Consider the following 56,840-nt stretch of genomic DNA (forward strand, 5'->3'; position numbering starts at 1 on the left):
AGATCCAGATCGAACGGCGCCTGTCGGCCGCCTACCTGGGCGAGGACCCCGGAACCGCGTCGCCCGCGGCGCTCCTGGCGCAGCAGCGGCACACCGATCGGGCGGTCGACGCCATGCGGCAGGCGATCGACGGGGGCGACCGCGGCCGCCTCACCGGCCGGCAGCGGCAGGTGCTCGACGCGATGACCGCCGCCGCCGGCCGGCTGGACGGGCTGCGCGCACGCGTCCTGGCCCGCACCGTCACCTGGGACGGCGCCGTGGACGACTACGACGACCTGGTGGAACCCGGCTTCGACGTCCAGTCGGCGCTCACCGCGCTCCAGGCCGGTCAGCTGGCCCGGGAGGCGCAGGTCGTCACCGAGCTGGTACGGGTCCGCGAGTTCGTCTCCCGTGAGGACGCGCTGGTCGCCGGGGCCCAGGCCGCCGGCGGCCTCACCGGCCGGCAGTACGACGCGCTCACCGCGACCGTCGAGGACCGCCGCGTCTTCGAGCGGACCTACGTGCCCGACCTGCCGGCGGACTCCCGCGGGCTGTTCGAGGACTTCCAGCGCGACGACCTCCACCGCAGCCTCGTCCGCAGTGAGGACGCCCTGCTCAGGGCGGGCGCCCGTGGGGCGGGCGACGCCGTCACGGCCGGGACCTGGCGCAGCACCACCGACCGGGCCGTCCAGCGGTACATGGAGCTGTGCACGCGTGCCGCGGAGAACTCCGCGGCACGCGGCCGGGCCTTCGCCTACCGGGAACTCGCCAAGGCCGTCGTCGTGGGGGTGGTGGGCCTCACCGCGGTGGGGCTGTCGCTGTGGCTCGCCGTGCGCGGTGCCCGCCGCGTCTCCCGCCGCCTGGACGCCCTCCGGGACGCGGCCGACCTGCTGGCGTCCCGTCAGCTCCCCGACGTGATGCGCAGGTTGAGCGCGGGCGAGGAGGTCGACGCGGTCGCCGAGGCGCCGCCGCTGGCCGGCACCGGTGTCGGCGCCGACGAGATCGGGCAGGTCGGCCGGTCCTTCAACGCCGCCCGGCTGGCCGCGGTCGAGGCCGCCGTACGGCAGGCCGCACTGCGGCGCGGCCTGTCGGCCGTGCTGCTCAACATCGCCCGCCGTAACCAGGCCCTGGTGCACCGGCAGCTCAAGCTCGTCGACACCCTGGAACGGCGCGCCGAGGACCCCGACATGCTGCGCGAGCTGTTCCGCATCGACCACCTCACCACCCGCATGCGGCGTCACGCGGAGAGCCTGATCATCCTCTCCGGTGACGTTCCCGGGCGGCGTTGGCGTCGCCCGGTGCCCGTCGCGGAGGTGGTCGCCGCGGCCGTCAGCGAAATCGAGGACTACGCGCGCGTCGAGGTCCCGCCGATGGACCCGGTCGGGGTCGCCGCCGACGCCGTCGCGGACGTCGTCCATCTGATCGCCGAACTCCTGGAGAACGCCACTGCCTTCTCACCGCCGCGCACCCGGGTCACCCTGCGCGGCGGGCGGGTCGGCGCCGGCTTCGTCCTGGAGATCGACGACCGCGGGCTCGGCCTCGACACCGACCAGCTCGACGAGGCCACGCGCACCCTGACACGCCCCGACGACTTCGACCCCACCCGCCACGACCGCCTCGGCCTCTACGTCGTCGCCCGCCTCGCCGCCCGCCACGCCATCGAGGTCACCCTCCGCCGTTCTCCGTACGGCGGTACGACGGCGGTGGTGCTCCTGCCCACGTCCGTGCTCGCGGAGACGGATCCGGGGGAGCCGGGCGAGCCGGGGATGCCCGGACGGCTGGGGCCGGGCGAGCCGGCGGCCCCGGGTTCCGGGGCCCGGGAGGACACCTCGTGGGCGAAGGCGGCGCCCGCCACCCCGGCGCAGGAGGCCCCGGCGCACGAGGGCCCTCCCCGGCCTTCCCCCGTGCCAGCCGACCCGCGGCCGGTACCGCTGCCGAGCGGCAGCACGGACGACCCGTCGGCCGGCCCGCACCCGCGGGATACGGTCCTGCCCCTGCGGCGCAGGACCGCCCCGGCGACCCGTGGCACAGCGCCGGACGGCGCGCGGGCCGCGACGGAACCGCGGCGCACGGACCCCGCGGACCCCGCGGACCCCGCGGACGCGGTGAGCCCCCCACGGGCCGGGAGCGGATCCGGGAGCGTGAGGGCCGCCGAGGCGGCCGGAGACGGGCGCGGCGCGCGGGCGACGGCGACCTCCGACCAGCCGGACGCGGCAGGGGCGACCGGGGCCGGGGAACGGGACCGGCGGACCGCGCCAGGGGAACGGGACCGGCGGACCGGGCCCGGGTCCACGCAGGGCGACGACGCGGCCGGGAGCCGGCGGCAGGACCCGGTCGCCGGGTTGGGGCAAGGCGCGGGTGCCGGTGTGTCCGTGCTGCCCACCCGGATCGGGCAGGCCTCGCTCGTCGCCGGGCTGCGGACCGATCCGCCGGCCGCCGACCCGGGTCCGGGTCGCGAGCGCAGTGCCGAGGACATGCGGGCGATCCTCGGGGCGTTCCAGCGCGGTCTGGGCCGGGACCGCGGCGACGCGCCCGGCGGCGCCGCGACCGGGGGGCCCGCGGACACCGAGAGAGAGACGGACAGCGATCATGCGCCCTGACCAGAGCGACCAGCAGCCCGGCACCGACCTGGGCTGGCTGCTCGACGACCTCGTTGCCCGGACCGACCACGTGCGCCACGCCCTGCTGCTCACCGCCGACGGACTGCCGCTGAGCTGGACGGGGGGCATGCGCAGGCAGGACGTCGAGCACCTGGCAGCGGTCTGCTCCGGCTTCCACTCCCTCGGCCGCTCGGCCGGCGACCGGTTCGACGCCGGCGGGGTACGCCAGACCATGGTCATGCTGGACGACGCCTACCTCTTCGTCAGCCCGGCCGGTGACGGCAGCCGGCTGGCCGTGCTCAGTGAGGCGCAGACCGACGTCGGCCAGCTGGTCCACGAGATGGCCCTGCTGGTGCGCCGTCTCGGCAGCCACCTGAACGCCGCCGCCCGCTCGGCCCCCGGGGCCTGAACCGGTCGTGAGCGACGAGCACTGGTTCGAGGACGAGACCGGGCCGATGGTCCGTCCGTACGCCGTGACCGGCGGTCGCACCCGTCCCTCGACCCGGCTCACGCTCGACCTGATGGCGTGCGTCACGGCCGTCGCCGCGGACGACGTGCCGGCCGTCGACCACGCCCGGGCGCGCGTGCTGGCGCTGCTGCGCGGCGGGTCCCGCCCCGTCGTCGAGCTTGCCGCGGACGCCGATATGCCCCTGACCGTCGTCCGTGTCCTGCTCGGCGACCTCGCCGAGGCCGGTCTGGTGCGCGTCGACCCGCCGCGCCGCGCACCGGTGGGCCCGCACGCCGATCCCGAACTGCTGAGGGAGATCGCGGCACGCCTGCGGGAGCTGTAGGGAGGGTGCGCGGAACCGCAGGTCCGGGCCGCGCAACGAATCACCGCGGGACCCGGCGGGGACGCAACGAACCGTTCACCGGTGTGCAACGGCTCCTCCTTGTCCGGCCGAGCCGGCCGACCGTACCGTCTAGGAGGTCCCCCGAACCCCTCCGTCACCGGTGAGGAACACGCATGCGCACCGCCCTGCTCCAGAGCTCCGGCCGCCCCGGCTCGACCGCCGAGAACCTCAAGGTCCTCGACGAGGCCGCGGGCCGGGCCGCCGCCGCGGGTGCCGGGCTGCTGGTCGCGCCGGAGATGTTCCTGACCGGCTACGCGATCGGTGACGACATCGCCCGCCTCGCCGAGCCCGCCGACGGCGACGCCGCCGCCGCGGTCGCCGGGATCGCCGGCCGGCACGGCCTCGCGGTCGCCTACGGCTATCCGGAGCGCGACGGCGACACGGTCCACAACTCCGCCCAGCTGATCTCCGCCGGCGGAAGCCGCCTGGCGAACTACCGCAAGACCCACCTCTTCGGCGGCTTCGAGCGCGACCACTTCACCCCGGGCGAGCAGCCGGTCGTCCAGGCCGAGCTGGGCGGCCTCACGGTCGGGATCATCATCTGCTACGACGTCGAGTTCCCGGAGAACGTCCGCGCCCACGCCCTGGCGGGCACCGACCTCCTCCTCGTGCCGACGGCGCAGATGCACCCCTTCCAGTTCGTCGCCGAGTCACTCGTCCCCGTCCGGGCGTTCGAGAACCAGATGTACATCGCGTACGTCAACCGGGTCGGTCCCGAGGGCACGTTCGAGTTCGTCGGCCTCTCCACGCTCGCGGGCCCCGACGGGACCGCCCGCACCCGGGCCGGCCGGTCCGAGGAACTCGTCCTCGCCGACGTCGACCCGGTGTTCCTGACCGCCTCCCGGGAGGCGAACCCGTACCTGCAGGACCGCCGCCCCGGCCTGTACGGCTCCCTCCTCTGAGCCGCCGACCGGTCCGATCCGTCCCCAGCCTCCCCCGTTCCACCTCGCGCAAGGAGTCCGTACCCCATGACGTCCACGGTGCCCAACGCCGTCGAGCACACCGACGAGCAGCAGCCGCCGATCACCATGTTCGGCCCGGACTTCCCCTACGCCTACGACGACTTCCTCGCCCACCCCGCGGGCCTGGGCCAGATCCCCGCGACCGGGCACGGCACCGAGGTCGCCGTCATCGGTGGCGGCCTGTCCGGCATCGTCGCCGCCTACGAGCTGATGAAGATGGGCCTCAGGCCCGTCGTCTACGAGGCCGACCAGATCGGCGGCCGGCTGCGCACCGTCGGCTTCGAGGGCTGTGACGACTCCCTGACCGCCGAGATGGGCGCGATGCGCTTCCCGCCGTCCTCCACCGCCCTCCAGCACTACATCGACCTGGTGGGCCTGGAGACCAGGCCGTTCCCGAACCCGCTCGCCGAGGCCACCCCGTCGACCGTCGTCGACCTCAAGGGCGAGTCGCACTACGCCGAGACCATCGACGACCTGCCGCAGGTCTACCGGGACGTGGCCGAGGCCTGGAACCGGTGCCTGGAGGAGGGCGCCGACTTCTCCGACATGAACCGCGCCATGCGCGAGCGGGACGTACCGCGCATCCGGGAGATCTGGGCGCAGCTGGTCGAGAAGCTCGACAACCAGACCTTCTACGGGTTCCTCTGCGACTCCGAGGCGTTCAAGTCCTTCCGGCACCGCGAGATCTTCGGCCAGGTCGGCTTCGGCACCGGCGGCTGGGACACCGACTTCCCCAACTCCATCCTGGAGATCCTCCGCGTCGTCTACACCGAGGCCGACGACCACCACCGCGGTATCGTCGGCGGCTCCCAGCAGCTGCCGCTGCGCCTGTGGGAGCGGGAGCCGGAGAAGATCGTCCACTGGGCGTACGGCACCTCGCTCGCCGGGCTCCACGAGGGCGGCAAGCCGCTGCCCGCCGTGACGCGGCTGAACCGCACCGCCGGCAACCGCATCACCGTGACGGACGCGCGCGGCGACATCCGTACCTATCCGGCGGCGATCTTCACCGCCCAGTCCTGGATGCTGCTGTCGAAGATCGAGTGTGACGACTCGCTGTTCCCCATCGACCACTGGACCGCCATCGAGCGCACCCACTACATGGAGTCCTCGAAGCTGTTCGTCCCCGTCGACCGGCCGTTCTGGCTGGACGAGGCCGTGGACGACCAGGGCAACCCGACCGGCAGGGACGTCATGTCGATGACCCTGACGGACCGCATGACCCGCGGCACGTACCTCCTCGACGACGGCCCGGACCGGCCCGCCGTCATCTGCCTCTCCTACACGTGGTGCGACGACAGCCTCAAGTGGCTGCCGCTGTCCGCGAACGAGCGGATGGAGGTCATGCTCAAGTCGCTGGCGGAGATCTATCCGAACGTCGACATCCGCAAGCACATCATCGGCAACCCGGTGACGGTCTCGTGGGAGAACGAGCCCTACTTCATGGGCGCGTTCAAGGCCAACCTGCCCGGCCACTACCGTTACCAGCGGCGCCTGTTCACCCACTTCATGCAGGACCGGCTGCCCGCGGACAAGCGGGGCGTCTTCCTCGCCGGCGACGACATCTCGTGGACGGCCGGCTGGGCCGAGGGCGCCGTGCAGACCGCGCTGAACGCGGTGTGGGGCGTCATGCACCACCTGGGCGGAGCGACCGACGCGACCAACCCCGGCCCCGGTGACGTGTACGACGAGATCGCGCCGGTGGAACTGCCGGAGGACTGAGCGCCGCTCACAGACCGGCGGTCCGCGCCTTCTCGTACACCTCCGCCGCGGCGTCCCTGAGTTCACGGGCGTCGCGGAGGGTGGTCTGGAGGTCGACGAGAACCTCGTCCACGCCGTGCTCGGCGTAGGCCGCGAGGTCCTCGACGATCTGGTCGGCGCTGCCCTGGAAGGGCTGCCGGTCACCGCCGTCGTAGGCCTTCGCCGCGTACAGGGTGTTCACCCGCAGCACCCGCTCGATCGGCCGGCTGCGACCGCGCTCGGCGGCGAGGTCCTGCAGCCGGCGCCACCCGGCGGCGTACTCGCGGGCCCCCATGGCGACCGGGATCCAGCCGTCGGCGTGGTCCACCACCCGCGTCAGCGCCTTCGTGCTGCCGGCGGTCAGCAGCACGGGGATCGGGCGCACCGGCTTGGGCCCGACCACGGCCGGCGCGATGGTGCTGACCCGGCCGTCGTAGGAGACCGGGTCCGGGCCCCAGACCGCCCGGCACACGCCGAGCACCTCGTCCAGCGCCGCGCCGCGCTCCTCGTACGGCAGGAAGGAGGCGGCCGCGAACTCGTCCGTCGACCACCCTGTGCCCAGGCCCGCGACCACGCGTCCCGCGCTTGCGGCGTCCAGCGAGGCCAGGGCCTTGGCGAGCTGGAACGGCCCGTGCAGCGGGGCGACCAGGATGCCGGTGCCCAAGCGGACCCGCTCGGTGACCGCCGCGGCCAGGGTGAGGGTGACCAGCGGATGGGCCATGCCTCGGTACCAGTCCGGCCACGGAAGGCCGGGGACGCCGTACAGGCCCTGGTCCGGGGAGGTCGGAACCAGGGCCCGCTCGTACACCCACACGCTGTCGTAGCCGATCTGTTCGGCGGTGCGCGCCACGTCGGTGACGTCCTGGGCGAGGTCGTACTGCCGCAGCTGGGGAAGACCGAGTCCGAGACGGATGGCCATGAGGGATTGCTCCTTCGCGATCGGTATGCCCCATCGGCCAACGTACAACGTGTCCCGCGGGGCGCCAGTCGGGCCCGGATCAGTCCGGCAGCGGGGTGAGCAGCATGCGTCCCGCGAAACCCACCGCGGCGTCCAGCCGTTCCGTGAACTCCGCGGCGACGTCCTCCAGTTCGCGCAGTGCCCACAGGGCCCGTGCCCCGGCCCAGGCGGCGTCCCGGGCCCGCTCCAGGCTCCAGGAGGCCAGCAGATGGGTGAGCGGGTCGGCGATCTGCAGCAGGTCGGGTCCCGGCATCAGATCGTCGCGGACGCGTTCCTCCAGCGACAGGAGGAGATCGCCCACCCGGTCGAACTCGTCTTCCAGGTCCGCGGGAGCGCAGCCGAGGACTCGGCAGGCGTCCACGACGGCGAGCGCCAGGTCGTGGCCGATGTGCGCGTTGATCCCGGCGAGTGCGAACTGCAGCGGCCGTACGCCGGGATGGCGGCGGAACTGCAGCAGGGGGCGCCAGCAGGCCGGCGGGCGGTGATCCCGTCCGGCCGTGTCCACCGCCGTCAGGTACCGTTCGGCGAATCGCACGTCCAGTGCGATCGCGGCCCGCGCGTCGGGGAAGTCACCCGCGTCGATGCGCCGGTCCACCTCCTGCGTCACGGCGAGGTAGACACGGTTGAAGACGGCGACCCCGTCCCGTGCCGGAAGGGCGGCGTCCAGGGCGCGCATCCGCGCGATCACCGCGTCGACGGGAGTGGTGAACTGTTCCAACTGCGCCATGCCGGAAGGGTCCCAGCCCTAGGCTTGCCGGCGTGGCGGGCGGCCCGGCGCTTCCCCGGAACGGGGGAACGCGCCTGTCGCACGGGAGAGTGACGCACCGGGACGTGGGGGCGGAGGCCGGCGCCGGGATCCGGCGGGAACGAACGGGAACGCGCCAGGGAGAGCCTGGAACGGTCCGGGGATGAGGAGGGGATGCGACCGTGTCAGGTTCACGTGGCGTGCGGCCGACCGCCCGGCGGGCGCAGCGCAGGAAGGCGGGCCGGCGCCATGCCATGGTCGCGGCGGCGTCCGTCGTGGTGGCGGTGGGCACGGTGACCGGGATGATGTCCGCGCTCGACGAGCGGCGCGGTGCGGTCGAGGCCCGTCCCCGGGTCAGCGACTCGCCGCGCCCCGACACACCGCCCGTGACACCGCCGCCCGCCCCGGCCCCGGCCCCGGCCTCGGCGAGCGCGACGGCCCCGGCGCCGTCCGCGCCGAAGGAGGGCCCGGGGACCCCGTCCGCGACCCGGGGGACGAGCGGACCGCGCCGCGCCGCCCCGACCGGCCGGCTCTACCTCCATCCCGACTCGCAGGCCCTCGAATGGGTCCGCGCCCACCGGGACGACCCGAGGGCGCCGCTGGTCGGGTCACGGATCGCCGACCGGCCGGCGGCGGTGTGGTTCGCCGACCACGACCGGGCGACCATCGCCTCCCGGGTGCGCGCGGTCACCGCGCGCGCCGCCGCCCAGGGCCGCGTTCCTGTCCTCGTCGCGTACGCCGTCCCTGGCCGCGACTGCGGCGGTGCCTCCGAGGGCGGCGCGCCCGACACCGCCGCCTACGACGCGTGGATCGACGGCTTCGCCGCGGGGCTCGGCTCCGGCGAGGTCATGGTGATCCTGGAGCCCGACTCGATCGCCCAGGCCGACTGCCTGTCCGCCACGGAACGCGCCGAGCGCTTCGCCTCGCTCGCGCGGGCCGGGCGCGTGCTGAAGGCCGCCGACCGGCGGGCGCGCGTCTACTTCGACGCCGGCCACTCGGCCTGGAACCCGGCCGCCCAGCAGGCGGCGCTGCTGCGCCAGGCCGGCGCGGCCTCGGCCGCGTCCTCCGACGGCATCTTCAGCAACGTCTCCAACTTCCACCGCACGGCCGACGAGATCGCCTACGACCGCGACGTCCTCGACGCCCTCGGCGGCCCCGCCGGGCTCGGCGCGGTGATCGACACCAGCCGCAACGGCAACGGCGCCCCGCCGGACGGCGCGTGGTGCGACCCGGCGGGCCGCGGCCTCGGACGCACTCCGACGCTGGACACCGGCGAGGCGCGCATCGACGCCTACCTGTGGGTGAAGCTGCCGGGGGAGTCGGACGGCTGCCGGGGTGAGCCGGGCACGTTCAGCGCGTCGTACGCCTACGACCTGGCGCGCTGAGCCGGCCTGCGGCTCCGGCCGCGGGGGCGCCCGGTGCCGTCCTCGCGCCGGGTCCGCGGCGCCGCCGCGCCGGCGGGGGACGTGCCCTCGTCCGGCAGCGGCTGCCGCGTCGCGAGACGGGTGGCTCCATCGGGCTCACCTACGGCTGCCGCCCCTGCCCGGCCGACGGCGCCACCACCTACGCGCGTGGCACCGGGTACTGGTCCGGCTCGACCCGGTCACGCTGCGCCCGGCGCCGTGGAGCGAGGAGTTCAGGACCGTGGGTCGGGAACTGCTGCGTCCGACGGACGCCTGATCTTCGGCCGGTCCCGGTCACCCGCCCCCAGCACACCCGCGAACGCGGCGACCCCGCCGGCCAGCACCGTCACCAGGCCGAAGGAGACCACCAGGCTCGTGGCCTGGGCCAGCCCGCCGATGGCGCCCGGTGCGATCAGGCCCGAGGTGTAGGTGATGGTGGCGACGCCGGCGATGGCCTGACTGGGCTGGGGGCCGCTGCGGCCCGCCGCGGCGAAACACAGCGGTACGACGACCGCGATCCCGAGACCCACCAGCGCGAAGCCGGTCATCGCCACCGCCGGATGGCGCGAGACGACGATGAGCAGACCGCCGAGCACGGCGAGGACACCGCCCGCGCGCACCGTGCGCACCGAGCCGTAGCGGTCCACCACCCGGTCGCCCGCGATCCGCGCCACGGCCATGGTGAGCGTGAAGGACGTGGTGCACGCCGCCGCGAGCCCCGCCGAGGTCGCCAGGCGGTCGCGCAGGTACACCGCCGACCAGTCCAGGCTCGCGCCCTCGGCGAACACCGCGCAGAACCCGACCGCGCCGATCAGCAGCGCGGACCTCGGCGGCAGCGCGAACCGCGGCGGCGGGTCCTCGTCCTCGGCCGGCTGCAGGTCCAGCACCCAGGTGCAGGCCCCCACGCCGACGGCGGTCAGGACCACGGCCGCCAGCGCGTGGTGCAGCCGGGCGTCGGATCCCAGGTGGGCGGCGAGTGTCCCCGCGGCCGAACCGATCAGGGCACCCGCGCTCCACATGCCGTGGAGTCCGGACATGATCGAGCGGCCGAGGCGGTTCTCGACCTCGACACCGAGCGCGTTCATCGCCACGTCCGCCATGCCCGCGGTGGCCCCGAAGGCGAACAGCGCCACGCACAGGGCGAGCAGATCGGGGGAGAGGGCCGGCAGGGCCAGCGACAGCGTCCACAGGGCGATCAGGCCGCGCAGCGCGTTCCTGGCCCCGAACGTGTGGCTGATCCGTCCCGCCAGCGGCATCGACAGGGACGCGCCGAGTGCCGGGCACGCCAGGGCCAGCCCCAGTTGACCGGCACTCACCCCGGCGTGGTCCTGGATCCACGGCACCCGCGTCGCGAACGACCCGGTCACGGCGCCGTGCACGGCGAACACGGCGGCCACGGCGTACCGGGCCCGCCGCACATCGCGCAGGTCGTAGGGCACTGCCTCCATGATTCCCCCTCCCCGGACCGTGCCGTCCGGGTTTCCGTGCCGCCCCGCGCGTCCGGCGCTTCGGCCCGGACACAGCCCGGGTCCGGCCCGCGCGGTTCCTGTACCGGCTTCCGTGCCGACGCGCGTAAATTATCAGGATCCCTTCCTGATGGATAGCGATATCATCCGCCCATGCCCGCATCACCGAGCACGGCCCGCGTCATCAACGACCGGCTGGCCCTGCGCCTCCTGCAACAGCACGGCCCGCTGACAGCGGGGCAGCTGAAGCAGCGGACCGGCCTGTCCCGGCCGACGGTCGCCGACCTCGTCGAGCGGCTGACGGATGCCGGGCTCGTCGCGGTGGTGGGGGAGGCGGGCGAGCAGCGCCGCGGACCCAACGCCAGGCTGTACGGCATCGTCGCCGACCGGGCGCACCTCGCGGCCCTGGACGTGCGCACCGAGGGTGTCGCCGTCGTCGTCTGCGACCTGGTCGGCCGGGTGCTCGCGGAGGCGTCCGCGCCGATCGGCGGCGAGACGGGGACGGGCCCCGCCGTGGAGCAGTCGGTCGCCCTGGTGGAGCGGGTGGCCAAGGAGGCCGGCGCGGAGGTGCTGCACACCGTCGGTATCGGCGCACCCGGCCTCATCGACCCCGCCACCGGAGAGCTCCGCGACTCCACCGGGCTGCCCGAGTGGCACCGCCGGCTGGTGGCCACCCTCCAGGAGCGGCTGCCCGCGGCCCGCATCCGGGTGGAGAACGAGACCAACCTCGCCGCCCTGGCCGAGCAGCGCGACGGCGTGGCCCGCGACCGCGAGACCTTCGTCCTGCTCTGGCTCGGCCGGGGCACCGGCGCGGCCGTGGTCCTCGACGGCCGGCTGCGCCGCGGCGCGTCGGGCGGCACCGGTGAGATCGGCTTCCTCCCCGTGCCGGGCACGGCCACCCTGCCGTCGGCCACGGACTGCGGCGGCGGCTTCCACTCCCTGGGCGGGGCGCGGGCCGTCGCGGACCTCGCCGCCGCATACGGGCTCACCGTCCGTGCCACCGGAGGAGAACCGCACGCCGCGGCCCTCGTGCGCCGGGCGGCGGACGACGGGGCAGCGGACGGCCCGCACCACCGAGCCGCGCCGGCCCGCGAGCCGGACCCGGACGGGACGGCGGACCGCCGTGAGGCTTCGGCGGGCCGGGGCCGCGGCGGGGAAGGGCCAGCGGGGCACGGCGGGCACGAGGCGGGCGCCGCCGGCTTCCTCGACGCCCTCGCCGACCGGGTCGCCCTCGCCGCCGCCTCGGTGGTGGCCGTCCTCGACCCCGGCTGCGTGGTACTCGGTGGCGAGGTGGGACAGGCGGGCGGGACCGTGCTCGCGGAACGCGTCGAGCGGCGGCTGCGCCGTCTGTCCCCGCTGCCCACCGAGGTCCGGCCGTCCGCCCTGGGCGGCACGGCCGTGCTGCGCGGCGCCCTGCTGACCGCACGGGACCGCGCCCAGGACGACCTGTTCACCACCGGCGACCGCTGAGGCGACCGCCGAGGGGGCCGGCCCGGGCAGCGGGGACGACGGGCCGCGCATGCGCTTGTGCGGGTGCGGGCCTCGTGCCTCACCCCGCCACGGGCGTGCCGCGGCGTGGTGGAGGGGCCCGGCGGCGGGCAAGGGCCGTCGTCACCGCCGCCGGGCCGGTCCGTGGACGTGTTCAGCAGGCCCCGAGGTCCTGCCACACGCCCCATGCACCGGTGGTACCGGGTTCCTCACCCTTCGTCCACCACTCGGCCTTCCAGGTGTGCCCCTGGTGCGACACCACGCCGCCGCCCGTGTACACCGTGGTCGACGACCACGCCGCGGCGGTGCAGTTCCCCGTCCCGCCCGTCGGCGTCGGGGTCGCCGTGGGCGTCGGGCTCGGGCTCGCCGTCGTGCTGGGCGAGGGGCTCGGTGCCGGCGTGGCCGTCACCGGGTCCACCACGGTCGTCCCGCGCGCCAGGTCACCGGCCAGCGCGTAGCTCTTCCCACCGAACGCCACCGTCCAGTTCGACGGTGTCGAAACCGGTAGGTAGTACACGAAGTCCACGGTCACCGACGCACCGGGCGCCAGCGTCTGCCAGCTCGGCAGCTTCAGTGACACGCGGTGGTAGTCGCCCTTCAGACCACCGACGTTGTCCCCGGTGTGGTCGCTGCGGACGACCGTGGTACCCCACCCCGACTGGTCCTTGGCGTTACCGGGCGCCGAGGTGCCGTAGTCGAACTGGAACTCCGTGCCGCCCGGCAGGGTCACCGACGTGTTGTTGGTGATCGTCAGCTTGGGGCTGATGGGGTAGTTGGAGTCGCCGAGCGGGAACCGGCCGAAGTCCACGTCGATGTCCAGCGCCTCGCTCGGCAGGTCGATCGTCGAGCGCTTCGCGCCGTAGGGGGAGGCCGACTTGAACTTCTCGTACATCGCGGAGGTCAGGGTCGAGCCCGGCTCGTACTGTCCCTTGGCCGCGTTCCAGGCGTAATCACCGGCCAGCTCCCACACCATCGTGCCGCCGATGCCCCGCGAGACGACGTAGTCGGCCTTGGCGTTCACCGACTGCTCGTCCTCGGTGGACAGGAAGACCTTCTTCTGGGCGTTCCACAGCCAGGGTGCGACCAGCGCGGCGTCGTACTCGCGGGCGTAGGTGCCGGTCAGCGTGGTGTCCGCGGGGAAGCCGTACCGGGTGACGTAGTCGCCGACGATGCCCTTCTCCAGGTTCTTGGCGTGCCACATCGGGTTCGAACCGGCGGGCGCCTCGCGGCCGTCGGCGTCCAGGTCGTGCCACAGGTTGTCGATGCCGGTGGCGCCGTCACCGCACTTGGTCAGTCCCGAGCCGGCCGGGCAGGCGGTGGTGGCCGCCTTGCCCCACAGGCCGTCGGTGCCGCCGGTGACGTTCTTGAATCCGCGCGTGTAGTACGGCAGGCCGATGTTGATCCGGCCCGCCGGCATCGACCCGCGGAAGTAGTGGTAGGCCCAGTCCGCGTTGAGGTAGCCGATGCCGCCGTACTGGGACGTGGAGTACACGCCCGCCGCGGCGAGTTCGGCGTCCCTGCCGTCGTCGAAGAGGGAGGCGTTCGGGCCGACGTACTCGTTCCAGGCGCCGTGCAGGTCGTAGGACATGATGTTGACGTAGTCCAGGTACTTCTGGACCTGGAAGGTCTCCATGCCGCGCAGCAGGTATCCCGAGGAGGGGGCCGCCACCGACAGCAGGTAGTGCCTGCCGTCCGCCGCGCCCGCGCGGTCGAGCCGTTCGCGCAGCGTCTTCATCAGCGCCGCGTAGCCCTTGACCAGACCGGCCCGGCGGGCGTTGGACAGGGACCGGTCGAGCGGGTTGCCCGCGTCCTTCATGGACGTCGGGTACTCGTAGTCGATGTCCACGCCGTTGAAGCCGTAGTGGCGGACGAAGTCGACCGCGGAGTCGGCGAAGGTGTCGATGCCGGCCTGGTTGACGGAGCCGTCGGCGTTCGTCGCCATGGAGTAGAAGCCGCCGGAACCGACCCGGTTGCCGCTGTCGTCGAAGTAGCCGCCGGTCTCCGCCCAGCCGCCGACGGAGATCAGCGTCTTGACGTTCGGGTGCTGCTTCCTGAACTTGTTCAGCAGGTTGAAGTGGCCCTGGTAGCGGTAGTCCGGGTCCATCTCCGCCCCGGCCACGCCCGGCCAGGTCATCCCGGTGGCCGCGTTCGTGGGGCCGTCGGCGCCGACGGAGATCTTGTTGCCCGCGTCGACGTGCGCGAAGGCGTAGTTGATGTGGGTGACCTTGTCCCACGGGATGTCCGAGGCCAGATAGGCGGGAGCGCCGTCCTTGCCGGTACGCCATCCGGTGAAGTAGCCGATCACCCTGCGCTGGTGGTCGGCTCCCATCCTCTCCCGGCCGGACGCGTCGTAGACCGAGCAGTAGGGCACATCGACACCCGGTGTCTCGTACAACCCGTCCGGGCGGCAGGACTCCTGGTCGGCCGCGTGCGACACGGTCGCCGGGAGGCCGGTGAGCAGCAGACCGGCGACGGCCGCGGCGGCTGTGAACAGGGCGGGTCTGAGGCGATGACGTGAGGGGGACAGCACAGTCGGTTCCTCTCCACGGAAGTTCCGCAGACCCTAGAGAGGACTAGACCAGTGAGTCAATAGGTCTGTACCAATCTCAACCAGGGTTCCCCGGCCGCCTGTTGCCCGGAGCGGTCACGTGCGGGGGTCCTGCCGGCACGGGCTGTGAGCCACCCCACACTCATCCCTCGTATGGACGCGGACCGGGCGTGGCACACTGGCCCTGTAGCTAAAGCAGCGCACTCCGGGGTCGGTGAAAGTCCGAACCGGCGGTTACAGTCCGCGACCCGGTCGCTTCCAGCGGCCGGTTGACCAGGTGAAATTCCTGGACCGACGGTTAAAGTCCGGATGGGAGGCAGTGCGCGGCGGGCGGGCATGCGTGTGTGCCGCCGAAACGGCTCGTCCCTCTCGGGACGGGTCCGTCCGGCGTCGCCTCCCGTGTCCTCGCCCGTACTTCCTGTCGTCGACGACAGGCCCCGGAGTCCGTGCCCGACAGAGGCAGGAGGACCCGGGAAGTGTTCACCGGAATCGTCGAAGAGCTGGGCGAGGTCACGGCCGTCGAGACCCTCGACGACGCCTGTCGCTTCCGCCTGCGCGGCCCCGTCGTCACCGACGGGGCGAAGCACGGCGACTCCATCGCCGTCAACGGCGTCTGCCTCACCGTCGTCGAGCACGACGGCGACGAGTTCACCGCCGACGTCATGGCGGAGACCCTCAAGCGGTCCAGTCTCGGCGCCCTCGGCGTGGGCTCCCGCGTCAACCTCGAACGCCCCATGGCCGTCGGCGCCCGCCTCGGCGGGCACATCGTCCAGGGCCACGTCGACGGCACCGGCGAGATCCTCGACCGCAAGCCCTCCGAGCACTGGGAGATGGTCACGATCTCCCTCCCCGACGAGCTCACCCGCTACGTCGTCGAGAAGGGCTCCATCACGGTCGACGGCATCAGCCTCACCGTCGTCGACGCCGGTCCCGACCACTTCACCGTCAGCCTCATCCCCACCACCCTCGCGCTGACCACGCTCGGCCTGAAGCAGCCCGGCGACCCGGTCAACCTGGAGGTCGACGTCGTCGCGAAGTACGTCGAGCGCCTGCTCGGCGACCGCGCGCAGCCCCCGCGGCGCGGCGAGGAGGCGGCCCGGTGACCTGGCTCAACTCCGAAGCCTTCGTCCTGTTCGGCCAGCACATCATCTGGTCCGACATGGCCGGCAACATCCTCGGCCTGATCGCGCTCGCCCTCGGCTGGCGCCGAGCCCTGTGGACCTGGCCCGTGCAGTTCCTCTCCGGCCTGGTGCTGTTCATCGCCTTCTACGGCCACCTCGCCGGCAGCGCCGGCAAGCAGGTCGTCGTCATGGCCGTCGCACTGTACGGCTGGTGGCAGTGGCGCCGCGGCAGGAGCGGAGCCGACGACGGCCGGATCGCCGTCCGCTTCGCCTCCCGGGGCGAGCGCGCCGCGATGCTCGCCGCCGCGGCCGGCGGCACCGTCGCCGTGGCCCTGCTCTTCACCGCCTACCCGTCCCTGTCCTGGGACCCCTGGCCGGACGCCTACATCTTCGTCGGCACCGTCGTCGCCATGTACGCCCAGGCCCGCGGCATGGTCGAGTTCTGGTTCGCCTGGCTGCTCGTCGACCTCGTCGGCGTGCCCCTGAACTTCGCCAACGGCTACGCCTTCTCCGGCTTCGTCTACGTCATCTACGGCGCGCTCGTCCTGTGGGGCATGCGCGACTGGTGGCTGCGCTCCCGCCGGACCCCGCAGCCCGTCCTGGAAGGAGCGCCGGCATGACCGCCCGCCCGTCATCCGCCACCCTGAACGAGGCACCCGCCACCGTCCCCGCGGCCCCGCCGATCCTCTACGGTGCCGAGGCCGTCGAGGACCTCACCCTCGACCCCGTCGCGCAGGCCGTGGCCGACATCGCCGCCGGCCGCCCGGTCGTGGTCGTCGACGACGAGGACCGCGAGAACGAAGGCGACCTCGTCATCGCCGCAGAGAAGGCGACCGAGGAGATCGTCGCCTTCATGATGAGCGAGTGCCGCGGCCTGATCTGCGCCCCCATGGAGGGTCCGGAGCTGGACCGGCTGCGACTGCCGCAGATGGTCGAGGACAACACCGAGTCCATGCAGACCGCCTTCACCGTGTCCGTCGACGCCGGCGCCGCCCACGGCGTCACCACCGGTATCTCCGCCTCCGACCGCGCCACCACCCTCCAGCTGCTGGCGAGCGGCACCGCCGAGCCGGCCGACCTCGTCCGTCCCGGCCACGTCTTCCCGCTGCGGGCCCGGCCCGGCGGGGTCCTCGCCCGCAACGGCCACACCGAGGCCGCCGTCGACCTCGCCCGCCTCGCGGGCCTGCGCCCCGCCGGCGCCATCGTCGAGATCGCCGGGGAGGACGGCCGGATGCTGCGTCTTCCCGAGCTGGTCCCGTTCGCCCGCAAGCACGGCCTGACGATCATCTCCATCGAGGACCTGATCGCCTACCGACGCTCCCCCGAGCTCCCGGCGTCGCGCGAGCAGGTGGTCCCCCTGCGCGAGCCCGGCGTCCGCCGCGAGGCCGAGGTCACCCTGCCCACCGCCCACGGAACGTTCAGGGCCCACGGCTACCGCGCCACGGCCGACGGCGTCGAGCACGTCGCCCTCGTCCACGGCGAGATCGGCGACGGCGAGGACGTCCTCGTCCGCGTCCACTCCGAATGCCTCACCGGCGACGTCTTCGGATCCCAGCGCTGCGACTGCGGCCCCCAGCTCGACACCGCCCTGGACCGCATCCAGGCCGAGGGCCGCGGCGTCGTCGTCTACCTGCGCGGCCACGAGGGACGCGGCATCGGGCTGCTGTCCAAGCTGCGCGCCTACGAACTCCAGGAGCGGGGCCGCGACACCCTGGACGCCAACCTGGAACTCGGCCTGCCCGCGGACGCCCGCGACTACGGCGCCGGCGCGCAGATCCTGGCCGACCTCGGCGTCCGCAGCGTCCGCCTGATGACCAACAACCCCGACAAGAGCGACGCGCTGCTGCGTCACGGGCTCAAGGTCACCGGACGCGAGCCGATGCCCGTCACGGCGGGCGAGCACAACCTCCACTACCTGCGCACCAAGCGGGACCGGATGGGGCACGACCTGCCGTGGCTCGACGCGGCCCCCGCGGTCGCCGGCACCTGCGGCAACCAGTAACACACCAGCGAGGAGACACACGAACGTGAGCGGCAAGGGCGCACCGGAACTGTCCGTACGCAATGCGGGTGACCTGCGGGTCGCCGTCATCGCGGCGCAGTGGCACGAGAAGGTGATGGACGGTCTGGTGGACGGCGCCCTGCGCGCCCTGCACGAGGTGGGTATCGACGAGCCGACCCTGCTGCGGGTCCCCGGCAGCTGGGAACTGCCGGTGGCCGCCAAGGCCATGGCCGACCGTGGCTACGACGCCGTCGTCACCCTCGGCGTCGTCATCCGCGGCGGAACCCCGCACTTCGACTACGTGTGCCAGGGCGTCACCCAGGGACTCACCCAGGTGTCCGTCCAGACCGGGGTCCCCGTCGGCTTCGGCGTGCTGACGTGCGACACCGAGGAGCAGGCACTGGACCGGGCCGGCCTGGACGGCTCCAGCGAGGACAAGGGGCACGAGGCCGTGACGGCGGCGGTCGCCACGGCGGCCACCCTGCGCTCGGTATCCGAACCCTGGCGCTGAGGAGCGGCCCGCACCGCGTAGGGTAAGGACCACCATGTCCAAGAAGACGTTCGAGGAGCTCTTCACCGAGCTCCAGCACAAGGCCGCCCAGGGCGATCCCGCCACCTCCCGCACCGCCGAACTGGTGGGCAAGGGCGTCCATGCCATCGGCAAGAAGGTCGTCGAGGAGGCCGCCGAGGTCTGGATGGCCGCCGAGTACGAGGGCAAGGAGGCGGCAGCCGAGGAGATCTCGCAGTTGCTGTACCACGTGCAGGTGATGATGGTCGCCCGCGGGATCTCCCTCGACGACGTCTACGCCCACCTGTAAGCCGCCCGCCGCCACAGCCGCAAGAACACTCCCCTTCACGCAAAGGAAGCCGATCTCATGCTGCGCATCGCCGTCCCCAACAAGGGTTCACTGTCCGGCCCTGCGGCGGAGATGCTGCATGAGGCCGGCTACCAGCAGCGCCGCGAGTCCAAGGAACTGCGGATCGTCGACCCGGAGAACGAGGTCGAGTTCTTCTACCTCCGCCCCCGCGACATCGCGATCTACGTCTCCTCCGGCCGCCTCGACATCGGCATCACCGGCCGCGACCTGCTCGTCGACTCGGGCGCCGGCGCCGAGGAGATCCTCCCGCTGGGCTTCGCCCGCTCCACCTTCCGCTTCGCCGCCAAGCCGGGCGCCGTCGCCGGTGCCGAGGACCTCAAGGGCAAGACCGTCGCCACCTCCTACGAGGGGATCGTCGCCAAGCACCTGGCCGACCGCGGTATCGACGCCTCCGTCGTGCACCTGGACGGCGCCGTCGAGACCGCCATCGAGCTGGGTGTCGCCGAGGTCATCGCCGACGTCGTCGAGACCGGCACGTCGCTGCGCAACGCCGGCCTGGAGGTCTTCGGCGAGCCCATCATGACGTCCGAGGCCCTGGTGATCCGCCGCACCGGGGCGGACACCGGGGAGCCCAAGGTGCAGCAGTTCCTGCGCCGCCTCCAGGGTGTTCTGGTCGCCCGGACGTACGTGATGATGGACTACGACATCCGCGCCGAGCACCTGGAGGATGCCGTCGCCATCACGCCCGGTCTCGAGGGGCCGACGGTCTCGCCGCTGCACAACGAGGGCTGGGTCGCGGTCCGCGCCATGGTGCCGACCAAGGAGGCCCAGCGGATCATGGACGACCTGTACGCGATCGGCGCCCGGGCCATCCTGACCACGGCCATCCACGCCTGCCGTCTGTGAGCACCCCCGCCATGCCCGATTCTCGCGACACCTCCGACCGGCCCAGCCCGCCTGCCCTGCCGGTCACGTTCCGGCCCGCACGCACCCGGGCCGTCCTGGTCACCGCCGGAGTGGTGATCTTCGTGGTGATCTCCGCCGTCGGGCTGCTCCTGGAGCAGCTCGGCCCGGGGGAGAAGCTCAGTTTCGTCCTCACCGGCGCGCTGGTCCTCGGCGTCCTGCTGTGGCTCTCCAGGCCGAAGGTGGTCGCGGACGACGGCGGCGTCACCGTCGTGAACTTCGCCGGCACCCGCCGTCTGGCCTGGGCGGAGATCCTCAAGGTGAACCTGAGGGTCAGCGACCCCTGGGTCTTCCTCAACCTCAGCGACGGCACCAGCCTGCCCGCGCTCGGCATCCAGCCCGGCATCGACAGACAGCGCGCCATCGACGATGCGCGCGCCCTGAGCGCGCTGGTCGAGACCCGGTCGATCGCGGAGCCGGACAGGGGCGCCGGGGCGGGCCCGGAGCAGGATCAGGGCTGACTCGGGGGCGCCCGCCCTGCCGCACCCGGCGGAATCTTGACTAATCTGGGGGCAGAGGTCTTTCGCTGTGCCTCCGCCCCTGAGCGCCGCCCCGGCACCCAGGGGCTCCTTCTACCCGAGGAGTGACCCTCTCCGGCGATGGACGGATCGTCCTGCAGTACCTGCGCCACCCCCTCCCGGCATAACGCGGACCCACGCCGCGGACATGCGGAGGCGGTGGCATCGTGACCCTCTCCCTGCTGCTCCTGGCAGCCGCATTCCTGCTCATCCTCGCCAACGGCTTCTTCGTCGCCGCCGAGTTCGGCCTCGTCACGGTCGAGCGCCCGGAGGCCGAAGAGGCCGCCGCCGAGGGGGACCCCCGCGCCCGCTCGGTCGTCGAGTCGCTCAAGGAGCTGTCCTTCCAGCTCTCCGGCACCCAGCTCGGCATCACCATCACCTCCCTCGTCGTCGGCATGCTCGCCGAACCGGCGCTCGCCGGGCTGCTGCACGGCCCGTTCGCCGCGATCGGCATACCCGAGGGCGCGGTCGGCGGTGTGGCGGTGGTCGTCGGCATGCTGTTGGCCTCCGCCGTGCAGATGGTGATCGGCGAGCTCGTGCCGAAGAACTGGGCGGTCTCCAAGCCGCTGCAGGTCGCGCGTTTCGTCGCCGGCCCGCAGCGGATCTTCTCCCGCCTGTTCCGGCCGGTCATCGCCGGACTCAACGCCGTCGCCAACCGTCTGGTCCGCGCGCTCGGCGTCGAGCCCGCCGAGGAACTGGCCTCCGCCCGCACCCCCGGCGAGCTGGTCTCCCTGGCCCGCCACTCGGCCCGGGCCGGCGCCCTGGAGCAGGACACCGCCGACCTGTTCGTACGGACCCTGTCGCTCGGCGAGCTGACCGCCCAGCACGTCATGACCCCGCGGGTCAGGGTCAGCGCGCTCCAGTCGTCGGCGACCGCCGAGGACGTGGTCAACCTGACCCGGGCCACCGGCCTGTCCCGCTTCCCCGTCTACCGGGACAAGATCGACGAGGTCGTCGGCATGGTCCATCTCAAGGACGCGCTGGCCGTCCCGGTGCACGACCGCCTGCGGACCCCCGTCGTCCGGATCGCCCGCCGTGCGCTGCTCGTCCCCGAGACGCTGCCCGTGCAGCCGCTGTTGGCGCGGCTGCGCAGCGAGCAGCCCATCGCCGTCGTGGTCGACGAGTACGGCGGGACGGCCGGCGTGGTCACCCTGGAGGACATCGTCGAGGAACTCGTCGGCGAGGTCCGCGACGAGCACGACGGACACGACCTGCCCGAACTCGCGGCCGTCCCGCCCGAGGACGGCCGGCCCGCCTGGGACGTGGACGGCAGCTGCCGGGTCGACATCCTCCAGCGCATAGGACTGGACGTACCCGAGGGCCCCTACGAGACGGTCGCCGGCCTCGTCGCCGACCTGCTGGGCCGTATCCCCGCACCCGGTGACCGGGCCGAACTGCCCGGCTGGCGGCTCTCCGTGCGCCAGGTCGGCCACTACCGCGCGGAGCGTGTCCGCCTGGTGCGCACGGCTCCGGTCGTGAACGTCATGGAGGCCGCCCGGTGAGCGCCCTCCAACTCGTCTTCGCCGCATTCCTCGTCCTCGCCAACGGCTTCTTCGTCGGTGCCGAGTTCGCGCTCGTCTCCGTCCGGCGCAGCCAGATCGAACCGCTCGGCACCGCCCGGGCCCGGCAGGTGCTGTACGGCCTGGAGCGGCTGCCGCAGATGATGGCCGCCGCACAGTTCGGTATCACCGTCTGCTCGCTGACCCTCGGCGCGGTCGCCGAGCCGACGGTGGCCCGTCTGCTGGAGCCGGTGTTCGAGTGGATCCACCTGCCGCACGGCGTGATCCATCCGCTCGGCTACGTCATCGCCCTGGCGGCCGTCGTCTTCTTCCACCTGGTCATCGGCGAGATGGTCCCGAAGAACCTCGCCATGGCCGCTCCCGAGAAGGCCGCGCTGTGGCTCAGCCCCGGCCTGGTCGCCTTCGCCCGCCTGTGCGGGCCGATCACCGTCGCGCTGGGCGCCTGCGCCCAGGCGATCCTGCGCCTCTTCCGCGTCGAGCCCAAGGACGAGGTCGAGGCCGTGGTCACCAGCGAGCAGCTCAACCGGCTGCTGGAGGACTCCGGCCAGGCCGGCCTCCTCGGCCCCGAGGAACGCGAGCGGCTGGAGGACGCCCTGGAACTGGGCTCCCGCCCGGTGACGGACGTCCTGCTCCGGAGCGAGTCGCTGATCACGGTCGGTCCTTCGGTCACCCCGGGTGAGATCGTCGACCTGACCGCCCGCACGGGCTACTCCCGGTTCCCCGTCGCCGCCGAGAACGGCGCCGCCTTCATGGGCTACCTGCACGTCAAGGACGTCCTCGACCTGGAGGACTCCGACCGGGCGGTGCCGCAGCGGATCTGGCGGCCCATGACGACCCTGCGGGCCGAGCTGCCGCTCGACGACGCGCTCACCGTGATGCGCCGTGCCGCCACCCATCTGGCCCAGGTGGCCGACGCGAACGGCAAGGTGCTCGGTCTGGTCGCGCTGGAGGACGTCCTGGAGCTGCTGGTCGGCGAGGTGCGGGACCCGGCGCACCGGGAGGAACCGGAGGAGCAGGTCCTGACGAGCTAGGGGGTGTTCCGAAAGTCCCGCACAGCACCCACGGCGCCCGGCACGCACTCTCGCCGCACCGGGCGTAAGCCCGAGTACATCCGGTACGAGGTCTTACGTCCGGCACGCCGAGAGCACGCACCGGACTGCCGGGACACCCCCTAGTGCCACGGCAGGTGGCGTTCGCCCGTCACCGAGCGGTGTCCGGTGCGTGCTCTGGACACCGCTCGGTACCGCACAGGACTTCCGCGGATCCCCTGGGCCCCGCTAGGCCGGATCCTGCGGTCCCCGCCCCGACAGCACCTCGCCGTACGCCTGCATCAGGTCCGGCAGCCGCAGCGTGGCCAGGTCGTCCCGGGACAGCGGTCCCGCGTAGCCGGACAGCCGCAGATCGCGGTAGGCGCAGCTCTTCTCGTACAGGGTCCGCAGGAACCGCCCGTTGCCCAACTCGTCGATCCATCCCTGGTCGACGACGTGACCGGCGATCGAGAGCAGCTCTTCCAGGGCCTCCTCGTCCCACTGGTCGCCGTTGTCCGCGGCGAGCACCTTGCCGATCTCGGCCAGTTCCAGGGGCCGGTAGGAGGGGAAGTCGACGCGGGTGGTGAAGCGGGAGGACAGCCCGGGGTTGGCGGCGAGGAGGCGGTCCATGCCCTCGGGGTAGCCGGCCAGGATCACCACCAGGTGGTCGCGGTTGTCCTCCGCTCGTTTCAGCAGTACCTGGAGGGCCTCGTCGCCGTAGGCGTCGCCCTTGCCGTAGCCGGAGTTGGACAGGGCGTAGGCCTCGTCGACGAAGAGGACGCCCCCGAGCGCGGAGTCGATCAGTTCGTTGGCCTTCACGGCCGTCTGCCCGAGGTACTCGCCGACCAGGTCGGCGCGCTGGGCCTCCACGAGGTGGTCGCCGCCGAGAAGCCCCAAGGCGTAGAAGACGCGGCCGAGGATGCGGGCGACGGTGGTCTTGCCGGTGCCGGAGGGGCCGGAGAAGACGAAGTGGCGTTTGGGCGGTTGGACGGGGAGTCCCTGCCCGGCTCGCAGGCGGGCCATGTTCAACTGTGCGGACAGCGCCTTGACCTGCCGCTTCACCGGCTCCAGGCCCACCATGCGCTCCAGTTCGGCGAGCGCTTCCTCGAGTAAGCCCGGGTCCGTGGGTCCCGCCGGCAGCGATACCGGCGGCACGGACGTCCTCTCGCGCACGGCCGGGTCGACCGCCGACGGCAGTGGTCCGCTGGGCGGCTCGGGGTCGGACACCTTCAACTCGCGGCCCTCGGTCCCGAAGAGCGGATCGAGCCCGTCGGTGCCGTCCAGCAGGTCCCCTGCCGTACCGGTGAGCGTGAGTGCCGTGAGGTCGGCCGGGTCGTCGTAGCCGTCGCCCTCGGCGATCGCCGCGAGCCGGGCCGCGGTGTCCATGAACGCGGGGTCCACGCGGTGCACCGCCCGGTACAGCGGCAGGGCGGCGGCGGAGCGGCCCGTGCCCTCCAGCGCCCGGGCCAGCCAGTACCGCAGCTCCTTGCGCTGCGGCTGTTCGCTGCGGCACCGCATCAGCGCGGCCGACAGCAGGGGTTCGGCCTGCCCGTACATCTCCAGGCGCACCCGGGCCATACCGCCGAACAGCCCGGCCTCGATACCGAGCAGGGGATCGTCGAGCAGTGGGTCGGTGTGCCGTACCAACTGCTCCCAGTCCTTGACCAGATAGGCGCGGCAGGCGTGCAGGAACCGGACCTGCTGGTCGGTGTCGACCGGGGGGAGCCCGGCGAGGGCCCGGTCCAGCTCCGGGACGTGGCGTCCGTCGAGCCAGTGGGAGGCGTGGGCCAGCAGCAGGTCGCGGGGGCTCTCCAGCACCGGCTGCACCCACCAGCCGAGCCAGTACCAGGAGTTGAGGGCGCGGCGGTGCCGGGCGCGCTGCTCGCCGAAGCGGTCGCGGTGGCGGTACATCCGCAGCAGCGCGGTCGTCGTGTCGACGCGCAGCGCGTGCAACCCGAGCCAGCCGTCGGCCATCCGGGGATCGATCCGCACCGCCGTCCGGAACTCCTCCTCGGCCTGCGGATAGGCGCCCATCGCGTAGGCGTCCACGCCTCGCAGCCAGGCGAGCTCGGCGGGTGCCTCGGGGCCCTGCGTGCCGAAGTCCATCACGTCCCCCACAAACCGTGCCCCCGTCGGTGTGCCGGCCCGCTGCCGCCGGGCCGGCTGCGTTCGTCGAACCGCTGTGCCGCGGACCGGAGTTGCAAGGCGCGCGCAGCCGTCCGTAGGTAGCACCGAGGGCATCGTACCTGCGGGGGCGCCGCCCATCGAAGGGTGCCGCACGGGCCGTTCTGCGAGGTGGCGGCGGACGGCGAGCACCCGGGCCGGTGACCGAGCGTGAGCGTTCGGCGTCATACGGCGCACACGGACGGGGGCGTGCGGACACGCAGGCAGGACGAAGCCCCCGATCACGGGGGAACAATCGGGGGCTTCGCGTGAGGGGGCGGCTTCCACAGCCGCACATTGAGAACGTAAGTCGGGTACGGCCCCCTGGTCAAGCACAGTTGGAGGACTCCCGGAACTTCCCGCGCAAGCGGTTTCACGGTTTCACCACACGGCGGGTGGTCCGTCACCGTGCGTGAGATTCCGGCCGTCCGAGGCGGGTCCCGGCAGCATGTCGTACCCCTGTGCCACCTGCCGCACCAGAAGATCCGCGTACGGCCGGGACGGATCCTCGGCGAAATGCCGGCGCTCGGCGCGGACCCATCCGGCCCAGAACTCCCGCTGCTCCGCTCCGTCCCGCTCCCGCCCGCGCGCCCATGCCTGCGCGGGAGGCATCTCCATCCACAGCAGATGCGCGAGGTGCGGGCGCAGCGCACGGCGGCCGGCGCCGACGCCCTCGACGACGACGACCGGGGCCGGCGGCAGGGGCCGCGGCGCGGTGAAGCGGCGCTCGCGCCAGTCGTAGGGGGTGTAGTGAGCCGTCCCGGCACGGGCGAGCGGCTCGATCACCTGCTCCCGCAGCCGCCCCGTCCACGAGAACAGCTCGTCGTGGCAGGCGAGGTCGTCGAGATGGAGGACCGGTGCGCCACCGAGCGCCTCGGCCAGCCGCCCGGCGAACGTCGACTTGCCGGACCCGGCGTGCCCGTCGACGCCCACCAGCCGGACCGGTCCCAGGGAAGGGGGCAGGCTGCGCAGCAGGGTGGCGAGGTGCTCGATGGTCGTTCCCCCGGGTGTGCTCGGGTGGGTGCGCCGGAGAGTCTACGGGGCGCCGCGCCGGACGGCCGAAGATCACCCGGTTCGTGCCGATGCGCAGGTCACGCCGGTGGTGCAGGCCGATGCCGGTGTGTGTGGCGTGGGTCGGAGTGCCGGCAGGACCGGACCCGGCGCGCCATAGTTGGCGCACGCACCCGCACATGACCGCACGCACGCGCACGCACCGCGTACGCACCCACATGTGACACCCACCGGACCGCCCGACCCGGACACCTGGGGGTTTTCCCGCCATGAGCAGAACCGAACAGCCTTCCCGCAGAACCGTCCTGACCGCGGCGGTCGCCGCCGCCGCGGGGGTCGGCGGGGCGGACCCGGCGACGGCCGGCACCCTGACCGCCGCCGGGGACCGCGATCCGGACCCGGTCCGCCGGGTCGATCAGCACACCTGGACCACGTACGCCGACTGGTGCGCCGGTACCGCTCACGGCACCCGCGCCGTCGCAGGCGCCCGGCCCGGCATCGTGATCGGCACGGCCGCAGGCACCCTCGACCACACCGACCCGCACACCGGGCGGACGGCCACCTGGGAGTACGCCACCTGGACCTCGCCCGTGCACCGGCCGGCCGTGCCCGCCACCGAGGCCATCGCCTCCTGGAACGCGCACACCCCACCCGGCACCTGGATCCAGGTCGAGCTCCAGGGGTCCTACCCGGACGGCACCGCCACACCCTGGTACGTGATGGGCCGCTGGGCGGCCGGCGACACGGACATCAGGCGGACCTCCGTCGACGGTCAGGGCGACGGCAGGAGCACCGTCTGGACGGACACCCTCGCCATCGACGACCCCGCCTCCGGGCTGCGCCTGGTCTCCTGCCGGTTGCGCCTGACCCTGTACCGCCGGCCGGGGCAGGAGACCACCCCGACCGTGTGGCGGCTGTTCCTCATGGGATCGGACGTCCCTGACCGGTTCACGGTCCCCGCCTCCACGCCCGGCCCCGCCCGCGAGCTGCGCGTGCCGCGTTACTCGCAGGAGATCCACAAGGGCCAGTACCCCGAGTACGACAACGGCGGTGAGGCCTGGTGCAGCCCCACCTCGTCGCAGATGGTCATCGAGTACTGGGGAGGCCGGCTCACCGAGGAGCAACTGTCCTGGGTCGACCCGGCCTTCGCCGACCCCCAGGTCTGCCATGCTGCCCGCCGGTCCTACGACCACCAGTACGGCGGCTGCGGCAACTGGCCGTTCAACGCCGCCTACGCCGCCACTTTCGAAGGGGTGCAGGGGGTGGTCACCCGGCTCGGCTCGCTCAGGGACCTGGAGACGCTGATCGCGGCCGGTATCCCGGCCGTCACGTCCCAGTCGTTCCTCGACGAGGAGCTGACCGGCGCCGGATACGGCACCTCCGGACACCTGATGGCGGTGATCGGCTTCACCAGCGACGGCGACGTGATCGCCAACGATCCCGCCTCGCCGAGCGACGATGCGGTGCGGCGGGTCTACCGGCGCCGCGAGTTCGAGAACATCTGGTTGAGGACGAAGAGGTACGACGCGAGCGGGCGGGTCAGAAGCGGCACGGGCGGCGTCTGCTACCTGTACTTCCCCGCACACCCGACGCAGGGCCAGCGCGAGGCGCTGGCCGCGGTGGGCGTGCGCTGACGCGGTCCGGTGGGCCCGGCACTCCCCGAACACGTCGTACGACGGGGCCTGGTGACGCTGGCGGCGGTGCTCGTGACCCGGCCGGGCCCACCGTGGTCCCGGACGGCGGACTGCTGTGACCTGAGGCATACCCGACCTGCCATACTGCGGATGTCCCGCCGCCCGTAGGAACTCAGGGTCGAAATTGAATATCAGCCGTCAGCACGATGTCGCTGCACTTCCCCGGCCGCTCCCGGCAGGGGGAACCCCCATCCGGGCGCGCGGTACCGAGCGCTCGCTGGCACGCCGGGCCGAACTCCTCGCGATCGGGCGGAGGCTGTTCGCCGACACGTCGTACGACGCGCTCTCCATGGACGACATCGCCCGGCAGGCCCGGGTCGCCAAAGGACTGATCTACTACTACTTCCAGTCCAAGCGGGGCTACTACCTGGCCATCATCCAGGAATCCGTCGCCGACCTGGTGTCCTTCGCGGCGAGCGGTCTCGAACTGGCCCGGGTGGACCGGGCCCACCGCACCGTCGACAGCTACCTGCGCTACGCCGAGACCAACCAGGCCGCCTACCGCACGATCGTCAGCGGCGGAGTCGGCTTCGACGCCGAGGTCCACGCGATCCGGGACTCGGTGCGCGAGGCGGTCGTCGCGACCATCGCCGAGGCCGCCTACGGCCGCAGTGACATCGCCGCGCCCGCCCGCATGGGCCTGCTCGCCTGGCTGTGCGGTGTCGAGGGCGCCACCCTGGACTGGATCGACCACCCCGAGCTCTCCCGCGACACCATGCGCGAGCTGCTGGTGAGGACGCTCGGTGGCACCCTGCGCGCCATCGGGGAACTCGACCCCGCCTATCCCGCGCCGGAACCGGCCCGCCGCGACCTGTAGCGACGGACGCCCGCCCCGTGGCCCGGGCCGCCCCTTGGGGCGCCCTCACAGCGTGGCCGCCGCCCGGCTGCCTTCCGTGGCCGGTTCCGGCGAGGAGCATGGCCGTGCGCCCCGGTGCTCCGCATCGTCGGGTGCGCCCACCGGATCCTGACGGCCGTCGCCTGCCGTCGCGTGGCCCCGCACTCCGCTGAACTGCCCCGGCCGCACCTGAGGCGCCGCCAGCCGCACCCACTCCGGGTCGTGGTGGCCCGGCAGGGTGCGGCCCCGGTCGGCCCAGGCCCGCATCATCTCGCGGTAGATGGGCGGGTCGGGCGGTCGCGGAGCGGTCGGCGGAACCGATTTTGCGGGTGCCGGGACGAAGAAGAGCCGCTGACGCCCGGTCGCCGAAGTGGTGGGGGTCATGCCGGGCCAACGCGGAACCGGGCGGGCAGGTCACCGGCCCCGTGATTCGGCCGTCAGTTCGCGGGCTCCCCATGGCGCGAGTGCCGCAGGCCGACCTGATGCGACGTCAATCGCGCCGCGTGGTGGCGGGTTCGGGACGGGCGAGGGTTCCGTGGGCGTTTCCGTTCCGCTCCTGCGCCGGTGCCGCGCCTGCTCCGTGCGTGCACGACCCCGTACGGCACCGGGTGGGGATCGCGGCGCCTCGCCGGCCTTGCGCCGATCCCGCACCACGGCCTTCTGCAGTGCCGCGGTGCGGGGCGTGCGTGGAAGCGTGGCAGGAGCCGTTCAGGCGGCGTCGCGGCGCATCGCGGGCACGCGCATCGGGCGCGAGCCCGGGCCGCCCACGTGGGAGAAGGGCTGCGTCCGCCAGTCGAGCCCCCGAGGCAGCGTCAGCAGCAGGGCGGTGTCCTGCTCCTGGGGTTCGAAGCTCTCGTCGGCGGGCCGGGCGTCCGACGCGCGGCGGCCGGTCCCGGCACACACCGTGAGCCCGAACGGGTTCCACGGCGAGGCGCACAGCGCGTGCTCCGGCAGGGCCTCCTCGTCCGCCAGCAGTGCGATGGGCTGGGCGCAGTCCGGGCAGATCACCCGGTACATCTCGAAGGTGTCGTAGGCGTCGGTGTCGTCGTCGCCCCCGTCCTCCACGTCGTAGGCGTCGGGTTCGACGCCCTCCGGCTCGGGCTCGGCGGCCGGCTGCTGCCGCTTGGACACCGAACGACCTGGGCGCTTAAGACTCTGCATGGGATTCTCCCCCTTGTGCTGGGCCGTGAAGGCGCTGCGGCCTCGACCACAGCAAGCACTTCCCGCCCCGTCTCCGCGGTAATCACGAGACCATTACGGAGCCGGCCCGGGGGGTGTGGTGTTGGTCACATGCCGTGTGCAGGTGCCCGGCGGCCCCCGTCCCGCCGGCCCTCACCCTCCCGCGCAACATCACGAACCGGGTGTGACCCGGGCCGTGCAGGTATCCGAGGAGATCAGCGGCACTGTAGGTTCTTGCGCCATGGAGGAGCTGGACCGTCAGATCGTGCAGCTGCTCGTCAAGGACGGGCGGATGAGCTACACGGACCTGGGCAAGGCCACGGGCCTGTCCACGTCGGCCGTGCACCAGAGGGTGCGCCGGCTGGAGCAACGCGGCGTCATCCGCGGATACGCCGCCGTCGTCGACCCGGAGGCCGTAGGGCTGCCCCTGACCGCCTTCATCTCGGTCAAGCCCTTCGATCCGAGTGCCCCCGACGACATCGCCGACCGGCTGGGCGGCGTGCCCGAGATCGAGGCGTGCCACAGCGTCGCGGGCGACGAGAACTACATCCTCAAGGTCCGCGTGGCCACGCCGCACGAACTGGAGGAGATGCTGGCGCGGGTCCGCTCGCTGGCCGGCGTGTCGACCCGGACGACGGTGGTGCTGTCGACCCCCTACGAGGCGCGGCCGCCGCGCATCTGACCACGCCTGCGGGAGCCGCGCGCCCGGTCCGCCAGGGTGCGCTGTCGCCGGCGGCGGCGAACCGCGGACGGCGCGCGGTGTCCGCCGGTCCCGCCCGACGCCGGACCCTCAGCTGCCGGATACGGCGTGTGCGGCGGGCCCGCACACCGTCGATGCGGCGTTGCCCCAGGTCGCCCCCTGTGCGCGCACGGGGCGACCTGGGTGCGAGACGGTATCCGCCAGGCGCGAGACTGGTGCCCATGAGTGAGAGTGCCGCCCAGCCGAAGACCGTCCTCCTGCGCCGCGGAGAGGTCCACAGCCCCGCCGACCCGTTCGCGACGGCCATGGTCGTCGAGCGCGGCCAGGTGGCCTGGGTCGGCTCCGAAGGCGCGGCCGACGCCTTCGCCGACGGCGTCGACGAGGTGGCCGACCTGGACGGTGCCCTGGTCACCCCGGCGTTCACGGACGCGCACGTCCACACCACCGCCACCGGCCTCGCGCTCACCGGCCTGGACCTGTCGGCCGCCCCCGGCCTGGAGGCCGCCCTCGCCGCCGTCCGGGACTTCGCCGCCGCCCGCCCGCAGGACCGGGTGCTGCTCGGCCACGGCTGGGACGCCTCCCGCTGGCCCGGAGGACGCCCGCCGACCCGGGCCGAGCTGGACGAGGCGACCGGCGGACGTCCCCTGTACCTGTCCCGCATCGACGTGCACTCGGCAGTCGTCACCACCGCCCTGCTGGACCTGGTGCCGGGTCCGGGCGCGGCCGGCCGCCCGGCCGACGGCCCGGTCACCGCGGACGCCCACCACGCCGTGCGCGCCGCCGCCCTCGCCGCCGTCACGCCGCAGCAGCGCACCGGGGCCCAGCGTGCCGCCCTCGCGCACGCTGCCTCCCTCGGTATCGGCACGGTCCACGAGTGCGGAGGCCCCGAGATCTCCTCCGAGGACGACTTCACCGGCCTGCTGGCCCTCGCCGCCGAGGAACCGGGGCCGCGGGTCGTCGGCTACTGGGCGGAGCAGAACGTCGGCAGAGCGCGGGAACTCGGCGCGGCCGGCGCCGCCGGCGACCTCTTCGCCGACGGAGCCCTCGGTTCCCACACCGCCTGCCTGCACGAGCCGTACGCCGACGCCGCCCACACCGGCACCGCCCACCTGGACGCCCGCGCGGTCGCCGCGCACGTCGTGGCCTGCACCGAGGCCGGACTCCAGGCCGGATTCCACGCCATCGGCGACGCCGCCGTGGCAGCCGTCGTGGAGGGGATGCGGGCCGCCGCCGGAAAGACCGGCCTCGCGCGCGTCCGCGCCGCCCGGCACCGTGTCGAGCACGCCGAGATGCTCACCCCCGAGACCGTCGCCGCTTTCGCCGAGCTGGGCCTGACCGCCTCGGTCCAGCCCGCCTTCGACGCGCTGTGGGGCGGCGAGGAGGGCATGTACGCCCAGCGCCTGGGTGTGCGGCGGGCCCGCACCCTCAACCCGTTCGCCGCGCTGCTGCGCGCCGGCGTTCCGCTCGCCTTCGGGTCCGACAGTCCCGTCACCCCGCTGGACCCGTGGGGCACGGTCCGGGCGGCCGCCTTCCACCGCACCCCCGCGCACCGCATCTCCGTCCGCGCCGCCTTCACGGCTCATACGCGCGGCGGCTGGCGGGCGGTCGGACGCGACGACGCGGGCGTCCTGGTGCCCGGCGCGCCCGCGGACTACGCCGTGTGGCGCACGGGCGAGCTGGTGGTGCAGGCTCCCGACGACCGGGTGGCCCGCTGGTCCACCGACCCCCGCTCCGGCACCCCGGGCCTGCCCGACCTCGCGCCGGGCCGGGACCTGCCCGTCTGCCTGCGCACGGTGGTCGGCGGGCGGACGGTGTACGTACGTCCGGGCGAGTGATCCGGCGGACGGGCACGGCTCCCCACGGGTGGCGGTGACGCGTCGTACGACCTGTGCCTCCACCGCCCTGACCAGCAACGCACGGGTCGAAGCGCAGGTAGGGCGGCTGTTGACAGAGGACGGTCCGGGGCCGGTAGGTTCGCCCCGTCCACCGCCGGACGCCCGACCGGGGAACGTCCGCCCACTCGCCGAGCGCCGCTGGGTCAGGGAGCCAGGCTCAGCGCCCGCGCCGGCGGGGGAACGCTCCGACCGGTCGGGGAGGTGTGACCCGGGTGGGGCCCGGGCGCTCAGTAGACAACGGCCTTCGGGCGGTCCGCAGCCAGCGGGTCCCGGGCCGGCCCGAAGGGCGCCGGGCCCCCATCCGCAGCGCGGACCGTCGACGGCCCGCCGCCTGCTCCGCTCCGCCCGGTACATACAAGCCCAAAGCCGTGCACCTACCCCGCTTTTGTGGATTCGACACCACCAGACGAACGTCCGGTCACGTCATCGCAGGCCGAGGCCACTATGGTGGACCTCTGCGTACGGACATGAAGGGGCAGCAGTGAACGACGGCGACGGGACCCTCGCGGCGAAGGCCCAGGGGAGGCAGTTCGGTCCGCTCGGCACGGCATTGGTGATCATCCCGACCTACAACGAGGCGGAGAACATCAAGGCCGTCGTCGGCCGGGTGCGGAAGGCGGTCCCCGACGCGCACGTCCTCGTGGCCGACGACAACAGCCCCGACGGCACGGGCAAGCTCGCGGACGAGCTGGCCGCCGACGACGACCAGGTGCACGTGCTGCACCGCAAGGGCAAGGAGGGCCTGGGCGCCGCCTACCTCGCGGGCTTCCGCTGGGGCATGGAGCACGACTACGGCGTCCTCGTCGAGATGGACGCCGACGGCTCCCACCAGCCCGAGGAACTGCCCCGTCTGCTGACCGCGCTCAAGGGGGCGGACCTGGTCCTCGGCTCCCGCTGGGTGCCAGGAGGCCGGGTGGTGAACTGGCCCAAGTCCCGCGAGTTCATCTCCCGAGGCGGCAGCCTCTACTCCCGCCTCGCGCTCGACCTGCCGCTGCGTGACATCACCGGCGGTTACCGCGCCTTCCGCGCCGAGACCCTGAAGGGCCTCGGGCTGGGCGAGGTCGCCTCCCAGGGCTACTGCTTCCAGGTCGACCTGGCGCGCCGCGCCGTCAAGGCCGGCTACCACGTCGTCGAGGTCCCGATCACGTTCGTCGAGCGTGAACTGGGCGACTCCAAGATGAGCCGCGACATCCTCGTGGAGGCGCTGTGGCGGGTCACGGCGTGGGGCGTGGGGGAGCGGGTGGAGAAGATCACCGGCAAGGTGAAGCCGGCGCCGCCGGAGCCGCACGGGAAGGGCTGATCACCCGCTTATCGCCCATTGAGTGCGGCCCGGGCACACTGGAGGCATGACGACTGGCGCTCCGACCCCTTCCGGCCCCTCGGCCCGGCCCCGCCGCTCCCGGCTGCGCACCTTCCTGCCGCTCGGCGTCGCCCTGTGGGTGGTGCTGGAGATCTGGCTGCTGACCCTGATCGCGGGCGCGACGAGCGGGCTCACGGTCTTCTTCCTGTTGCTCGCCGGACTGGTCCTGGGCGCCGTGGTGGTCAAGCGGGCGGGGCGGCGCGCCTTCCAGAGCCTCAACGCGGCGATCCAGAGCGGTGGCTCCCCGGCAGGCGGCAGCGGCAACGGGTTCATGATGCTCGGTGGCCTGTTGCTGATGGTCCCGGGTCCGGTCTCGGACGTGGTCGGTCTGCTCCTGCTGGTCCCGCCGGTCCAGAAGGCGCTGGGACGGTGGGCCGAGCGTTCCTTCGACCGCCGGCTGCGCGCCGCGGCCCCCGGCAGCTTCGGCGGCGCCTTCCAGCAGGCGCGGATCCACCGCCCCGACGGCAAGGTCGTACAGGGCGAGGTCGTCCGGCAGGACGAGGAGCCGGGCGACGCCCCGCAGGAGCCCCGGCCGCCGCTGACGCGCTGATGCCGCCCCGGCGTGGGGCCGGGGCGGGTCCGGCGTGCCGGCGGGTCCGTCCTCGGGCCGGGCACGCCCGCCGTCCCGCGGTGTGAGCGGCGCAGAGACACGCGCACGCCGCGGGCCGCCCCTTCTTCCCGCCAGGCTCCGCCGCCGGTGACCCGTACGCGGGCCACCGGCGGCGCTCCGTTCCGGGGCACCGGCGTGCCCCGGCTTCGCCGCGTGGCAGCCCGAGCGGTGGATCAGGGCACGCAGAGGACCGCGCAGAGGACCGCGGGTGCGGTACGTGCAGCACGTACCGCACCCGCGGTCCTCTGCGCGGTGCTGTGACCCGTCCGAGCCGTGTCGGGACTAGGCGCTCTTGCGGCTGTCGCGGGGATGGACCGCGAGGTTCATCGCCCCCGAGCGGAGAACCGCGAGCCGCTCCGCGAGGACCTCTTCGAGTTCCTCGCGGGTACGCCGCTCCATCAGCATGTCCCAGTGCGTACGCGCGGGCTTGGCCTTCTTCTCCTCGGGCCCGTCGCCGTCCACGAGGAGTGCCTGGGCTCCACAGACCTTGCACTCCCACTCCGGCGGGATCTCCGCCTCGACCGAGAAGGGCATCTCGAAGCGGTGCCCCTTCTCGCATGCGTACTCCACGGCCTGGCGCGGGGCCAGGTCGATGCCGCGGTCCGTCTCGTAGCTGGTCACCACGAGGCGCGTGCCGCGAAGAGCTCGCTCACTCATGAATCGTGCCTCCCGGGCTTGTCGCCCACAGGACAGGTGTCGCTGTCGTCGTCATCCGGTCAACGTCCGGTCGGCGGTAAAGATTCCCGTTCCGATGTCCCGTTCCGGGTCGTGCGTCGCCGTCGTAGCCGCAGCCTTGTCAACCAGTGCGTACCCACAGGCGCCCGGTTTGTCACGTCTGTGAGGAGATGTCACCCAGCGCCTTGTCGCCTTTGACGCGCAGTAACGGTACGTCTGGCAGGCCAAACGCGTACACTACCGCCCTTTCGCCCGGAGCGCTAAATCCTCTCGGGGACCGGATTCCCCGCGTCGCCGATCGCACGCCGCACCGGGACGCGTGCGAGCAGCACGAACCCGATCACGAAGAACGCCACCAGGGAGATGATCGCGTCCCGGTAGCTGCCGGTCAGCTGGTAGGTGAGCCCGAACAGCAGCGGACCCAACCAGCTCATGCCTCGGTCGCTCATCTCGTACGCCGAGAAGTACTCGGCCTCCTTCCCGGGCGGCACGAGGTGGGAGAAGAGCGAGCGGGACAGGGCCTGGCTGCCGCCCAGCACGAGCCCGATCCCGGCCGCCAGCACGAAGAACCAGACCGGCACCCCGGCCGGCAGGAAGTACCCGGCACCGAGGGTGAGCGTCCAGGCCACCAGCGAGCCGAGGATCGTCCGCTTCGCGCCGTACGTCCGCGCCAGCCGGCCCATCGCCAGCGCGCCCGCCACCGCCAGCACCTGCACCAGCAGCACGGCGGCGATGAGCGTCGACTGTCCCAGGCCCAGTTCCTCCGAGCCGTACACCGAGGCCTGCGAGATCACCGTCTGGATGCCGTCGTTGTAGATCAGGTACGCCAGCAGGAAGGCGAGCGTCAGAGGGTGGCGGCGCATGTCCCGCACGGTCGCTACCAGCTGCCGCATCCCCGGCAGGGCGGCCTCCCGCGCGGGGGCACGCCGGTCGCGCAGCCGGCGCAGCGGCACGAGCGCGAAGGCGCCCCACCACAGACCCGCCGAGGCCAGGCAGATGCGTACCGCCATGGTCTCCGAGACCCCGAAGCCGTCGTGGCCCAGGTACAGGGCCAGGTTCACCACGAGCATCAGCGAGCCCGCCGCGTACCCGAAGGCCCAGCCGCGGGAGGAGACCGCGTCGCGCTCCTCGGGCGGGGCGATCTGCGGCAGGTAGGAGTTGTACAGCATCATCGCCACCGACTGGGCGGCGTTCGCCACCACCAGCAGCACACCGCCCAGGAGGTAGCGGTCGCCGCCGAGGAAGAACATGCCCGTGGTCGCCGCGGCGCCGGTGTACGCCGCCGCGCCCAGCAGCGGCTTCTTGCGCCCGCTGCGGTCGGCGGCGGCGCCCACCAGGGGCATCACCAGAACGGCGACGACCACGGACAGGGACACCGCGTACGGGAAGAACGACCCCGCGCGCACCGGGATGCCCAGCGGGTGGACGTACCCGTCGGCGTCCGCGGCCGACTTCGCGATCGAGGTCAGATAGGGGCCCAGGAACACGGTGAGCACGCTCGTCGAGTAGACGGAGCACGCCCAGTCGTAGAAGTACCAGCCGCGCTGCTCGCGCCGCCGGTCCGTGGCCTCGCCGGCCGTCCTGGCCCGCACGGTCTCGGTGTCCACCCGTGCCCTCGCTTCCCCGCCGAAGATGTCCGTGGCAAGGGTGGCGGGGCGCCGTCCGGGCGGTCAGGCCCAGACGCCGCGCTCCTGCATGACCTCGCGCAACGTGTCGATGTGATCGGTCATGATGCCATCGACCCCCAGGTCCAGGAGCCGGTGCATCCGATCGGGTTCGTTGACGGTCCACACGTGGACCTGGAGTCCGAGCGCGTGAGCCGCCCGGACGAAGCGCCGGTCGACCACCGGGACACCGGACTGCCTCTCGGGGACCTGCGCGGCCACCGCCGAGCGGCGCGGGGCCACGGGCAGCCCCCAGGAGCGCAGGCGCAGGCCGAGCACACCGCGAGTGCCGTACGACGTGGCCAGGCGCGGACCGGCCAGCCGCTGGGCACGCACCACGCGCGCCTCGGAGAACGAGCCGACGCAGATCCGGTCCCAGGCGTTCGCGCGGGCGACCAGGTCCAGGAAGGGGCGGAGTGTCGACTCGGCCTTGAGATCGACGTTCCAGCGCACCTCGGGGAAGGTCTCCAGCAACTCCTCGAAGAGCGGCACCGGCTCCAGGCCCGCGACGCGCGCCTGCCGCACGTCCGCCCACGGCAGGTCGGCGATCCGTCCCGCGCCGTCCGTCACCCGGTCCAGCGTCGTGTCGTGGAAGGCGACCAGCTTGCCGTCGCGGGTGATGTGCACGTCGGTCTCGATGTAGCGGTACCCCGCCTCGACCGCCCGCCGGAACTGCGCCGCGGTGTTCTCCAGTCCGTCCGCCGTCCCACCGCGGTGGGCGAAGGGGATGGGGCCGGGATGGTCGAGGTAGGGATGGCGTATCAGGGTGGTCACCGACGCAGTATCGCTCCCCGGGGTGTCCCGGTGGCAACGACCGTGCTGCCGCCCGTTGCCGGCGGGACGGCGAACAGCCGCAGGAACACCTGGGCGAGCGGGCCGATCGCGACGGCGTAGAGCAGGGTGCCCACGCCGACGGTGCCGCCGAGGGCGAAGCCGGTCACCACGACCGCCACCTCCACCGTCGTGCGCATCAGGCGGATCGAGCGGCCGGTGCGCCGGTGCAGCCCGGTCATCAGCCCGTCGCGCGGGCCCGGACCGAACCGGGCGGCGATGTACAGGCCGGTGGCCACACCGTTCAGCAGGACGCCGGTCAGCAGGAGCGGGATCCGCACGGCCAGGCCGTGCACCCCGGGTACCAGCGCCAGGGTGCCGTCCATGGCCAGGCCGACGACGAAGACGTTGGCGACGGTGCCGAGGCCGGGCCGCTGGCGCAGCGGGATCCACAGCAGCAGCACCGCCGCGCCCACGAGGATCGAGACGATGCCGATGGTCAGGCCGCCGAGTCGCGCGAGGCCCTGGTGGAGGACGTTCCACGGCTCCAGCCCGAGGTCCGCGCGGACCAGGAGCGCGGAGCTCGCGCCGTACAGCGCAAGGCCGGCAAAGAGCTGGACGAGGCGCCGGGCGGCGCGGTCTGGACGTTCTGGCATGGACAAAGGTGCCCCCCGGGATGGTGATGGTGGCCTGACGCATGTCACTCTGTGGCTTGGAAACAAACGCCATCCATGGCCAATTCGGGGAAGGTGGACTGGTGACCATGGTGCAGTGGACCTCTGCGGTGGGCGCCTCGCAGCTCGCCCGGCTGCTCACGTCCCAGCAGGAGCGGCCCGCGGGCCCCGGCACGCGCCGCCCGCCCGCCTACCGCGCCCTCGCCGACGGTATCCGGCTGCTGGTGCTCGAAGGCCGCGTGCCCGTGGCCGCCCGGCTGCCCGCCGAACGCGAACTGGCGGTGGCCCTCTCCGTCAGCCGCACCACCGTGGCCGCCGCGTACGAGGCGCTGCGTTCGGAGGGCTTCCTGGAGTCCCGGCGCGGCGCCGGCAGCTGGACGGCCGTACCGGCGGGGAACCCGCTTCCGGCGCGCGGCCTGGAGCCGCTGCCCCCGGAGGCGCTGGGCTCGGTGATCGACCTGGGCTGCGCCGCGCTGCCCGCGCCCGAACCCTGGCTGACCCGTGCCGTGCAGGGCGCCCTGGAGGAACTCCCCCCGTACGCCCACACACACGGTGACTACCCGGCCGGCCTGCCGGCGTTGCGCGAGATGATCGCCGAGCGCTACACCGCGCGCGGGATCCCCACCATGCCCGAGCAGATCATGGTCACCACCGGGGCGATGGGTGCCATCGATGCCATCTGCCACCTGTTCGGGGGGCGGGGGGAGCGGATCGCCGTGGAGTCCCCGTCGTACGCCAACATCCTCCAGCTCATGCGGGAGGCGGGGGCGCGACTGGTGCCCGTCGCGATGGCCGAGGGCCTTGCCGGATGGGAGCTGGACCGCTGGCGGCAGGTGCTGCGGGAGGCGGCACCGCGGATCGCGTACGTGGTCGCCGACTTCCACAACCCCACCGGCGCCCTCGCCGACGAGGACCAGCGCCGGGGGCTGGTGGAGGCGGCCCGCTCGGCCGGGACCGTGCTGGTCGCCGACGAGACGATGAGCGAGCTGTGGCTCGACGAGGGTGTCTCCGTGCCGCGGCCCGTCTGCGGCTTCGACCCCGCCGGGTCGACGGTGATCACCGTCGGCTCCGCCAGCAAGGCCTTCTGGGCGGGCATGCGCATCGGCTGGGTGCGCGCCGCGCCCGACGTGATCCGCAGTCTGGTGTCCGCACGCGCCTACGCCGACCTGGGCACACCGGTGCTGGAGCAGTTGGGGGTGAACTGGCTCTTCAGCACCGGCGGCTGGGAACAGGCCGTGGAACTGCGGCGCGGCCAGGCCCGGGAGAACCGGGACGCTCTCGTCGCGGCGATCCGGCGGGAGCTGCCGACATGGGAGTTCGAGGTGCCCGGCGGCGGCCTCACCCTGTGGGTGCGTGCCGGGGGACTGTCCGGCTCGCGCCTGGCGGAGGCCGGGGAGCGGGTGGGGGTCCGGGTCCCGTCCGGCCCTCGCTTCGGGGTGGACGGGGCCTTCGAGGGCTATGTGCGGCTGCCCTTCACCGTGGGGGGCGCGGTGGCGGAGGAGGCAGCGGTGCGCCTCGCCGCGGCGGCACGGCTGGTGGAGAGCGGGGGGACGGCGGGCACGGGGGCGCCGCGGACGTTCGTGGCGTGAGCCGGGGCGCCGCGCGCAGGGGCCGCCGGGTGCGTGGGTTCCACCCGGCGGCCCCTGCGGTCGGCTCCTACGTCGTCTCCGCGACGGCCGCCTCCGTGGGCGCCGGTACCGTCTCGCCGTCCGCCGGCGTCGTCAGCGGCGGCAGCAGCTCCAGTACCGCCTGCCGGTGCGCGTCGCTGGTCGCGTCGTCGTGGGGGTCCGGGGTGGCCGGGACCTGGAGCCGGTGCACGGGGCCGCCGCCCAGGCGGGCGTATCCGCGCCCCGGCGGCACCTGAGCGACGGGTGTGGTCTGCGGGCGTGCCCCCAGCACGGCCTCCAACTGCTCGCCCGTCGCCGGCCCGAGGACGACCCGTGCACGGGTGTGCTGCCGGATCGCGTCGCCGAGCGCGTCGGCGCTGTCGAACTGTTCGGCCACGACGACGGTGACGCTCGCCGCCCGGCCGTGCCGCAGCGGCACCTGGAGCAGGGACTGCGGGTCCTTGCGGCCGTCGGAGGCGGCCAGGTGGGAGAAGGCGCTCGGGCGGTCCACGAGGATCCACAGCGGTCGCCGGGTGTCCTCCGGTGGGGGCTGGCCCTCCTGCCGGGCCCGGTTGGCGGCGATCAGCCGGCGCTCCGCCTCCGTGGCGGCCCATTCCAGGCTGGCCAGCGCCCCCGACAGCCCGCACTCGACGGCCAGGACGCCGTCCCGGCCGGTCAGGCAGGCGTACTCGCCGGTGCCGCCGCCCTCGACGACGAGGACGTCGCCGTACGGCAGGGCCTGGAGCGCGATGGAGCGCAGCAGGGTCGAGATGCCGCTGCCCGGCTGGCCCATGACCAGCAGGTGCGGCTCGGTGGAGCGGATGCCGGTGCGCCAGACCACCGGCGGGACGTCGCGCTGCTCCTCTCCGTAGCCGAGGGGGAGGGTGCGCTGCACCTGGAGCGGGTCGGTGAAGCCGAGGACCGTCTCGCCCGGCGCGGTGACGAACCGCTGGGCGGCGATGTCGGTGGGCAGCGGGGGCAGCACCGTGACGGTGAGTTCGTTGCCCTCCTCGTCCCAGGCGAAGTGGTACTCCCGGCCGCGGCCCGCCTTCGCGGTGAGCAGCTGCTCGACGCGTGCGCGGGCCTCCGGCTCCCCGTCGGGGAAGTACGCGGGGTAGCGGATCAGCAGCTGGGCGACACGACCCGTCCCGTCGAACTCGTACGAGGGGAACGCCTTCTCCCACTCGCCGCCGTGGCCGTACAGCGGGGCGGGGTCCTCGGCCGCGGAGAAGTAGGGGACGAGTGCCTCGTACAGCGACCTCAGGCGCTGCGTCTGGGACTCGTCGGGCCCCTCGGGGGCGGGCGGGGTGCGGTCCCGGCCCTGCCAGGCTGCCGCCGCCATCAGGGTGATGACGGCGAGCAGCGGTCCGTACGGCGCCAGTGCCACGACCAGGACCACCGACGCCACCAGGAACAGCAGCGGTCCGCGTCTGTCCTTGGGGGTCTCGGTCCACCTGCGCCGCCCGGCCGAGGCCAGCCGGCGCAGACCGCGGGTGATCGTGATCAGTGGATGGAGGACGTCGGTGGCGCTGTCGGCCGCCGTCCGGGCCAGCTCCCGGCTCCGGGCGATCTGCGTGCTGCCTGTGCTCAGGATGCGGGGGAGGGGGCGCCGGGCCACTGCAGTCTCCTCACGGTGCGTACGGACGAAGGGGGCGGCGTCAGAACTTGATGCCGCCGAGAAGGCTGGCCAGGCTCTCGCCGCCGGCCTTGATGCTGGGCGCGATGGCCGTGCTGGCGAGGTAGAAGCCGAACAGGGCCGAGATCAGGGCGTGCGACGCCTTGAGCCCGTCCTTGCGGAAGAAGATGAACACGACGATGCCGAGCAGGACGACGCCTGAGATGGACAGGATCATTGGGGCTCTCCTGGTGTTCGGTGGGGACAGTCACCATGAGTACTTCCAGGATCACAGCATGTATCCATACGATAAAAGGTGCAAACGGGGGAATTTCTTGTCTTTTCCCTCGTTCGGTGGAGGCTCGGTTGGGCCGCCTGAGCAGCGAAGTTGCGTCGAACGGGTCCCGTGGTGATCTTTGCCGCGGACGGGTCCGGCCATGTGCCCGCGGAGCCAGTACCCTGGCGATTCACCTGAACGGCGGCACATGAGAGGTAGCCCGATGAGCGAAGCCCCCGACCCCGAGGTCGTGGAGCTGGCGACCAAGATCTTCGATCTGGCCCGGCAGGGGCGGACCGAGGCCCTGATGGCGTACGTCGACGCGGGCGTTCCGGCCGACCTCACCAACGACCGGGGCGACTCCCTGGTCATGCTCGCCGCCTACCACGGCCATGCGGACGCCGTCCGCGCGCTGCTGGTCCGCGGCGCCGCGGCCGACCGGGCCAACGACCGAGGTCAGACGCCGCTCGCGGGCGCCGTGTTCAAAGGCGAGGCAGAGGTGATCAAGGCCCTGCTGGAGGGCGGGGCCGACCCCCGGGCGGGGACACCCTCGGCCGTCGACACGGCGCGCATGTTCGCCAAGGCGGACCTGCTCGAACTGTTCGGCGCCGACTGACACGACCGTGCTGCGGCGACGCAGCGCGCGCGATCCGACCAGGCAGGACGGCAGGACGGGGGGAGGCGGAACGGGGCCGCCGGAAATTTCGGTCGCGGTAGGCGGAACCACCGAGTCATCATGACGTCGTGATTCACGGACACGATGGCTGGGCAGGTGTTGCCGCACCGCGTGGACCGTGATCGGTCCGCATGGGCCACCGACGAGAGGCAGAGGAAGATGGTCTACAGCAAGCAAGAGACGGCGGGCGCTCCGACGTGTTGTCGCGCGACCAGGTAGTGCGTGTTCTCCGGTTGCGTCGACGCTTGATGTGAGGCTGTTTCCCATGTTCGATCCGGTCATAGCGCCCAGCGGCACCCTGCTCGGCCTCCTCCAGAGGGGACGCGGCGACGGGACGCTCCACGCGCTCACCGCCCCCCGTGCCGAGGCCCTCGCGGCCCTCAACCACTGCGTGCTGCGCGATCCCCGCCACGACTGGCAGGTGGAGAACCGCTCCCTGTACTACGCCCGGCTCTTCCTCGACCTGAGCGGCGAGCTGGACGAGATCGAGGCGCACCTCTTCGACGTCGAGGACGTGTTCGACACCGACGAGTCACGCACCGGCCTCGCCCTGGCCGTGCTCGGGCACCTCGCCTCCTACGGCAGGAGGGACGCCCTCGACCTGCTGCGCAGGTACGCCGCCTCCGGATCCAACTGGGCGTGGGCCCTGGACGAGCTGGCCCTGCGCGACGACGACTCGGGACTGCGCGCTTTGGCCGTGCCCGTCCTGACCCGCTTCGCCACCGACGCCGAGGGCGAGGCCGAGCTGGCCGCCGCCGTCCGCGACGCCTTCGAGCCGCGGCCGTGGCGTCTGTGGGCCGAGGACCCGCGCGAGGACGTCTCCGCCCGTGTGCGCGCCGCCCACGAGGCCGGCTGTTTCGACCGGTGGCAGCGGCAGATGCGGCCCACCGGCCCGCGCCCGGGATGGAGCGTGAGCGCCGTCTTCGACTGGGCCCAGCAGGGCCTCGAACGCGGCGCCGCGCTGCACGTGCCCGCCGCCCGCTGTCTGGGCGCGGTCGCCGGCCCCGAGGACCGTCCCGAGATCCTCCGGGCGGCCAGGGACGGCGTCGACGGCGCCCGCAGCACCGCGCTGCGCTACCTCGCCGACGGCGACGACCCCGAGGCGCTGGACCTGATCGAGGGCGCCGCCGCCGACGGGTCGGCCGCCGTCGTGGACGCCGCCGTCGACGCCTTCGAACGCATGCGCAGCGCCGCCGCCGTGGACCGGGCCCGTGCCTGGGCCGGCAGGCCCGACCTGCTCGGCGCCGCCGCCGGCCGCGTGCTCGCCTGCCGCGGCGGAAGCCAGGACCGCGACCTCGTCCTCGCCGCCCTGCGCGAGGCGGTGCGCGGTGAGGGCTGCGACGCACCGACCCTGTGGACCCTCGTCGACGGTGCCGGACGCCTGGGCATCGCCTGCGCCGCGCCCGTGCTGCGGCACGTCTACCGCGAGACCGCCTCCTCCCATCTGCGCGGCCGCTGCGCCGGCGCCCTCGCCGCCACCGACCCCTCCTTCCCGACCGGATTCGCCGTCGAGTGCCTGTGGGACTGCGAGGAGTCCACCCGCGAACTCGCCGCACGGCACGCCGAGACCGGCGACGCCCGTGTCGTGGAGCGGCTGCGCCGCCTCGCAGCCGACCCCGCCGAGGAGGCCGAGGTACAGACGGCCGTACGCAGCCGGATCGGTCCGGACCCGGCCGCCATGTGATCCGGGACCCGAGCGCCGGGCGTCCGCCGGACGCCTGCGCGCCCGCCGGGTGAACCCGCGGTGACCGGCGGGACGTGCACGCGTGGACACGGTCCGACGTGCCCGGGTGCGCAGTGCAACGCTCATGGGACGTTCCTCGTCCGGAAAGATCCACTTTGACGCGGCCACGTCCGGCGCGGCGACAACACCCGTATGCGTGTCGTCATCGTGACCGAATCCTTTCCCCCCGATGTGAACGGCGTGGCCCACTGCGCGCTCCAGACCGCCCGGCATCTGGCAGACCGCGGCCACCTTCCGCTCGTCGTCGCGCCGGCCCCCGCGCCCGGGAACAAGACCGACGCCACCGGGCCGTGCCCCGTCGTCCACGTGCCCTCCCTGCCGCTGCCCGGCTACCCCCAGGTCCGCGTCGCCCTGCCCAGCCGGCGCCTGGCGGCGGCACTGATCGGGCACCGTGCCGACGTCGTCCACCTGGCGAGCCCGTTCGTCCTCGGCGTCCGCGGCATGGCGGCCGCCGCCCGGCTCGGTGTCCCCGCCGTCGCCGTCTACCAGACCGACCTGGCCGGATACGCCCGCACCTACATGGGCGCCGGCGAGGCCGCGGCCTGGCGACGCATACGCTCCGTCCACGCCGCCGCCGACCTGACGCTCGCCCCGTCCAGCGCCGCCCGCGACGACCTGGAGGCACACGGGGTGCCGCGGGTCAGGCTCTGGCCGCGCGGCGTGGACACCGTCCGTTTCCGCCCCGACCGCCGCGACGAGGCACTGCGCCGCGCGCTGGCGCCCGGGGGCGAACTGCTCGTCGGCTACGTCGGGCGCCTCGCCCCCGAGAAGCACGTCGAACTGCTCGCCGGCGCCTGCGCCCTGCCCGGCGTGCGGGTCGTGGTCGTCGGGGACGGGCCCAGCCGCCCCGGCCTCGAGCAGGCGCTGCCCGGCGCCGTCTTCCTCGGCCGTCGCACCGGCGACGACCTCGCGCGGATCTTCGCCTCCCTCGACGTCTTCGCCCACACCGGTCCCTTCGAGACCTTCTGCCAGACCGTGCAGGAGGCCATGGCCAGCGGAGTGCCCGTCGTCGCGCCCGCCGCAGGCGGCCCGCTCGACCTGGTCGCCCACGGCCGTACCGGGCTGCTGGTGCCCCCGCACGACGCCGCCGCCGTCCGTGACGCCGTCGCCCGGCTGGCCGCCGGACCGGAGCTGCGGGCCGCCTACGGCACGGCCGCGCGCGCCATGGTCGAGGGGCGTACCTGGGCCGCCGTCGGCGACCGTCTCATCGGCCACTACGCGGACGTCCTGGCCGCCCGGCAGCCGGTGGTGGCGGCCTGATGTCCCTGAGGATCGTGCGGCTCGCCAACTTCGTCGCCCCCGCCTCCGGCGGACTGCGCACTGCCCTGCGGGAACTCGGCAGGGGCTATCGGGACGCGGGCCACGAGCCCGTCCTGATCGTGCCCGGAGAGCACCCGGACGACCGTGACACCGACCAGGGCCGCGTGATCACGCTGCCCGGACCGCTGCTGCCGGGCACCGGCGGCTACCGGGTCCTCGTCGACCGGAGGCGGGTGGCCCGGCTGCTGGAGGAGCTGGCGCCCGACCGCCTGGAGGTCTGCGACCGCACCACCCTGCGGTGGACCGGCAGGTGGGCGCGGCGGGCCCGAGTGCCGGCCGTGATGGTCTCCCACGAGACCGCTGACGGAGTGCTGCGCACCTGGGGACTGCCCGAGCCGGCCGCCCGGCGCGCCGCCGACGCCCTCAACATCCGCACGGCGCACACCTACGCGCGCGTGGTGTGCACCACCGAGTTCGCCGAACGGGAGTTCGTGCGCATCGGCGCCCGCAACGTCGTACGGGCTCCCCTCGGCGTCGACCTGGACGAACGGCATCCGGTGCTGCGCGACCCGGTGCTGCGCGCCCGCCACGCGTGCGCGGACGAGGTCCTGCTGGCCCTGTGCTCCCGGCTGTCGGTGGAGAAGCGGCCCGGCACCGCACTCGACGCGCTGGCCGAGCTGCGGCGCCGCGGAGTGCCGGCCGTGCTGGCGGTGGCCGGGGACGGGCCGCTGCGGGCCCGGCTGGAGCAGCGGGCGCGGGAGCGTGCCCTGCCGGTCGTCTTCCTCGGCCACGTCGCCGACCGCGCCCTGCTCGGTGCGCTCCAGGCGTCCGCCGATGTGTGCCTGGCGCCCGGCCCGGCCGAGACGTTCGGGCTGGCGGCGCTGGAGGCGATGGCGTGCGGTACGGCGGTGGCGGTCAGCGCCTCCTCCGCGTTGCCGGAGGTCGTCGGCTCCGCCGGGGTGGCTGCCGCCGACGACGGCGCGTCGTTCGCTGACGCCGTGCAGACGCTGCTCGGGCGTCCCGAGCGCGAGCGGCGGGAGGCGGCACGCGCGCGTGCCGAGTGCTTCGGCTGGGGTGCTGCCGTCGAGGCGTTCCTCGCCGCGCACGACGCTCCCGTGGCGCGGCGCGCGGTCCGTGCCGCAGGCCCCGTGGAGGCCGCGGGGCCTGCCCGTCCGGCCGGTGCCGCCGATCCCGCCCCCGTGGCCGGTCCGGCCGGTCGGGCCGATCCGGGGGGTGTCGGATGAGACCGGTCCGCTTCGTGGCGCTCGGCGACTCGCTGACCGAAGGAGTGGGCGATCCGGTCGGTGGGGGATGGCGCGGCTGGGCCGCGCTGCTCGCCACCGCGCTCGCCGAGGAACCGGCGGAGTTCACCAACCTCGCCGTCAGCGGCGCACAGACGCACGACGTCCTCGACCGGCAGCTGCCGGCCGCCCTCGCGTGCGAGCCGGACCTGGTGTCCGTGGTCGTCGGCGTCAACGACACCCTGCGCTGCACCTTCGACATCGGGGCCGTGGCCACCCGCCTCGACCGGGTGTACGGCGCCCTCACCGCACAGGGCGCCGTTCTGCTGACCGCGTGCCTGCCCGACCCCGGCTCGGTGCTGGGGCTGCCGAGCGCCCTCGCCCGCCCGCTGGCCCGGCGCCAGCGCGCGGTCAACACCGTCGTGCACGCGCTCTCCGACCGGTACGGCGCCCTGCACCTGCACGCCCACGAGGGCGCCTGGGTCACCGACCGCTCCTTGTGGAGCGCCGACCGGCTGCACCCCGGCGAGCGGGGGCACCGCCTGCTGGCCGTGCGCTTCCACGCGCTGCTGACCGAGGCGGGCCGCGCGACCGGGACCGCCCCCTCGTCCGAACCCGACTCCCCGGCGCCGACGCGCACGGCCGGCCTGTGGTGGCTGGCGACCGCCGGTACCGGCTGGGTGGCCCGGCGCTGCACCGACCTTCTGCCCCAACTGCTCACCCTCGCCGCCGGCGAACTGCACCACCGTGCCCGGGGCACGAGCGCCCGCCTCGACCTGAGGGCCTCGGCCGCGGTGTCGGCGGCGCTCGCGGCCCTGTCGGCGGCGGAACTGCCGGAGACCGCCGAGGTGGCCTGAGCCTCCTGCCCGCCGGCGGCGTCAGCGGCGCCGTACGGCCACGAAACGGAGCGGGGTGCCCGGCCTGGCCTGCGCGGCGGCCGCCAGGTCGGCCGTACGGACGACGGCGACCACCGGGTAGCCCCCGGTGGTGGGGTGGTCGGCGAGGAACACGACCGGCCGGCCGTCGGGCGGGACCTGTACCGCCCCCAGCACCATGCCCTCGCTGGGCAGTTCGCCGGCACGGGCGCGCTCCAGCGCCGGGCCCTCGGTGCGCAGCCCGATCCGGTTGCTCGCCGGCGACACCCGGTACGGATGCGAGGCGAGGGTCCGCAGCGCGGCCGGGGTGAACCACTCCACGCGCGGACCGGGCACGACCCGCAGGACCAGTTCGGCCGGGGGGCCGGGCTGCGGCGCTGCGTCCACGTGGCGGTACACAGCCGCGGGGCGCCCCAGCGGCAGCACCGCGCCGGGGGTGAGCGGCGCCGGCCCGAGCCCGGAGAGCAGGTCGCAGGAGCGGCTGCCGAGAACCGGATCGACACGGATGCCGCCCGAGACGGCGACATAGCTGCGCAGCCCCCGCACGGCCGCCCCGACCTCCAGCACGGCCCCGGCCGGCACGCGCACGGGCGCCGCCCAGGCGACCGCCCGGCCGTCCACCGTGACCGGGCACGGGGCACCCGTCACCGCCACGGTGACCGCCGAACGCGGGCGCACGGCACACCCGTCCAGCGTGGTCTCCAGGACGGCCTCCTCCGGCGCGTTGCCGACGAGCCGGTTGGCGAGCGCCGCCGCCGGCGCGTCCAGCGCCCCGGAACGGGGCACCCCGAGATGGGCGTGGCCCGGGCGGCCCCGGTCCTGCACGGTCGTCAGCGCCCCGGCCCGCACGACGGCCAGGGCACGGTCCGTCACGTCGCAGCCCCCGTGCGCACCCTGACGAAGCGCACGCGGGTGCCCGGTGACAGCAGCGCGGCCGGCACGCGGGCCGGGTCCCACAGCACGGTGTCCGTGGTGCCGATCAGCTGCCAGCCGCCGGGGGACGAACGGGGGTACACCCCCGTGTACGACCCGGCCAGTGCCACCGAGCCGGGCGGGACGGCGGTGCGCGGCGTGGCCCGGCGCGGAACGGCGCAGCCCGCCGGCAGGCCGGTGAGGTAGCCGAAGCCGGGCGCGAAGCCGCAGAAGGCGACCCGGAACTCGGCCGCGGCGTGGATGCGGGGCACGTCCGCATCGGCGACGCCCCAGTGGGCGGCGACCTCGGCCAGGTCGGGGCCGTCGTAGCGCACCGGGATCTCCACCGTCCCATGCGGCGGCGGGGCCGGGGGCGGGAGCGCGCCCTCGGTCAGCTCGGCCGCCAGCCGGCCGGGGTCGGCCAGACCGTCGAGCAGCACGGTCCGGGCCGCGGGGACGATCTCCCGGACCGTGATCCGGCCCTGCTCGCGGCGGCGGACCAGCTCCGCGTGCAGGACCTGCGCCTGCTCGCCCGAGGCCACCTCGACGAGCAGGGCGTCGTCACCGACGGGAAGGGCCCTCATGCGAAGGCCTCCACCGTGACGCCCGAGGCCTCCAGGCGGGCGCGCACCCGCCGCGCCAGGTCCACCGCGCCCGGGGTGTCCCCGTGCAGGCACAGGGAACGCGCGCGTACCGCGACCGTGACGCCCGAGCGGGCCGTCACCGCCCCGTCCCGGGCCAGGCCCACCGAGCGCTCCACCACCGCCTCCGGATCGCTCACCACGGCGCCCTCCCGGACGCGCGGCACGAGCGCGCCCTCCTCGGTGTAGGCGCGGTCCGCGAACGCCTCCGCCACGACCGGCAGTCCGGCCTTCTCGGCGACCTCCAGCAGCCGGGAGCCCGGCAGCCCGAGCACGGGCAGGGAAGCGCCGGCCAGCAGCACACCGTCGACGACCGCCCCCGCCTGCTCCTCGTCGTGCACGACGCGGTTGTACAGCGCGCCGTGCGGCTTGACGTACGCCACGTGCGCACCCGCCGCGCGGGCGAAGACCTCCAGTGCGCCGATCTGGTAGGCGACCTCGGCGGCCAGTTCGGCGGGCGGCACGTCCATCGCGCGCCGCCCGAACCCGGCCAGGTCCCGGTAGGACACCTGGGCGCCGATCCGCACGCCCCGCCCGGCCGCCAGTTCGCACACCCGCCGCATGGTCACCGCGTCCCCGGCGTGGAACCCGCAGGCCACGTTGGCGCTGGTGACGACGGACAGCAGCCGTTCGTCGTCGGTCAGCCGCCAGCGGCCGAAGCCCTCGCCCAGGTCGGCGTTGAGATCGATCGACGTCATGGGGTTCCGATACTCCTCGGTGTCTTCCGCCCGTCCCGCACCGCACCGCGACGGCGTGGGCGGAGGCAGCGGCGGGCCGCCCCGGTACGGCCGCCGGGAGCGTGGACGCGGGTGGACGGTCGCCGGTGCGGCGCAAGCGCCGCACCGGCGACCGGTGATCGCCCCCGCGGCGGACGCCCACGCGTGCGGGGACCGCGGGAGAGGGAGCGTGCGCAGGGGCCCACCTCGCAGACGGACGACGGACGGTGCCCCCGTGGGAGCCGTGCGTGGCACCGTAGAGGATCGTTCAACGATCCTTCAATACCGACGTTGTCCCGGCTCCTTCCCTGCGCTTGAATTCCGGGCATGGCAGAGCAGGCGGCGTCATGGGCCGACGACCGCGTCCTCCTGGGGCGCACCAGCACGGCCGAGCGGGTCTCCGACATCCTCCGCGGCCGGATCACCGACGGGTTCTTCCCACCCGGCACACGGCTGTCGGAGGAAGGCATCGGTGGGGCGCTCGGCGTGTCCCGCAACACGCTGCGCGAGGCGTTCCGCCTGCTCACCCACGAGCGCCTGCTCGTCCACGAACTCAACCGGGGCGTCTTCGTCCGGGTCCTGACGGTCGAGGACGTGGAGGACATCCACCGCACGCGCGCCCTCGTCGAGTGCGCCGTCGTGCGCGGGCTCGGCGAGCCGCCGTACGTCCTCGACGCGATGGCCGCCGCCGTCGCCGAGGGGGAGCGGGCGAGCGCCGAGGGCGACTGGAAGGCCCTGGGCACCGCCAACATCCACTTCCACCAGGCCCTGGTCGCCCTGGCCGGCAGCGAACGCACCGACGAGGTGATGCGCAGCGTCTTCGCCGAGCTGCGCCTGGCCTTCCACGTGGTCGACGAGCCGCGGCGGCTGCACGAGCCCTACCTCGCCCGCAACCGGCAGATCCTGCGCATGCTCCGCGACGGGAACGCCGCCGAGGCGGAGCGGCTGCTCGCGGTCTACCTTCAGGACTCGCTGGAACGGATGGTCGAGGTGTACCGGCGGAGGGTCGGGGACGACGGGTCCGCTCCCGGCTGACGCCCCGGCCGGCGCCGGTGGGCGAGGGGACGCGGGAGCCCCGGGGGGCACGAGGAGGACCGCGGACGCCCGGTGGCCGCGGCACGCCGGGGCCGGACCCCGGGGTGCCCCGCCGCGGGCAGCCGATCCGCGCCGTTTGGGTCGTTGTCGGACCGAGGACCTACGCTGTGCACCGTGACTTCGCCTGCTTCGACGGACCGTGTTCCGCCCCAGCTCAGCGCGGGGCCGCGCCCCGCCCCGGGCCCGGCCGCCGACGAGGGGCTGGCGCGGCGGCTGCGCGCGCTCGCCTGCACCGCGCCGATCCACGACCTCGACGCGCGCAAGGCCAACCTCGCCGGGGCGTACTCGGTCTACGGCATGGCGGAGATCGCCCTGGCCGCGATCGACCTCGTCACGCTCAACATGGACTTCGACACCGGCGCCGACCACGACCAGATCGTCGCCCGCCTGGTGCCCCGCGCCGCCGCCCAGGCCCCGCACCACCCCGCAGGCGAGCACGAGCGCGTGGCCCGCTGGGTCCTGGAGAACCTGATCAACGTCGGCAGCGTCGACCGCGGCTTCCGCGCCGCGTACGGCACGTTCGCCGCGGACGGCAGTTACGTCCGCCGCGACTACGACTTCAAGCTCCTGGAGGAGGTCCCCGGCCCCGGCGGCACGGTGTACCTGCGCACCACCGACGAGGCGGTCAACGTCCTGGTCGGCGCCCTCGACACCGATGTCACCAGCGCCCAGATCGCCGCCGAGGTCAAGCTGGAGGTGCTGATCAGCCGCGGTCGGCTGGCCGACGCCCAACTCGCCGCCGAGCAGGCCCGGTACCGGACCGTGCAGTACTCCGAGACCCTGCGCAGGGCCCTGGAGGCCACCCGGCGCAACGTGCGCGCGGTGGACTGGCTCGACGCCGTCCCCGACATGATCGCCGAGGCCCTCGACCACGTCGCCGACCGCTACCGGCACGAGAACGCGATCCTCACCAACATCCGCAAGGCCCGTGACGAGAGCGAGGACCCCGAGCACAAGCGGCGCGCGGCCGAGCTGGTCGACATCGTCAAGGACTGCATCCGCCGCCACACCCAGCTCCAGTCCCGCCTGCTGGAGGCAGGACCCCTCTTCCGCGCGGAACAGGACCGGCAGGCCTTCGCCGCGCCCGCGTCAGCCGCCGGGATCGACCTCTACGGGCACCTCCTCGCCCCGGTGTTGCCGCTCCCGCTGGAGCAGGCCACCCGCGTGACCGACGCGTTCTTCGCACGCGGCACCGGCCTGCGCACCCCCGTCTCCGTGCGGGTCGCCGACCTCGTCGACCTCCTGCTGACGCCGCCGGTGGAACGGGAGCACCTGGGCGCCGAGATGCCCGAGCCCGACCTCGTCGCCACGCCCGACGACAGCCGCTTCAGCGAGGAGCAGCTCGCCGCCGCCATGGCCCTGCTCGACCTGCCCGCCGACGCGCCGCGCCGCCTGTCCGGCCTGCTCGCCGAGGCCCGCCGCAAGGACCCGGAGCTGCCTTACCTGGTCGCCCTCATCGCGGTCCACGCGGCCAGCCCGGCCGTCGGCACCGCCTACCGGCAGGGCGAGGAGAAGCTGCTGTTCGCCGTGGACGACGGGACCGAACTCGACGACCACGAGTTCGGCGGCGCCGACCTCATCGTCGGCACGGCGCTGCTCGACGCGGCCGGCATGGCCGCCGACCGGACGGAAGCAGCATGAGTGACCAACCGCGCGACAAGGAGCACCAACCGTGACCGAGCACGTCGACCGGAGTGAGCCGGAGGCCGCCGCCGCACCGGTGAGCGGCGCCCTCACCCCCGCCGACGCCGCCGACGCGGCGCGGCTCGTCGCCTGCGGGCTCCAGCCGAAGCTGCAGCCCGCACGCGACCAGGAGTACACCGACCTGCTGCGCCGCTACCGGGAGGACCCGCCGTTCGCCCGGCTCGCCGACGCCGTCGCCGCCGGGCTCGGCCTGGTCGTGCTGGAGGTGTCGCCCCGCGCGGGAATGGCCGTGACCGCCGCCGAGGACTCGGTGTTCGCCGTCCGCATGGGCGACTACGCGCGCCGCACCTCCGCCGACTCCGGCGACCGGTTCCTGCACGGGCTCGCCCACCTCGCCGTCGCCGCCATGTCCTTCCCCCGGCCAGAGGACCTCGCCGACGACGGCTACATCGGCCGTGTCACCGTCAACGGCGTCGACGCCTTCGTCCGGCAGGCCTGCCGCCGCCTGGAGGAGCGGGCCGCCGAACAGGGCGAGAACACCGACCCGGCGACCCACGCCCCCGGCCTGGAGGCCGCCTGGCGGATCTGGGCCAGACGCAGCGCGACCGGTGCCACCAAGGACGCCCGCCGCCTGGCCGGTTCGACCACGGGCATCGTCGGCAAGGCCGTGGCCTTCCTCACCGACTCCGGATTCCTGCAGCGGACGGGCGACGACAACGGCGGGACGTACCGCACGACGGCCCGCTACCAGCTCCAGGTCCGCGACATGGCCGGCAACGCCGCCATGGCGGAACTGCTGGAACTGGGTGTCGTCCCGGTCACCGACGGCACCGCGACACTGCTGCCCGCAGAGCACACCGACGACCTGGAACTGGTGGCCGACGCCGGGCTGCCGTTCCATTCCTGAACTGCACCCGCGCCCCGCACCACCGCCCCCCTCGAACCACCGCACCTTTTCGAAGACTGACGAGAGTCCGCCATGTACGAGCTGTCCCGGGTCCGCCTCTACTCCATCGGGCCCGCCGGTGCGCGCTACGCCGACACCGTGCTTGACCTGCGGGGTGTCGGCGCCGTCGTGCCCGAACCCGCCCCCACACAGGCGGAGTTCTTCGAGGAGGAGCCGGTCGGCCCGCCGCGCCGCCCCGCGCCCGCCGGGGTGCTCTTCCTGGAGAACGGCGGCGGCAAGTCCGTCCTGCTGAAGCTCATCTTCTCGGTGATGCTGCCCGGGCACCGCAACACCCTCGGCGGCGCCAGCTCCGGCGTGCTGCGCAAGTTCCTGCTCGCCGACGACTGCGGACACGTGGCCCTGGAGTGGCAGCACGTGCAGACCGGCGAATGCGTCGTCGTCGGCAAGGCCAGCGAGTGGCGCGGCCGTCAGGTCTCCAACGACCCGCGGAAGTTCGCCGAGGCCTGGTACTCCTTCCGGCCCGGACCCGGGCTCTCCCTGGACAACCTGCCCGTCGCCGAGTCCACCGCCGTACGGCCGTCCGTCGAGGGGCAGTCGGGGGCGCAGGGCCGCCGCCGCACCATGAAGGGCTTCCGGGACGCCATCACCGAGGCCGGCAAGGCGTACCCGCACCTGGAGGTGCACTGGGAGGAGACCCACGAGCGCTGGACCGAGCACCTCGGCGAACTCGGCCTCGACCCCGAACTCTTCCGCTACCAGCGGGAGATGAACGCCGACGAGGGCGAGGCCGCCGGCCTGTTCGCGGTGAAGAAGGACTCCGACTTCACCGACCTGCTGCTGCGCGCCGTCACCGACACCCGCGACACCGACGGACTCGCCGACCTCGTCGGAGGGTTCGGCAACAAGCTCGGCCGGCGCGCCGAGCTGATCGCCGAACGGGACTTCACCGCCGGCTCCGTCGATCTGCTCGGCCGGATCGTCGAGGCCGCCGACGCCCGCTCCCGCGCGCGGGACGTGCACGCCGGAGCCGAGCGCCGCACCCGCGTCCTGGGCCGGCGGCTGTCCGCGCGGGCCGCGAGGGAGCGGGCACGGGCCACCGACCTCGCCCAGCGGGTCACGGCGGCCGCCTACGCCGTCACCCACTCCGAGGGCGCCCGCGAGCGCAGCGCCCTGATCGCCGCCGAACTCGCCTACCGGCACGCCTCGCTGGCGCTCGCCGCCGCCGAGAAGACCGCCGCCGCGCAGAAGCGCGAACTGGCCGACGCCCGCACCCTGCACGCCGCCTGGCAGGCCGCAGAGGCCGTGCTGCGCCACCGGGCCGCGGCCGACCGGGTCGCACGGGTGTCCGCGGCGATCCGGGAGGCCGAGCGGGACGCCGCCCCCGCGCTCGCCGCCCGCGCCAGGGCCGCCGTCGACCTCGTACGCGCCCTGCACGCCGCCGCCGCGAGCGCCGAGGACCTCGCCAACGAGCAGGAGGAGCGCTCCGCCGCCCTCCAGGAGGTCAGCGACACCGCCTACCGCGACTCCACCGGCGCCGCCACCGAGGCCCAGCGCGCCCGCAGCGAGGCCGGACACCTGCGCCAGCGCCTCGCCGAGGTCGAGCAGGAGACCGCGGAGGCCGTCCGCGCCGGCTGGCTCGACGACAGCGCCCCCGACGCCGATCCCGCCCGCGCCGCGCTCGCCGCCAGCGATGCGGAGAAGTCCGCCGTCGAAGCCTGGGACACCGCCCGCGAGGCCGCCCGGCGCGCGACGGAGCACGCGCGCGAGACGGCGTCCTCCGAGTCCCGCGCCGAGCTGACCGCCGCCCGCGCCGCCGACGCCGCCCTCGCGGCGGACCGGGCGTACGACGGCGAGCGCCGTACCGCTCAGGCGCTGGCACAGGAGGAACGGCTCGCGGAACTCCTCGGCCTGACCGACGCCCGCCCGGCGATCCCGCAGCCGCGGCAGTCGGGGGACGACAGAGGACAGGGCCCGCTCGGACCCGAGGAGCTCGACCGGTTCGCCGACGAGCTGCGCGGACTCCTCGACGACGCCGTCGCCAACGCCGAACGGCAGCTGTTCGAGCTGCGCACCGCCGCGGCCGACGACGCCCGGATCCTCGGCGCACTCGGCGACGGCGGGCTGCTGCCGCCTGGTCCCGACGTCCTCTCCACCGTCGAGTACCTCGGCGAGCACGGCGTCCCCGCCCTGCCCGGCTGGCGCTACCTCGCCCAGGCCGTCGACCCCGCCGACCACGCGCGTGTGCTCGCCGCCCGCCCCGAACTGGTCGACGGCGTCATCATCACCGACCCGGACTCGCACGTACGCGCCCGCGAGGTGCTCGGCGAGGCGGCCCTGCTGCCCCGTTCCGCGGTCGCCGTCGGCACGGCCGCCGCACTGCTCGCACCGCCCCCGGCGTCCGGCTCGGACGCCTCGGGCGGCTCCGACGTGTTCCTCGTGCCGCCGAACCCCGCCATGCACGACGAGCACGCCGCCGACGCGGAGCGTCAGGCCCTGCGAGCGCGGGCCACCGAGCGCGACGAGGAGATCCGCAGGCTGGCGGCCCGGCTCGGCAAGGACCGGGAGCTGGCGGCGCGGCTGGCGTCGTGGCGCACCGGCTGCCCGTCGGGCCGCCTCGTGGAGCTGGCCGAGGCCGCGCGCGCGGCGCGGGCGTTCGCCGAGGAGGCCGAGGCCGATCTGGCCGGGGCCCGCACCGAGCGGGCGGAGGCGGAGGAGACCGCCACCGAGGCAGCCCGGCTGCGCGACGAGCGGCAGGAGACCGCCCAGCGGGCCAGGCGGGCCGCCGACGCCCTGGCCGGGCTTGCGTTCCGGCTGCGCGAGCGGGCCGCCTGGCAGGCCAAGCTGCGCGAACTCGCGGACGATGCCGCCGAGTCGGAGGCGCGCGCCCAGGCCTGCCTGGAACGCGCCCGTGCCGCCGACGAGGACCGCCGTGCATCACAGCGGGGCGCCGACGACGCCCGCCGCACCGCGCGTGCGCTGCGCGGCGAGCGTTCCGAGATCGCCGGTGCTCCCGACGACGTGCCGGAGTCCGACGCCGACGCCCCGCAGGTGTCCCTGCCCGCCCTGCGTGAGGCCTACCGGGCCGCCTCCCACGTGTACGAGAAGGTGGGCGTCGGCGCCGACCTGCGCGCCGAGCAGGCCCGCGCGGAGAGCGACGAGAGCGCCGCCCGCGCCGAGCTGGACCGTTTGAGCAACAAGGTCCGCACGCGCGCGGAGCAGCTCCTCCAGTCCCCGGACGGCTCCGACGGGCCGTCCCGGCAGGCTGCCGCCGCGCGCGCGGAAGAGCTGGTGCAGCTTCTGGAGACCCGCATGTCGAACGCCAGTGAGCAACTCGGCCGGCTGCGCGGCGAGGCCGAGCGGCATGCCCCCGAGGACGGCGAGGCCCACACCGGGCTGCCCGACGAACTCGTGCCGCGCGACGCCGACCACGCGCAGGCCCTGCTGCGCACGGCAGGCACCGAACTCGCCTCGCGCACCGAAGCGCTGGAACGGGCCCGCGAGGCGCACGCCGAGCTGCTGGGGGCGCACCGCGCCGCCGAGGACGCGGCCGGCGGCTTCGACGAGAGCGCCGCCATGCTCCGCGACCTGCTGCGCGAGCACACGTCCGAGGAGGAGCCGGACGAGCCGGAGCCGTACCCCGGCACCCTGGAGGAGGCACGCCGGGCCGGCGCCGAGGCACGCCGCTCGCTGCG

Annotated in this window: 49 protein-coding genes, 1 pseudogene and 1 riboswitch (2 of these 51 cut by a window edge); of the genes and pseudogenes, 33 read left to right on the forward strand and 17 right to left on the reverse strand. The window is 74.0% G+C overall.

Features of this window, described 5'->3' with window-relative positions; genetic code table 11:
• The 5 genes from I3F54_RS16350 to I3F54_RS16370 form a co-directional block, all read left to right on the forward strand.
• Positions 1 to 2,579, forward strand: partial view of a nitrate- and nitrite sensing domain-containing protein gene (locus I3F54_RS16350; protein WP_240119516.1) — the 3' portion only. Its footprint begins 190 nt before the window's first position; only the last 2,579 of its 2,769 coding nucleotides appear in the window; the start codon falls outside the window, past its left edge; it ends in the stop codon at positions 2,577 to 2,579.
• Complete coding sequence (locus I3F54_RS16355; protein ID WP_240119517.1) at positions 2,569 to 2,988, forward strand: roadblock/LC7 domain-containing protein; 420 nt, start codon at positions 2,569 to 2,571, stop codon at positions 2,986 to 2,988. The genes I3F54_RS16350 and I3F54_RS16355 overlap by 11 nt, the downstream gene beginning before the upstream one ends.
• A gap of 7 nt (positions 2,989 to 2,995) precedes the next feature.
• Entirely contained in the window at positions 2,996 to 3,370 is a 375-nt protein-coding gene (locus tag I3F54_RS16360) for a DUF742 domain-containing protein (protein ID WP_240119518.1), read from the forward strand.
• 173 nt (positions 3,371 to 3,543) lie between these two features.
• Positions 3,544 to 4,332 carry a carbon-nitrogen hydrolase family protein gene (locus tag I3F54_RS16365; protein WP_240119519.1) on the forward strand — a complete coding sequence of 263 codons (789 nt, stop codon included), beginning with the start codon at positions 3,544 to 3,546 and terminating at the stop codon, positions 4,330 to 4,332.
• Positions 4,333 to 4,398: 66 nt separating this feature from the next.
• A complete protein-coding gene (locus I3F54_RS16370) occupies positions 4,399 to 6,111 on the forward strand; it encodes an NAD(P)/FAD-dependent oxidoreductase (RefSeq protein WP_240119520.1) in 1,713 nt (570 codons plus the stop codon).
• Between the two features lie 7 nt (positions 6,112 to 6,118).
• Here I3F54_RS16370 and I3F54_RS16375 read toward each other — a convergent pair whose 3' ends face one another.
• Both I3F54_RS16375 and I3F54_RS16380 read right to left on the reverse strand, forming a co-directional pair.
• Positions 6,119 to 7,048 (reverse strand): TIGR03619 family F420-dependent LLM class oxidoreductase, encoded by a 930-nt coding sequence (locus tag I3F54_RS16375; RefSeq protein ID WP_240119521.1) that lies wholly within the window; start codon positions 7,046 to 7,048, stop codon positions 6,119 to 6,121.
• A gap of 79 nt (positions 7,049 to 7,127) precedes the next feature.
• Complete coding sequence (locus I3F54_RS16380; RefSeq protein WP_240119522.1) at positions 7,128 to 7,814, reverse strand: DUF5995 family protein; 687 nt, start codon at positions 7,812 to 7,814, stop codon at positions 7,128 to 7,130.
• A gap of 272 nt (positions 7,815 to 8,086) precedes the next feature.
• On the opposite strand from I3F54_RS16380, the gene I3F54_RS16385 reads away from it, so the two are divergent.
• Positions 8,087 to 9,217 (forward strand): glycoside hydrolase family 6 protein, encoded by a 1,131-nt coding sequence (locus I3F54_RS16385; RefSeq protein ID WP_240119565.1) that lies wholly within the window; start codon positions 8,087 to 8,089, stop codon positions 9,215 to 9,217.
• A 122-nt stretch (positions 9,218 to 9,339) separates the two neighbouring features.
• Positions 9,340 to 9,512 (forward strand): annotated as a pseudogene (locus I3F54_RS16390) (acyl-CoA thioesterase); the annotation flags it as partial.
• Here I3F54_RS16390 and I3F54_RS16395 read toward each other — a convergent pair.
• On the reverse strand, positions 9,469 to 10,683 hold the full coding sequence (locus I3F54_RS16395) for an MFS transporter (RefSeq protein ID WP_240119523.1): 1,215 nt from the start codon (positions 10,681 to 10,683) through the stop codon (positions 9,469 to 9,471). The pseudogene I3F54_RS16390 and the gene I3F54_RS16395 overlap by 44 nt on opposite strands.
• Before the next feature lie 171 nt (positions 10,684 to 10,854).
• On the opposite strand from I3F54_RS16395, the gene I3F54_RS16400 reads away from it, so the two are divergent.
• Positions 10,855 to 12,171: an ROK family transcriptional regulator gene (locus I3F54_RS16400; protein ID WP_240119524.1), complete on the forward strand. Its 1,317-nt coding sequence runs from the start codon at positions 10,855 to 10,857 to the stop codon at positions 12,169 to 12,171.
• Between the two features lie 172 nt (positions 12,172 to 12,343).
• On the opposite strand, the gene I3F54_RS16405 is transcribed toward I3F54_RS16400, so the two are convergent.
• Positions 12,344 to 14,719, reverse strand: a complete 2,376-nt coding sequence (locus I3F54_RS16405; protein WP_240119525.1) for a chitinase C-terminal domain-containing protein — start codon at positions 14,717 to 14,719, stop codon at positions 12,344 to 12,346.
• A 214-nt stretch (positions 14,720 to 14,933) separates the two neighbouring features.
• Positions 14,934 to 15,064: riboswitch (FMN riboswitch) on the forward strand.
• A 149-nt stretch (positions 15,065 to 15,213) separates the two neighbouring features.
• Here I3F54_RS16405 and I3F54_RS16410 point away from each other — a divergent pair.
• The 9 genes from I3F54_RS16410 (at position 15,214) to I3F54_RS16450 (ending at position 22,710) form a co-directional block, all read left to right on the forward strand.
• Positions 15,214 to 15,840 (forward strand): riboflavin synthase, encoded by a 627-nt coding sequence (locus I3F54_RS16410; RefSeq protein ID WP_240119526.1) that lies wholly within the window; start codon positions 15,214 to 15,216, stop codon positions 15,838 to 15,840.
• The gene (locus tag I3F54_RS16415; protein WP_240119527.1) at positions 15,837 to 16,478 is read left to right on the forward strand and encodes a nicotinamide mononucleotide transporter family protein; all 642 of its coding nucleotides are present in this window, start codon (positions 15,837 to 15,839) and stop codon (positions 16,476 to 16,478) included. The genes I3F54_RS16410 and I3F54_RS16415 overlap by 4 nt, the downstream gene beginning before the upstream one ends.
• The gene (locus tag I3F54_RS16420; protein ID WP_240119528.1) at positions 16,475 to 17,860 is read left to right on the forward strand and encodes a bifunctional 3,4-dihydroxy-2-butanone-4-phosphate synthase/GTP cyclohydrolase II; all 1,386 of its coding nucleotides are present in this window, start codon (positions 16,475 to 16,477) and stop codon (positions 17,858 to 17,860) included. The genes I3F54_RS16415 and I3F54_RS16420 overlap by 4 nt, the downstream gene beginning before the upstream one ends.
• Before the next feature lie 25 nt (positions 17,861 to 17,885).
• The gene (ribH, locus tag I3F54_RS16425; protein WP_240119529.1) at positions 17,886 to 18,371 is read left to right on the forward strand and encodes a 6,7-dimethyl-8-ribityllumazine synthase; all 486 of its coding nucleotides are present in this window, start codon (positions 17,886 to 17,888) and stop codon (positions 18,369 to 18,371) included.
• 34 nt (positions 18,372 to 18,405) lie between these two features.
• On the forward strand, positions 18,406 to 18,678 hold the full coding sequence (locus I3F54_RS16430) for a phosphoribosyl-ATP diphosphatase (RefSeq protein ID WP_019983911.1): 273 nt from the start codon (positions 18,406 to 18,408) through the stop codon (positions 18,676 to 18,678).
• A gap of 57 nt (positions 18,679 to 18,735) precedes the next feature.
• The gene (gene hisG / locus I3F54_RS16435) at positions 18,736 to 19,584 is read left to right on the forward strand and encodes an ATP phosphoribosyltransferase (protein ID WP_240119530.1); all 849 of its coding nucleotides are present in this window, start codon (positions 18,736 to 18,738) and stop codon (positions 19,582 to 19,584) included.
• Positions 19,585 to 19,595: 11 nt separating this feature from the next.
• Positions 19,596 to 20,102: a PH domain-containing protein gene (locus I3F54_RS16440; protein WP_240119531.1), complete on the forward strand. Its 507-nt coding sequence runs from the start codon at positions 19,596 to 19,598 to the stop codon at positions 20,100 to 20,102.
• Between the two features lie 224 nt (positions 20,103 to 20,326).
• Complete coding sequence (locus I3F54_RS16445) at positions 20,327 to 21,661, forward strand: hemolysin family protein (protein WP_240119532.1); 1,335 nt, start codon at positions 20,327 to 20,329, stop codon at positions 21,659 to 21,661.
• The gene (locus I3F54_RS16450; protein WP_240119533.1) at positions 21,658 to 22,710 is read left to right on the forward strand and encodes a hemolysin family protein; all 1,053 of its coding nucleotides are present in this window, start codon (positions 21,658 to 21,660) and stop codon (positions 22,708 to 22,710) included. The genes I3F54_RS16445 and I3F54_RS16450 overlap by 4 nt, the downstream gene beginning before the upstream one ends.
• 246 nt (positions 22,711 to 22,956) lie before the next feature.
• On the opposite strand, the gene I3F54_RS16455 is transcribed toward I3F54_RS16450, so the two are convergent.
• Complete coding sequence (locus I3F54_RS16455; protein ID WP_240119534.1) at positions 22,957 to 24,813, reverse strand: AAA family ATPase; 1,857 nt, start codon at positions 24,811 to 24,813, stop codon at positions 22,957 to 22,959.
• A 438-nt stretch (positions 24,814 to 25,251) separates the two neighbouring features.
• Complete coding sequence (locus tag I3F54_RS16460) at positions 25,252 to 25,863, reverse strand: uridine kinase (RefSeq protein WP_240119566.1); 612 nt, start codon at positions 25,861 to 25,863, stop codon at positions 25,252 to 25,254.
• A gap of 287 nt (positions 25,864 to 26,150) precedes the next feature.
• Here I3F54_RS16460 and I3F54_RS16465 point away from each other — a divergent pair, with 287 nt between their 5' ends.
• Together I3F54_RS16465 and I3F54_RS16470 are read left to right on the forward strand one after the other, a co-directional pair.
• Entirely contained in the window at positions 26,151 to 27,515 is a 1,365-nt protein-coding gene (locus I3F54_RS16465) for a peptidase C39 family protein (protein ID WP_240119535.1), read from the forward strand.
• A 184-nt stretch (positions 27,516 to 27,699) separates the two neighbouring features.
• The gene (locus I3F54_RS16470) at positions 27,700 to 28,392 is read left to right on the forward strand and encodes a TetR/AcrR family transcriptional regulator (protein WP_374205931.1); all 693 of its coding nucleotides are present in this window, start codon (positions 27,700 to 27,702) and stop codon (positions 28,390 to 28,392) included.
• A gap of 45 nt (positions 28,393 to 28,437) precedes the next feature.
• Here I3F54_RS16470 and I3F54_RS16475 read toward each other — a convergent pair whose 3' ends face one another.
• Both I3F54_RS16475 and I3F54_RS16480 read right to left on the reverse strand, forming a co-directional pair.
• Complete coding sequence (locus I3F54_RS16475) at positions 28,438 to 28,794, reverse strand: hypothetical protein (protein WP_240119536.1); 357 nt, start codon at positions 28,792 to 28,794, stop codon at positions 28,438 to 28,440.
• Between the two features lie 324 nt (positions 28,795 to 29,118).
• Complete coding sequence (locus tag I3F54_RS16480; RefSeq protein ID WP_240119537.1) at positions 29,119 to 29,571, reverse strand: hypothetical protein; 453 nt, start codon at positions 29,569 to 29,571, stop codon at positions 29,119 to 29,121.
• A 259-nt stretch (positions 29,572 to 29,830) separates the two neighbouring features.
• Between I3F54_RS16480 and I3F54_RS16485 the strand changes: the two genes are divergently transcribed.
• From I3F54_RS16485 to fxsA, 4 genes are all read left to right on the forward strand, one after another.
• Entirely contained in the window at positions 29,831 to 30,271 is a 441-nt protein-coding gene (locus I3F54_RS16485) for an Lrp/AsnC family transcriptional regulator (RefSeq protein ID WP_240119538.1), read from the forward strand.
• 239 nt (positions 30,272 to 30,510) lie between these two features.
• The gene (locus I3F54_RS16490) at positions 30,511 to 32,124 is read left to right on the forward strand and encodes an amidohydrolase (protein ID WP_240119539.1); all 1,614 of its coding nucleotides are present in this window, start codon (positions 30,511 to 30,513) and stop codon (positions 32,122 to 32,124) included.
• 541 nt (positions 32,125 to 32,665) lie between these two features.
• Positions 32,666 to 33,484 carry a polyprenol monophosphomannose synthase gene (locus tag I3F54_RS16495; RefSeq protein ID WP_240119540.1) on the forward strand — a complete coding sequence of 273 codons (819 nt, stop codon included), beginning with the start codon at positions 32,666 to 32,668 and terminating at the stop codon, positions 33,482 to 33,484.
• A gap of 46 nt (positions 33,485 to 33,530) precedes the next feature.
• Positions 33,531 to 34,094, forward strand: a complete 564-nt coding sequence (gene fxsA / locus I3F54_RS16500; RefSeq protein ID WP_240119541.1) for an FxsA family membrane protein — start codon at positions 33,531 to 33,533, stop codon at positions 34,092 to 34,094.
• Between the two features lie 342 nt (positions 34,095 to 34,436).
• On the opposite strand, the gene I3F54_RS16505 is transcribed toward fxsA, so the two are convergent.
• The 4 genes from I3F54_RS16505 to I3F54_RS16520 form a co-directional block, all read right to left on the reverse strand.
• On the reverse strand, positions 34,437 to 34,811 hold the full coding sequence (locus I3F54_RS16505) for an RNA polymerase-binding protein RbpA (RefSeq protein WP_240119542.1): 375 nt from the start codon (positions 34,809 to 34,811) through the stop codon (positions 34,437 to 34,439).
• 278 nt (positions 34,812 to 35,089) lie between these two features.
• On the reverse strand, positions 35,090 to 36,436 hold the full coding sequence (locus I3F54_RS16510) for an MFS transporter (protein WP_240119543.1): 1,347 nt from the start codon (positions 36,434 to 36,436) through the stop codon (positions 35,090 to 35,092).
• Positions 36,437 to 36,499: 63 nt separating this feature from the next.
• A complete protein-coding gene (locus tag I3F54_RS16515) occupies positions 36,500 to 37,267 on the reverse strand; it encodes a glycerophosphodiester phosphodiesterase (RefSeq protein WP_240119544.1) in 768 nt (255 codons plus the stop codon).
• Complete coding sequence (locus I3F54_RS16520) at positions 37,264 to 37,920, reverse strand: YitT family protein (RefSeq protein ID WP_240119545.1); 657 nt, start codon at positions 37,918 to 37,920, stop codon at positions 37,264 to 37,266. The genes I3F54_RS16515 and I3F54_RS16520 overlap by 4 nt, the downstream gene beginning before the upstream one ends.
• A 107-nt stretch (positions 37,921 to 38,027) precedes the next feature.
• On the opposite strand from I3F54_RS16520, the gene I3F54_RS16525 reads away from it, so the two are divergent.
• The gene (locus tag I3F54_RS16525; protein ID WP_240119568.1) at positions 38,028 to 39,527 is read left to right on the forward strand and encodes a PLP-dependent aminotransferase family protein; all 1,500 of its coding nucleotides are present in this window, start codon (positions 38,028 to 38,030) and stop codon (positions 39,525 to 39,527) included.
• 67 nt (positions 39,528 to 39,594) lie between these two features.
• Here the strand turns inward: I3F54_RS16525 and I3F54_RS16530 are convergent, their stop codons facing one another.
• Positions 39,595 to 41,163: an ABC transporter ATP-binding protein gene (locus I3F54_RS16530; RefSeq protein ID WP_240119546.1), complete on the reverse strand. Its 1,569-nt coding sequence runs from the start codon at positions 41,161 to 41,163 to the stop codon at positions 39,595 to 39,597.
• 40 nt (positions 41,164 to 41,203) lie between these two features.
• Positions 41,204 to 41,398 carry a hypothetical protein gene (locus tag I3F54_RS16535; protein ID WP_007380617.1) on the reverse strand — a complete coding sequence of 65 codons (195 nt, stop codon included), beginning with the start codon at positions 41,396 to 41,398 and terminating at the stop codon, positions 41,204 to 41,206.
• 262 nt (positions 41,399 to 41,660) lie between these two features.
• On the opposite strand from I3F54_RS16535, the gene I3F54_RS16540 reads away from it, so the two are divergent.
• The 5 genes from I3F54_RS16540 (at position 41,661) to I3F54_RS16560 (ending at position 47,215) form a co-directional block, all read left to right on the forward strand.
• Positions 41,661 to 42,053 (forward strand): ankyrin repeat domain-containing protein, encoded by a 393-nt coding sequence (locus I3F54_RS16540; RefSeq protein ID WP_240119547.1) that lies wholly within the window; start codon positions 41,661 to 41,663, stop codon positions 42,051 to 42,053.
• A gap of 325 nt (positions 42,054 to 42,378) precedes the next feature.
• The gene (locus tag I3F54_RS16545; protein ID WP_240119548.1) at positions 42,379 to 43,797 is read left to right on the forward strand and encodes a HEAT repeat domain-containing protein; all 1,419 of its coding nucleotides are present in this window, start codon (positions 42,379 to 42,381) and stop codon (positions 43,795 to 43,797) included.
• A 192-nt stretch (positions 43,798 to 43,989) separates the two neighbouring features.
• Positions 43,990 to 45,117, forward strand: coding sequence for a glycosyltransferase family 1 protein (locus tag I3F54_RS16550; protein WP_240119549.1), 1,128 nt, complete (start codon positions 43,990 to 43,992; stop codon positions 45,115 to 45,117).
• Positions 45,117 to 46,361: a glycosyltransferase gene (locus I3F54_RS16555; RefSeq protein WP_240119550.1), complete on the forward strand. Its 1,245-nt coding sequence runs from the start codon at positions 45,117 to 45,119 to the stop codon at positions 46,359 to 46,361. Before I3F54_RS16550 ends, I3F54_RS16555 begins: the two co-directional genes overlap by 1 nt.
• Positions 46,358 to 47,215: an SGNH/GDSL hydrolase family protein gene (locus I3F54_RS16560; RefSeq protein ID WP_240119551.1), complete on the forward strand. Its 858-nt coding sequence runs from the start codon at positions 46,358 to 46,360 to the stop codon at positions 47,213 to 47,215. The genes I3F54_RS16555 and I3F54_RS16560 overlap by 4 nt, the downstream gene beginning before the upstream one ends.
• Before the next feature lie 21 nt (positions 47,216 to 47,236).
• Here I3F54_RS16560 and I3F54_RS16565 read toward each other — a convergent pair whose 3' ends face one another.
• The 3 genes from I3F54_RS16565 to I3F54_RS16575 are packed head-to-tail and all read right to left on the reverse strand — an operon-like array spanning position 47,237 to position 49,484.
• The gene (locus tag I3F54_RS16565; protein ID WP_240119552.1) at positions 47,237 to 48,106 is read right to left on the reverse strand and encodes a biotin-dependent carboxyltransferase family protein; all 870 of its coding nucleotides are present in this window, start codon (positions 48,104 to 48,106) and stop codon (positions 47,237 to 47,239) included.
• On the reverse strand, positions 48,103 to 48,729 hold the full coding sequence (locus I3F54_RS16570) for an allophanate hydrolase subunit 1 (RefSeq protein ID WP_240119553.1): 627 nt from the start codon (positions 48,727 to 48,729) through the stop codon (positions 48,103 to 48,105). The genes I3F54_RS16565 and I3F54_RS16570 overlap by 4 nt, the downstream gene beginning before the upstream one ends.
• A complete protein-coding gene (locus tag I3F54_RS16575) occupies positions 48,726 to 49,484 on the reverse strand; it encodes a LamB/YcsF family protein (protein WP_240119554.1) in 759 nt (252 codons plus the stop codon). Before I3F54_RS16575 ends, I3F54_RS16570 begins: the two co-directional genes overlap by 4 nt.
• A gap of 345 nt (positions 49,485 to 49,829) precedes the next feature.
• Here I3F54_RS16575 and I3F54_RS16580 point away from each other — a divergent pair, with 345 nt between their 5' ends.
• The 4 genes from I3F54_RS16580 to I3F54_RS16595 form a co-directional block, all read left to right on the forward strand.
• Positions 49,830 to 50,537: a GntR family transcriptional regulator gene (locus tag I3F54_RS16580; protein ID WP_240119555.1), complete on the forward strand. Its 708-nt coding sequence runs from the start codon at positions 49,830 to 49,832 to the stop codon at positions 50,535 to 50,537.
• A gap of 174 nt (positions 50,538 to 50,711) precedes the next feature.
• Positions 50,712 to 52,238 carry a hypothetical protein gene (locus tag I3F54_RS16585; protein ID WP_240119556.1) on the forward strand — a complete coding sequence of 509 codons (1,527 nt, stop codon included), beginning with the start codon at positions 50,712 to 50,714 and terminating at the stop codon, positions 52,236 to 52,238.
• 31 nt (positions 52,239 to 52,269) lie between these two features.
• The gene (locus tag I3F54_RS16590) at positions 52,270 to 53,148 is read left to right on the forward strand and encodes a hypothetical protein (protein WP_240119557.1); all 879 of its coding nucleotides are present in this window, start codon (positions 52,270 to 52,272) and stop codon (positions 53,146 to 53,148) included.
• Between the two features lie 72 nt (positions 53,149 to 53,220).
• A protein-coding gene (locus tag I3F54_RS16595; RefSeq protein WP_240119558.1) for a hypothetical protein crosses the window boundary here: on the forward strand, positions 53,221 to 56,840 show its 5' portion. The gene runs 1,003 nt beyond the window's last position; 3,620 of the gene's 4,623 nt are visible here — the first part of the coding sequence; the start codon lies at positions 53,221 to 53,223; its stop codon lies beyond the right edge, outside the window.

Source organism: Streptomyces sp. MUM 2J (genome assembly GCF_022414535.1).
In the GTDB taxonomy this organism is placed as follows: domain Bacteria; phylum Actinomycetota; class Actinomycetes; order Streptomycetales; family Streptomycetaceae; genus Streptomyces.

Bases quoted from the DNA above. Each gene is read 5' to 3' on its own strand.
- I3F54_RS16430 (WP_019983911.1), top strand. From the start codon at position 18,406: ATGTCCAAGAAGACGTTCGAGGAGCTCTTCACCGAGCTCCAGCACAAG.
- I3F54_RS16535 (WP_007380617.1), bottom strand. From the start codon at position 41,398: ATGATCCTGTCCATCTCAGGCGTCGTCCTGCTCGGCATCGTCGTGTTC.
- I3F54_RS16575 (WP_240119554.1), bottom strand. From the start codon at position 49,484: ATGACGTCGATCGATCTCAACGCCGACCTGGGCGAGGGCTTCGGCCGC.
- I3F54_RS16385 (WP_240119565.1), top strand. From the start codon at position 8,087: ATGGTCGCGGCGGCGTCCGTCGTGGTGGCGGTGGGCACGGTGACCGGG.
- I3F54_RS16380 (WP_240119522.1), bottom strand. From the start codon at position 7,814: ATGGCGCAGTTGGAACAGTTCACCACTCCCGTCGACGCGGTGATCGCG.
- I3F54_RS16520 (WP_240119545.1), bottom strand. From the start codon at position 37,920: ATGCCAGAACGTCCAGACCGCGCCGCCCGGCGCCTCGTCCAGCTCTTT.
- I3F54_RS16475 (WP_240119536.1), bottom strand. From the start codon at position 28,794: ATGACCCCCACCACTTCGGCGACCGGGCGTCAGCGGCTCTTCTTCGTC.
- I3F54_RS16365 (WP_240119519.1), top strand. From the start codon at position 3,544: ATGCGCACCGCCCTGCTCCAGAGCTCCGGCCGCCCCGGCTCGACCGCC.
- I3F54_RS16540 (WP_240119547.1), top strand. From the start codon at position 41,661: ATGAGCGAAGCCCCCGACCCCGAGGTCGTGGAGCTGGCGACCAAGATC.
- I3F54_RS16525 (WP_240119568.1), top strand. From the start codon at position 38,028: ATGGTGCAGTGGACCTCTGCGGTGGGCGCCTCGCAGCTCGCCCGGCTG.
- I3F54_RS16355 (WP_240119517.1), top strand. From the start codon at position 2,569: ATGCGCCCTGACCAGAGCGACCAGCAGCCCGGCACCGACCTGGGCTGG.
- I3F54_RS16455 (WP_240119534.1), bottom strand. From the start codon at position 24,813: ATGGACTTCGGCACGCAGGGCCCCGAGGCACCCGCCGAGCTCGCCTGG.
- I3F54_RS16375 (WP_240119521.1), bottom strand. From the start codon at position 7,048: ATGGCCATCCGTCTCGGACTCGGTCTTCCCCAGCTGCGGCAGTACGAC.
- I3F54_RS16560 (WP_240119551.1), top strand. From the start codon at position 46,358: ATGAGACCGGTCCGCTTCGTGGCGCTCGGCGACTCGCTGACCGAAGGA.
- I3F54_RS16555 (WP_240119550.1), top strand. From the start codon at position 45,117: ATGTCCCTGAGGATCGTGCGGCTCGCCAACTTCGTCGCCCCCGCCTCC.
- I3F54_RS16550 (WP_240119549.1), top strand. From the start codon at position 43,990: ATGCGTGTCGTCATCGTGACCGAATCCTTTCCCCCCGATGTGAACGGC.
- I3F54_RS16420 (WP_240119528.1), top strand. From the start codon at position 16,475: ATGACCGCCCGCCCGTCATCCGCCACCCTGAACGAGGCACCCGCCACC.
- I3F54_RS16400 (WP_240119524.1), top strand. From the start codon at position 10,855: ATGCCCGCATCACCGAGCACGGCCCGCGTCATCAACGACCGGCTGGCC.
- I3F54_RS16570 (WP_240119553.1), bottom strand. From the start codon at position 48,729: ATGAGGGCCCTTCCCGTCGGTGACGACGCCCTGCTCGTCGAGGTGGCC.
- I3F54_RS16490 (WP_240119539.1), top strand. From the start codon at position 30,511: ATGAGTGAGAGTGCCGCCCAGCCGAAGACCGTCCTCCTGCGCCGCGGA.
- I3F54_RS16440 (WP_240119531.1), top strand. From the start codon at position 19,596: ATGCCCGATTCTCGCGACACCTCCGACCGGCCCAGCCCGCCTGCCCTG.
- I3F54_RS16465 (WP_240119535.1), top strand. From the start codon at position 26,151: ATGAGCAGAACCGAACAGCCTTCCCGCAGAACCGTCCTGACCGCGGCG.
- I3F54_RS16545 (WP_240119548.1), top strand. From the start codon at position 42,379: ATGTTCGATCCGGTCATAGCGCCCAGCGGCACCCTGCTCGGCCTCCTC.
- hisG (WP_240119530.1), top strand. From the start codon at position 18,736: ATGCTGCGCATCGCCGTCCCCAACAAGGGTTCACTGTCCGGCCCTGCG.
- I3F54_RS16395 (WP_240119523.1), bottom strand. From the start codon at position 10,683: ATGGAGGCAGTGCCCTACGACCTGCGCGATGTGCGGCGGGCCCGGTAC.
- fxsA (WP_240119541.1), top strand. From the start codon at position 33,531: ATGACGACTGGCGCTCCGACCCCTTCCGGCCCCTCGGCCCGGCCCCGC.
- I3F54_RS16485 (WP_240119538.1), top strand. From the start codon at position 29,831: ATGGAGGAGCTGGACCGTCAGATCGTGCAGCTGCTCGTCAAGGACGGG.
- I3F54_RS16480 (WP_240119537.1), bottom strand. From the start codon at position 29,571: ATGCAGAGTCTTAAGCGCCCAGGTCGTTCGGTGTCCAAGCGGCAGCAG.
- I3F54_RS16370 (WP_240119520.1), top strand. From the start codon at position 4,399: ATGACGTCCACGGTGCCCAACGCCGTCGAGCACACCGACGAGCAGCAG.
- I3F54_RS16505 (WP_240119542.1), bottom strand. From the start codon at position 34,811: ATGAGTGAGCGAGCTCTTCGCGGCACGCGCCTCGTGGTGACCAGCTAC.
- I3F54_RS16580 (WP_240119555.1), top strand. From the start codon at position 49,830: ATGGCAGAGCAGGCGGCGTCATGGGCCGACGACCGCGTCCTCCTGGGG.